This window comes from Bradyrhizobium sp. ERR14, from assembly GCF_014198235.1.
Classification (GTDB): Bacteria; Pseudomonadota; Alphaproteobacteria; order Rhizobiales; family Xanthobacteraceae; genus Bradyrhizobium.
The window spans coordinates 427,588-481,313 of the sequence record NZ_JACIHD010000005.1; the positions used below are offsets into that span (position 1 = coordinate 427,588).

Annotated in this window: 44 protein-coding genes and 2 pseudogenes (1 of these 46 running past the window's edge); 23 read left to right on the forward strand and 23 right to left on the reverse strand. The window is 64.3% G+C overall.

Annotation, left to right across the window (positions count from 1 at the left end):
- The 3 genes from GGD62_RS18080 to GGD62_RS18090 form a co-directional block, all read left to right on the forward strand.
- On the forward strand, positions 1-893 hold the 3' portion of the coding sequence (locus GGD62_RS18080) for an alkene reductase (protein ID WP_183709272.1). 235 nt of this gene lie to the left of the window's left edge; the window shows 893 of its 1,128 coding nt (coding positions 236-1,128); the start codon falls outside the window, past its left edge; it ends in the stop codon at positions 891-893.
- 124 nt (positions 894-1,017) lie between these two features.
- A complete protein-coding gene (locus GGD62_RS18085) occupies positions 1,018-1,521 on the forward strand; it encodes a GFA family protein (protein ID WP_018321504.1) in 504 nt (167 codons plus the stop codon).
- A 260-nt stretch (positions 1,522-1,781) separates the two neighbouring features.
- A complete protein-coding gene (locus GGD62_RS18090; RefSeq protein WP_183709273.1) occupies positions 1,782-3,443 on the forward strand; it encodes a thiamine pyrophosphate-binding protein in 1,662 nt (553 codons plus the stop codon).
- Between the two features lie 140 nt (positions 3,444-3,583).
- Here the strand turns inward: GGD62_RS18090 and GGD62_RS18095 are convergent, their stop codons facing one another.
- Positions 3,584-4,963, reverse strand: coding sequence for an LLM class flavin-dependent oxidoreductase (locus tag GGD62_RS18095; protein WP_183709275.1), 1,380 nt, complete (start codon positions 4,961-4,963; stop codon positions 3,584-3,586).
- A 263-nt stretch (positions 4,964-5,226) separates the two neighbouring features.
- Between GGD62_RS18095 and GGD62_RS18100 the strand changes: the two genes are divergently transcribed.
- The 6 genes from GGD62_RS18100 (at position 5,227) to GGD62_RS18125 (ending at position 10,956) form a co-directional block, all read left to right on the forward strand.
- Positions 5,227-6,612, forward strand: coding sequence for a M20 family metallopeptidase (locus tag GGD62_RS18100; RefSeq protein ID WP_183709277.1), 1,386 nt, complete (start codon positions 5,227-5,229; stop codon positions 6,610-6,612).
- 101 nt (positions 6,613-6,713) lie between these two features.
- Positions 6,714-7,625 carry an amino acid ABC transporter substrate-binding protein gene (locus GGD62_RS18105; RefSeq protein WP_018321508.1) on the forward strand — a complete coding sequence of 304 codons (912 nt, stop codon included), beginning with the start codon at positions 6,714-6,716 and terminating at the stop codon, positions 7,623-7,625.
- A 115-nt stretch (positions 7,626-7,740) separates the two neighbouring features.
- Complete coding sequence (locus GGD62_RS18110; RefSeq protein ID WP_183233351.1) at positions 7,741-8,472, forward strand: amino acid ABC transporter permease; 732 nt, start codon at positions 7,741-7,743, stop codon at positions 8,470-8,472.
- A gap of 3 nt (positions 8,473-8,475) precedes the next feature.
- A complete protein-coding gene (locus GGD62_RS18115) occupies positions 8,476-9,168 on the forward strand; it encodes an amino acid ABC transporter permease (protein WP_018321510.1) in 693 nt (230 codons plus the stop codon).
- Between the two features lie 12 nt (positions 9,169-9,180).
- Complete coding sequence (locus GGD62_RS18120) at positions 9,181-9,912, forward strand: amino acid ABC transporter ATP-binding protein (RefSeq protein ID WP_018321511.1); 732 nt, start codon at positions 9,181-9,183, stop codon at positions 9,910-9,912.
- A gap of 183 nt (positions 9,913-10,095) precedes the next feature.
- Positions 10,096-10,956: a D-amino-acid transaminase gene (locus GGD62_RS18125; RefSeq protein WP_179731731.1), complete on the forward strand. Its 861-nt coding sequence runs from the start codon at positions 10,096-10,098 to the stop codon at positions 10,954-10,956.
- Between the two features lie 138 nt (positions 10,957-11,094).
- Here the strand turns inward: GGD62_RS18125 and GGD62_RS18130 are convergent, their stop codons facing one another.
- The 3 genes from GGD62_RS18130 to GGD62_RS18140 form a co-directional block, all read right to left on the reverse strand.
- Positions 11,095-11,556, reverse strand: coding sequence for a carboxymuconolactone decarboxylase family protein (locus GGD62_RS18130; protein WP_183709279.1), 462 nt, complete (start codon positions 11,554-11,556; stop codon positions 11,095-11,097).
- Between the two features lie 28 nt (positions 11,557-11,584).
- Positions 11,585-13,195 carry an MDR family MFS transporter gene (locus GGD62_RS18135; protein WP_183709281.1) on the reverse strand — a complete coding sequence of 537 codons (1,611 nt, stop codon included), beginning with the start codon at positions 13,193-13,195 and terminating at the stop codon, positions 11,585-11,587.
- 117 nt (positions 13,196-13,312) lie between these two features.
- A complete protein-coding gene (locus GGD62_RS18140; RefSeq protein ID WP_183709283.1) occupies positions 13,313-14,494 on the reverse strand; it encodes an HlyD family secretion protein in 1,182 nt (393 codons plus the stop codon).
- A gap of 299 nt (positions 14,495-14,793) precedes the next feature.
- Between GGD62_RS18140 and GGD62_RS18145 the strand changes: the two genes are divergently transcribed.
- Positions 14,794-15,705, forward strand: a complete 912-nt coding sequence (locus GGD62_RS18145; RefSeq protein WP_183709285.1) for a LysR family transcriptional regulator — start codon at positions 14,794-14,796, stop codon at positions 15,703-15,705.
- A 121-nt stretch (positions 15,706-15,826) separates the two neighbouring features.
- Here GGD62_RS18145 and iaaH read toward each other — a convergent pair whose 3' ends face one another.
- Together iaaH and GGD62_RS18155 are read right to left on the reverse strand one after the other, a co-directional pair.
- Positions 15,827-17,245, reverse strand: a complete 1,419-nt coding sequence (gene iaaH / locus GGD62_RS18150; protein WP_183709287.1) for an indoleacetamide hydrolase — start codon at positions 17,243-17,245, stop codon at positions 15,827-15,829.
- Positions 17,246-17,318: 73 nt separating this feature from the next.
- On the reverse strand, positions 17,319-20,768 hold the full coding sequence (locus GGD62_RS18155; protein ID WP_183709289.1) for an indolepyruvate ferredoxin oxidoreductase family protein: 3,450 nt from the start codon (positions 20,766-20,768) through the stop codon (positions 17,319-17,321).
- Between the two features lie 152 nt (positions 20,769-20,920).
- On the opposite strand from GGD62_RS18155, the gene GGD62_RS18160 reads away from it, so the two are divergent.
- Positions 20,921-21,376, forward strand: a complete 456-nt coding sequence (locus GGD62_RS18160) for an Lrp/AsnC family transcriptional regulator (protein WP_183709291.1) — start codon at positions 20,921-20,923, stop codon at positions 21,374-21,376.
- Positions 21,377-21,501: 125 nt separating this feature from the next.
- Here GGD62_RS18160 and GGD62_RS18165 read toward each other — a convergent pair whose 3' ends face one another.
- Genes GGD62_RS18165 through GGD62_RS18175 form a run of 3 tightly spaced genes read right to left on the reverse strand, consistent with a single transcriptional unit; the run spans position 21,502 to position 24,744 of the window.
- The gene (locus GGD62_RS18165) at positions 21,502-22,287 is read right to left on the reverse strand and encodes a fumarylacetoacetate hydrolase family protein (protein WP_183709293.1); all 786 of its coding nucleotides are present in this window, start codon (positions 22,285-22,287) and stop codon (positions 21,502-21,504) included.
- 15 nt (positions 22,288-22,302) lie between these two features.
- Positions 22,303-23,670 carry an LLM class flavin-dependent oxidoreductase gene (locus GGD62_RS18170; protein WP_183709295.1) on the reverse strand — a complete coding sequence of 456 codons (1,368 nt, stop codon included), beginning with the start codon at positions 23,668-23,670 and terminating at the stop codon, positions 22,303-22,305.
- Between the two features lie 21 nt (positions 23,671-23,691).
- Positions 23,692-24,744 carry an Ldh family oxidoreductase gene (locus GGD62_RS18175; protein ID WP_183709297.1) on the reverse strand — a complete coding sequence of 351 codons (1,053 nt, stop codon included), beginning with the start codon at positions 24,742-24,744 and terminating at the stop codon, positions 23,692-23,694.
- 298 nt (positions 24,745-25,042) lie between these two features.
- Between GGD62_RS18175 and GGD62_RS18180 the strand changes: the two genes are divergently transcribed.
- The gene (locus GGD62_RS18180; RefSeq protein ID WP_183709300.1) at positions 25,043-29,158 is read left to right on the forward strand and encodes a GAF domain-containing protein; all 4,116 of its coding nucleotides are present in this window, start codon (positions 25,043-25,045) and stop codon (positions 29,156-29,158) included.
- Here GGD62_RS18180 and GGD62_RS18185 read toward each other — a convergent pair.
- The 5 genes from GGD62_RS18185 to GGD62_RS18205 form a co-directional block, all read right to left on the reverse strand.
- Positions 29,132-29,473, reverse strand: a complete 342-nt coding sequence (locus GGD62_RS18185; RefSeq protein ID WP_183709302.1) for a hypothetical protein — start codon at positions 29,471-29,473, stop codon at positions 29,132-29,134. The two genes, GGD62_RS18180 and GGD62_RS18185, sit on opposite strands and share 27 nt — an antisense overlap.
- Before the next feature lie 186 nt (positions 29,474-29,659).
- On the reverse strand, positions 29,660-30,652 hold the full coding sequence (galE, locus tag GGD62_RS18190) for a UDP-glucose 4-epimerase GalE (RefSeq protein ID WP_092255363.1): 993 nt from the start codon (positions 30,650-30,652) through the stop codon (positions 29,660-29,662).
- Positions 30,653-30,671: 19 nt separating this feature from the next.
- Positions 30,672-31,475 (reverse strand): WecB/TagA/CpsF family glycosyltransferase, encoded by an 804-nt coding sequence (locus GGD62_RS18195; RefSeq protein ID WP_183238379.1) that lies wholly within the window; start codon positions 31,473-31,475, stop codon positions 30,672-30,674.
- Positions 31,468-33,837 (reverse strand): exopolysaccharide transport family protein, encoded by a 2,370-nt coding sequence (locus tag GGD62_RS18200; protein WP_183709304.1) that lies wholly within the window; start codon positions 33,835-33,837, stop codon positions 31,468-31,470. Before GGD62_RS18200 ends, GGD62_RS18195 begins: the two co-directional genes overlap by 8 nt.
- A gap of 291 nt (positions 33,838-34,128) precedes the next feature.
- Complete coding sequence (locus GGD62_RS18205; RefSeq protein ID WP_092255355.1) at positions 34,129-34,929, reverse strand: bifunctional 2-polyprenyl-6-hydroxyphenol methylase/3-demethylubiquinol 3-O-methyltransferase UbiG; 801 nt, start codon at positions 34,927-34,929, stop codon at positions 34,129-34,131.
- 393 nt (positions 34,930-35,322) lie between these two features.
- Here GGD62_RS18205 and GGD62_RS18210 point away from each other — a divergent pair, with 393 nt between their 5' ends.
- A complete protein-coding gene (locus GGD62_RS18210; RefSeq protein WP_183709306.1) occupies positions 35,323-36,351 on the forward strand; it encodes a glycosyltransferase family 2 protein in 1,029 nt (342 codons plus the stop codon).
- Positions 36,352-36,354: 3 nt separating this feature from the next.
- Here the strand turns inward: GGD62_RS18210 and GGD62_RS18215 are convergent, their stop codons facing one another.
- Entirely contained in the window at positions 36,355-37,347 is a 993-nt protein-coding gene (locus GGD62_RS18215; RefSeq protein WP_179731702.1) for a glycosyltransferase, read from the reverse strand.
- Positions 37,348-37,593: 246 nt separating this feature from the next.
- Here GGD62_RS18215 and GGD62_RS18220 point away from each other — a divergent pair, with 246 nt between their 5' ends.
- The 3 genes from GGD62_RS18220 to GGD62_RS18230 all read left to right on the forward strand — a co-directional run bounded on the left by GGD62_RS18220 (position 37,594) and on the right by GGD62_RS18230 (position 41,324).
- Positions 37,594-38,694, forward strand: coding sequence for a glycosyltransferase (locus GGD62_RS18220; RefSeq protein WP_183709308.1), 1,101 nt, complete (start codon positions 37,594-37,596; stop codon positions 38,692-38,694).
- Between the two features lie 15 nt (positions 38,695-38,709).
- A complete protein-coding gene (locus tag GGD62_RS18225; RefSeq protein ID WP_183709310.1) occupies positions 38,710-40,062 on the forward strand; it encodes an O-antigen ligase in 1,353 nt (450 codons plus the stop codon).
- A 119-nt stretch (positions 40,063-40,181) separates the two neighbouring features.
- The gene (locus GGD62_RS18230; RefSeq protein WP_183709312.1) at positions 40,182-41,324 is read left to right on the forward strand and encodes a GNAT family N-acetyltransferase; all 1,143 of its coding nucleotides are present in this window, start codon (positions 40,182-40,184) and stop codon (positions 41,322-41,324) included.
- A 21-nt stretch (positions 41,325-41,345) separates the two neighbouring features.
- Here GGD62_RS18230 and GGD62_RS18235 read toward each other — a convergent pair whose 3' ends face one another.
- Entirely contained in the window at positions 41,346-41,885 is a 540-nt protein-coding gene (locus GGD62_RS18235; RefSeq protein ID WP_183709314.1) for an alpha/beta hydrolase, read from the reverse strand.
- 122 nt (positions 41,886-42,007) lie between these two features.
- Here GGD62_RS18235 and GGD62_RS18240 point away from each other — a divergent pair, with 122 nt between their 5' ends.
- Positions 42,008-42,484 carry an Lrp/AsnC family transcriptional regulator gene (locus tag GGD62_RS18240; RefSeq protein ID WP_183709316.1) on the forward strand — a complete coding sequence of 159 codons (477 nt, stop codon included), beginning with the start codon at positions 42,008-42,010 and terminating at the stop codon, positions 42,482-42,484.
- Between the two features lie 60 nt (positions 42,485-42,544).
- Here GGD62_RS18240 and wrbA read toward each other — a convergent pair whose 3' ends face one another.
- The 3 genes from wrbA to GGD62_RS18255 all read right to left on the reverse strand — a co-directional run bounded on the left by wrbA (position 42,545) and on the right by GGD62_RS18255 (position 44,716).
- Positions 42,545-43,144 (reverse strand): NAD(P)H:quinone oxidoreductase, encoded by a 600-nt coding sequence (gene wrbA, locus GGD62_RS18245; RefSeq protein ID WP_183709318.1) that lies wholly within the window; start codon positions 43,142-43,144, stop codon positions 42,545-42,547.
- A gap of 84 nt (positions 43,145-43,228) precedes the next feature.
- Positions 43,229-43,927: a pirin family protein gene (locus GGD62_RS18250; RefSeq protein WP_183709320.1), complete on the reverse strand. Its 699-nt coding sequence runs from the start codon at positions 43,925-43,927 to the stop codon at positions 43,229-43,231.
- A gap of 36 nt (positions 43,928-43,963) precedes the next feature.
- Positions 43,964-44,716: an SDR family NAD(P)-dependent oxidoreductase gene (locus tag GGD62_RS18255; RefSeq protein WP_183709322.1), complete on the reverse strand. Its 753-nt coding sequence runs from the start codon at positions 44,714-44,716 to the stop codon at positions 43,964-43,966.
- 117 nt (positions 44,717-44,833) lie between these two features.
- On the opposite strand from GGD62_RS18255, the gene GGD62_RS18260 reads away from it, so the two are divergent.
- Together GGD62_RS18260 and GGD62_RS18265 are read left to right on the forward strand one after the other, a co-directional pair.
- On the forward strand, positions 44,834-45,769 hold the full coding sequence (locus tag GGD62_RS18260) for a LysR family transcriptional regulator (protein ID WP_183238367.1): 936 nt from the start codon (positions 44,834-44,836) through the stop codon (positions 45,767-45,769).
- Between the two features lie 57 nt (positions 45,770-45,826).
- Positions 45,827-46,348 (forward strand): annotated as a pseudogene (locus tag GGD62_RS18265) (REP-associated tyrosine transposase).
- 274 nt (positions 46,349-46,622) lie between these two features.
- Here GGD62_RS18265 and GGD62_RS18270 read toward each other — a convergent pair.
- Positions 46,623-46,880, reverse strand: a complete 258-nt coding sequence (locus tag GGD62_RS18270; protein ID WP_018321542.1) for a hypothetical protein — start codon at positions 46,878-46,880, stop codon at positions 46,623-46,625.
- 149 nt (positions 46,881-47,029) lie between these two features.
- On the opposite strand from GGD62_RS18270, the gene GGD62_RS18275 reads away from it, so the two are divergent.
- Both GGD62_RS18275 and GGD62_RS18280 read left to right on the forward strand, forming a co-directional pair.
- Positions 47,030-48,016 (forward strand): tripartite tricarboxylate transporter substrate binding protein, encoded by a 987-nt coding sequence (locus tag GGD62_RS18275; RefSeq protein WP_179731685.1) that lies wholly within the window; start codon positions 47,030-47,032, stop codon positions 48,014-48,016.
- A 95-nt stretch (positions 48,017-48,111) separates the two neighbouring features.
- Positions 48,112-48,453, forward strand: coding sequence for a hypothetical protein (locus tag GGD62_RS18280; protein ID WP_049815046.1), 342 nt, complete (start codon positions 48,112-48,114; stop codon positions 48,451-48,453).
- 171 nt (positions 48,454-48,624) lie between these two features.
- Here GGD62_RS18280 and GGD62_RS18285 read toward each other — a convergent pair whose 3' ends face one another.
- From GGD62_RS18285 to GGD62_RS18295, 3 genes are read right to left on the reverse strand one after another with little or no spacing between them, the layout of a single operon-like run.
- Positions 48,625-49,455, reverse strand: a complete 831-nt coding sequence (locus GGD62_RS18285; protein ID WP_183238414.1) for an adenylate/guanylate cyclase domain-containing protein — start codon at positions 49,453-49,455, stop codon at positions 48,625-48,627.
- A gap of 59 nt (positions 49,456-49,514) precedes the next feature.
- A complete protein-coding gene (locus tag GGD62_RS18290; RefSeq protein WP_018321547.1) occupies positions 49,515-49,982 on the reverse strand; it encodes a YbaK/EbsC family protein in 468 nt (155 codons plus the stop codon).
- Positions 49,983-50,024: 42 nt separating this feature from the next.
- A complete protein-coding gene (locus tag GGD62_RS18295) occupies positions 50,025-50,756 on the reverse strand; it encodes a haloacid dehalogenase type II (RefSeq protein ID WP_183709324.1) in 732 nt (243 codons plus the stop codon).
- A 191-nt stretch (positions 50,757-50,947) separates the two neighbouring features.
- Here GGD62_RS18295 and GGD62_RS18300 point away from each other — a divergent pair, with 191 nt between their 5' ends.
- Positions 50,948-52,711, forward strand: coding sequence for a caspase family protein (locus GGD62_RS18300; RefSeq protein WP_183709327.1), 1,764 nt, complete (start codon positions 50,948-50,950; stop codon positions 52,709-52,711).
- Between the two features lie 480 nt (positions 52,712-53,191).
- Positions 53,192-53,389: pseudogene (locus tag GGD62_RS18305) on the forward strand (SDR family oxidoreductase); the annotation flags it as partial.
- Between the last annotated feature and the right edge of the window lie 337 nt (positions 53,390-53,726).

Sequence of the window (53,726 nt, forward strand, 5' to 3'; positions counted from 1 at the left end):
AAACGCAGATCGCCGGCTGGCGCAAGGTGACGGATGCGGTGCACGCCAAGGGCGGCATCATCTTCCTCCAACTCTGGCATGTCGGCCGCGTCTCGCATTCCTCGTTCCACGGCGGCGAGCTGCCGGTTTCGGCTTCGGCGATCCCGATCAAGGCCGAGGGCATGAAGGCGATGACGGCCGACGGCAAGATCTCGGACTATGAGACGCCGCGCGCGCTGGAGACCGAGGAGGTCAAGGGTATCGTCGAGGCCTTCCGGCAGGGCGCGAAGAATGCGCTCGCGGCCGGCTTCGACGGCGTCGAGATCCACGGCGCCAACGGCTATCTGCTCGAGCAATTCCTGCAATCGCGCAGCAACCAGCGCACCGATGAATATGGTGGATCGATCGAGAACCGCGCGCGGCTGCTGCTGGAGATCACGCAGGCCGCGATCGACGTCTGGGGTGCGAACCGCGTCGGCGTGCGGCTGTCGCCGCACGGCATCGCCAATGATTCCGGCGAGCCCGATCCGATGCCGCTCTACACCCACGTGGTGAAGGCGCTCGACAAGCTCGGCCTCGCCTATCTGCACTTCATCGAGCCGCGATCGAGCGGCTCGGGTCGCGCCGAAGTCAACTGGCAGAATGTGCCGTCGGCGATGCTGCTGTTCCGCCCGCTCTACGGTGGCGTGCTGATGACCGCTGGCGGCTTTACCGGCGAGACCGCGAATGCGGCGATCACCGATGGACACGCCGACATCATCGCCTTCGGCCGCATCTTCATCTCCAATCCCGATCTGCCGCGCCGCCTGCAGCACGACTATCCGATCACGCCGTACAACCGCGCGACGTTCTACGGCGGCGAGGAGAAGGGGTATACGGATTATCCTGTTTATGACGAGCTGACGCCGGCCTGATCTCTTCCGTCATCCGGGGCGATGCGCAGCATCGAATTATGGTGCGCAATTGCGCACCGGAGAATCTCGAGATTCCGGGTCTGGTGCTTCGCACCATCCCGAAATGACAGCAGGGAAAACACAAATGGCCAAAGCCGCAGCCGCCGCAGGCCTCGCCACCGGGCAATGCCTCTGCGGCAAGGTCACCTTCGAGATCGATATCCCTGCGCGCTGGGCCTGGCACGATCACTCCGCCTCCAGCCGCCGCGCTCACGGCGCGGCGTACGCGACCTATGTCGGCAGCTGGAAGAAGCGGTTTCGCATTACGTCAGGCAAGACGGCGCTGACGCGCTACGAGGACAAGTCCACCAGGACCACGCGCAGCTTCTGCTCGCAATGCGGGACGCCGATTGCCTATGAACGTCCGCGCGGTCCGCACATGGTCAACATCCCGCGTGCGCTCTTTAGGGAGCGCACCGGCCGCCAGCCGCTCTATCACATCGCGATCGAGGAGCTGCAGGAATGGGCCTATACCGGCGAGCCGCTGGTGCCGCTGAAAGGCTTCCCCGGCGTGGTCTGGCAGCGCTCGAAAAAGAAGAAGCGGTCGGGTGGCGAGGACCCGTTCGAGCTGGGGCGGGAGGAGATGTAATGCGCAACGTACTCCGCTCTCGTGCCCCGGACGCGGTGCGGCACGAAGTGACGCTCCGCTGAGCCGGGGCCCATACGGCGGAGAATGCGGTGAGCAACTGGGTCCCGGCTCTGCGCCGCACCGCTGCGCGCTGTGTCGCGTCCGGGACACGAGCGGGGTTTCCATGCAACGCAGCCATGACCACGCTTCCTTGCGCGCCTCCCGCGACTTCGGCCATCATGCTTTCAGTCCTTGCGGCAACGTCCGCTCCTGGAGGAAACATGAAGAACAAGATCACCGGCCGCTCCGCCTTTCTCGCGCTGCTCAAGGACGAGGGCATCACGCATCTGTTCGGCAACCCCGGCACCACCGAGCTGCCGATCATGCATGCGCTGAAGGACCATCCAGACCTCACTTATGTGATGGCGATGCAGGAGAGCCTGGTGGTCGCGATCGCCGATGGCTATAGCCGCGCTTCGGGAAAGCTCGTCGCCTGCAACGTCCATGTCGCGCCCGGCCTCGGCAACGCGATGGGCTCGCTCTACAACGCCCAGTTCACGGGTACGCCGATGATCCTGACCGCCGGCCAGCAGGAGCAGGGCCATGGCCTGATGGAGCCAGTGCTGTATGGCCCGCTGGTGCGCATGGCCGAACCGCTAGTGAAATGGGCGGTGGAGGTGACGCGGCTGGAGGATCTGCCGCGCATCGTGCGCCGTGCCGCCAAGATTGCGACGACGCCGCCGACGGGGCCGGTGTTCATCTCGCTGCCCGGCGACATCCTCAACAGCGAAGCCGGGATCGATCTCGGCCGCTCCACCCGCATCGACGCGCGGACAAGGCCGTCGGACGAAGCGCTCAAGGCGTTTGCTGCGCGCCTGCTCAGGGCGGAGCGTCCCGTCATCGTCACCATGGACGAGGTGGTCAAGAGCGATGCGCTGAAGGAGGCCGCCGAACTTGCCGAACTGCTCGGCGCGGCGGCCTTTCAATCCTCAACGCCCTATGGCTCGCACTTCCTGTCGGAGAGCCCGAGCTTTGTCGGCACGCTGGCACGCGTGCAGAAGGTCGCGCGCGATACGCTTGCGCCATACGACCTCTTGATCGCGCTCGGCGGCGATCCGTTGCGGATGTCTGTTTATAGCGAGGTCGATGCGCTGCCTGATGGTCTCGGCATCGTGCAGATCGGCCTCGTCGACTGGGAGATCGCCAAGAACTACGGCGTCGAGATCGCCCTGAAGGCCGATCTGAATGAAACCTTGCGCGCGCTGATTCCGGTGCTGAAGGAGATGGGTGGCGCGACACTGGCGAGCCGCGCCAAGCAGCGTCTCGCCGAACTCGCGCCGAAGAACTGGACCGCACGCCGCGCGGCGCTGATCGAGCAGATCGGCAAGAGCGCTGGCCGCACGCCAATCGATCCGGACTTCCTGGTGCTGCAGATGGTCGAGGCCATGCCTGACAATGCCATCCTGGTCGACGAAGGCCTCACCTCCAGCCGTCAAGTGACGGCGCTGCGGCCGCATCGCGATCGCTACGGTTATCACGGTCTTGCCTCGGGCGGCATCGGCTGGGGCCTGCCGGCCTCGGTCGGCGCCAGCATCGCCAATCCTGATCGGCCGGTCGTCTGCTTCTCGGGCGATGGCAGTGCGATGTATTCGATCCAGTCGCTATGGACCGCGGCGCATCACAAGCTGCCGCTCAACGTCGTCATCGTCAACAATGGCGGCTACCGCATCATCAAGCAGCGCCTGCTCGCCTTCCACGGCGACGACAATTATGTCGGCATGGATTTCGTCGATCCGCCCGTGGATTTCGCCGGCGTCGCCAAGGCGCTCGGCTGCGAGGCAATCAAGGTGAGCGATCCCCGCGAGCTGAAGGCGACGCTGGCATCGGCGTTCAATCGGCCGGGGACGAAGCTGATCGAGGTGATGGTGGACGGGAGGGTGTAGGGCAGGCTGCCTCCACGGCGTCGTCCCGGCGAACGCCGGGACCCATACCAGAGCTAATCCCGAACAACGAGTCTTCGCCAAACCACTCCCTGGGGTTATGGGTCCCGGCGTTCGCCGGGACGACACCTAGGACGTGGCAACTACCCCTTCCTCCCCACCCTATACCCGGCCGCCGGATGCGGCGCATCGAGCCTTGCGCGGCCGGCGCCGAACAGCTTCTCCCGCAGCGTGCCCTTGGCGTATTCCGACTTGTACCGTCCGCGCCGCGTCAGCTCCGGCACCAGCATGTCGGCAATATCCTCGAAATCGCCTGGCGAGATCGCAAACGCGACGTTGAGGCCGTCGACGTCGGTCTTCTCGAACCAGTCCTCGATTTTGTCCGCAACCATTTCCGGCGTGCCGACCACGACAGGGCCGGCGCCGCCGATGCCGACATGCTCGATGACGTCGCGCACGGTCCAGACGCGGTCGGGATCGCCCCGGGTGACATTGTCGAGTGCACTGCGGCCGGCATCGTTCTGGACGTGACGGACCTGCTGGTCGAGCTCGTAGCCGGAGAAGTCGATGCCGGTCCATCCCGACATCAGGGCCAGCGCGCCTTCCGGATTGATATGCGACCGGTAGTCGGCATATTTCGCCGCGGCATCTGTTTCCGTGTTGCCGAGGATGATCGTCATCATGTTGAACATCAGGATCTCAGCCGGATCGCGGCCGACCGCGGCGGCCTCCTGGCGGATCGCGGCGACGCGCGGCCCGATGATCTTGGCCGACGGTCCCGACATGAACACGCATTCGGCATGCTTGGCCGCGAACTGCCGGCCGCGCGGCGAAGTGCCGGCCTGGTACAGGACCGGCGTGCGCTGGGGCGAGGGCTCGCTGAGATGGATGGTGTTGTTGATGCGGTAGTTCGCGCTCTCGTGATTGATGCGGTGAACCTTGCTGGGATCGGTGAAGATGCCCCGCTTGCGGTCGCGCAGCACGGCGTCGTCCTCCCAGCTCCCTTCCCAGAGCTTGTAGACCACCTCCATATATTCGTCCGCGATGTCGTAGCGGTCGTCATGCCCGGTCTGCTTGTCCTTGCCGGCGCCACGCGCGGCACTGTCGAGATAGCCGGTGACGACGTTCCAGCCGATCCGGCCCTCGGTGAGATGGTCCAGCGTCGACATCCGCCGCGCGAACGGATAGGGCGGCTCGAACGACAGATTGCTGGTGACGCCGAAGCCGAGGTCTTTCGTCACCGCGGCCATCGCCGAGAGCAGCAGCAGCGGCTCGTTCGACGGTGTCTGTGCTGCGTTGCGCAAGGCAGCGTCAGGACTGTTGCCGTAGACGTCGTAGACGCCGAGCACGTCGGCCAGGAACAGCCCGTCGAAACGGCCGCGCTCCAGTGTCCTGGCAAGATCGATCCAGTAGGGCAGGCGGTTATACTCGGCGGTGCGGTCGCGTGGATGAGTCCACAGGCCCGGCGACTGGTGCGCGACGCAATTCATCGCAAAGGCATTAAGCCTGATCTGCTTGGCCATGATCGTTCCCCGGCGCTCTATACTGAGCGCTCTTCGAATGGTAGATGTGCGCCCGAACTTGGCGAAGTTCTTGCATATAACCTGCGCTTGGCAAGGCCAAAATCAGCGGGCTGCCGCCCTTGGCAAGCCAGTCTCAAGAGAGCAAGAACGAAATCCCAAGAGAAGTTCAAGAGAACTCCAAGAACTATCGACGTCCCCGCCACTTTCGAAGGGCCACCTGTCTCGGGTAGGGTCCTTTGTCTCAAAGTCTCGAAAAGCAAGTCATGACCAGAGCCGACGCCATCGCCCGCGCCCGTGATGATTTCAAATCCGGTGCGTTCCTCGCTGAACTCGACCGCCGCGTCGTCTTCAAGACCGAAAGCCAGAATCCCTCGCGCGGCGCCGAGCTGCGCGCCTATCTGGAACAGGAAATGCAGCCGGCGTTTGCCGCGCTGGATTTTACCAGCCGCATCGTCGAGTCCCCCAGTGGCAAGTCGCCGTTCCTGTTCGCCGAGCATCACGAAAACGCCTCAGCGCCCACCGTGCTGATCTACGGCCATGGCGACGTCGTCGACGGCATGGAGGGCGAGTGGCGCGAGGGCCGCGATCCCTGGCGCACGACGGTTGCGGGCACGCGGCTCTATGGCCGCGGCACCGCCGACAACAAGGGCCAGCACAGCATCAACATGGCGGCACTCCGCGCGGTGCGCGACGCCCGTGGCGGCAAGCTCGGCTTCAACGCCAAGTTCATCGTCGAGATGGGCGAGGAGATCGGCTCGCCCGATCTGGGCAAGGTCTGCGACCTCAATCGCGACGCGCTCAAGGCCGACCTGTTCATGGCCTCCGACGGGCCGCGCCTGTCCGCCGACCGCCCGACGCTGTTCCTGGGATGCCGCGGCGGCATCCGCATTCATCTCGATGTGAACCTGCGCGATGGCGGCCACCATTCCGGCAATTGGGGCGGCGTGCTCGCCAACCCCGCGACCATTCTGGTGAATGCCATCTCGACGCTGGTCGACGGCCACGGCCGTCTCCAGCTCGACGCCCTGAAGCCGCCGCGCCTCACCAACCAGATCCGCAGCTATCTTGGCGACGTACAGGTGGTGCCGACCGAGGACGAGCCGGCGCTTGCCGAGAACTGGGGCGAGGAGGGGCTGTCGGCCGCCGAGCGGCTTTACGCCTGGAACACGCTGGAAGTGCTGGCGATGTCATCGGGCAATATCGAGAAGCCGGCCAACGCCATTCCGGGCCATGCCAATGCTGTGCTGCAACTGCGTTTCGTGGTCGGCACCGAGGTCGGCGGCCTGATCGAGGCGATCCGCGCGCATCTTGTCCAGAAGGGCTTTTCGATGGTCGAGGTGCGGGCGGCGCAGAGCTTTGCTGCATCGCGCACCGATTTCGACAGCCCCTGGATCAAATGGGCGGCGGATTCGGTGAAAGAGACCACCGGCAAGCCGCCGGCGGTGCTGCCGAACTTCGGCGGCTCGCTGCCCAACGACGTATTCTCCGAGATCCTGGGTCTGCCGACGATCTGGGTCCCGCACTCCTATCCCGGCTGCTCCCAGCATGCGCCCAATGAGCACATCCTGCTGCCATTGACGGAAGAAGCCTTGACGGTGATGGCCGGCCTGTTCTGGGATCTCGGGGAATTGCCCAAGCCGCTGACCTGAGCCCATTAACCTCTGCCGCAAGCCAGCCGAAAGTCACATTCTAATCCGGCCCAATCTGTGCTTGCATCCGGGCCGCATCATCCTGAAAGGGGACCAAAAAAGTGAAACATTTCCGTAGCATTGGGCTCGCGCTCGCCGCGACCTTCGCCGTCAGCCAGGCCGGGGCCCAGGAGCTGACAGGCACGCTGAAGAACATCAAGGACACCGGCGCCATCACGCTGGGCTTCCGCGACTCCTCGATCCCCTTCTCCTATCTCGACGACAATCAGAAGCCCGTCGGATTTGCGATGGACATCTGCTACAAGATCGTCGACGCGGTGAAGAAGGAGCTCAAGCTCGACAAGCTCGAGGTCAAGCTCAATCCGGTGACGTCGGCGACCCGTATCCCGCTGATGGCGAACGGCACCATCGACCTCGAATGCGGCTCGACCACCAACAATGCCGAGCGCCAGAAGCAGGTTGCTTTCACCAACACCCACTACCTGACCGCGAGCCGCTACGTCTTCAAGAAGTCGAGCGGCCTGAAGTCGATCGAAGACCTCAAGGGCAAGACCGTGGTCTCGACCGCGGGAACCACCAACATCAAGCAGCTGACCGAGGCCAACGTCGAGAAAAAGCTCGGCGCCAACATCATTCCGGCCAAGGACCACGCCGAAGCCTTCCTGATGGTCGAGACCGACCGCGCGGTCGCCTTCGTCATGGACGACATCCTGCTCGCCAGCCTCGTCGCCGGCTCGAAGTCGCCGGACGACTACGTCATCTCCAAGGACGCATTCTCCAAGCCCGAGCCCTACGGCATCATGCTGCGCAAGGACGATGCCGCCTTCAAGAAGGTGGTCGATGCGGCGACCGCGGCGCTCTATACGTCCGGCGAGGCCCAGAAGATCTATGACAAGTGGTTCACCGCCAAGATCCCCCCGAAGGGCCTGAACCTCAACACGCCGATCTCGGCCGAGCTGAAGAACGAGTTCGCCAAGCCGACGGACTCGCCGAACCCGGACGACTATAAGTAAGATAACCTCGATCTTTCGATCGGGATCATGTCCGGCCACTCTTGACACAGGGGTGGCCGGACATTTGCATAGGCGGCCAGGATATCTCTGACTGGCGCGTTCGCGCGGGGGACACGTGAACTATAACTGGAACTGGGGAATCTTTTTCCAGCCGAACCCGATGGGGACGGGCACCTATCTCGACATGCTGCTGTCGGGCCTGGCGCTGACCCTGAAAACCGCGGCGCTGGCCTGGGTCATCGCGCTGATCACCGGCTCGATCGTCGGCGTCATGCGCACGCTGCCGTCGAAGGGGGCGAACTGGTTCGGCTTCGCCTATGTCGAATTCTTCCGCAACATGCCGCTGTTGGTGCAGCTGTTCCTGTGGTTCTTCGTGCTGCCGGAGCTGCTGCCGAAGGCCGCCGGCATTTGGCTGAAGCAATTGCCGAACGCGCCGTTCTGGACGGCGGCGATCGGCGTCGGCTTCTTCATGTCGGCGCGCGTGGCCGTGCAGCTGCAGGCCGGCATCGGCTCACTGCCGCGCGGGCAGAAGATGGCGGCGACCGCGCTGGGTCTGACCACCGCGCAGGGTTATCGCTATGTGCTGCTGCCGATGGCGTTCCGCATCATCCTGCCGCCGCTGACGTCCGAATTCCTCAACACCATCAAGAACACGGCGGTCGCGATCACCATCGGCCTGCTCGAGCTGACCGGACAGGCGCGCTCGATGCAGGAATTCTCGTTCCAGGTGTTCGAGGCCTTCACCGCCGCGACCATCCTCTATCTCCTCGTCAACGCCGTCGTGGTGACCGCGATGCGCTTCCTTGAGCGCTGGGTCGCGATCCCCGGCTACATCACGGGGAAATAAGCGATGTTCGGCAATCTCGATTTCGACGTCATCCGCCGCGCGCTGCCCTATCTGTTCTACGAGGGCATGACGTTCACACTGACGCTGACGGGCCTTGCAGCCCTCGGTGGCCTCGTCTTCGGCACGGCGCTCGCCCTGATGCGCCTGTCGGGCCTCAAGCTGCTCGGCCGGATCGCCGGGGTCTATGTCGACTTCATGCGCTCGCTGCCGCTGGTGCTGGTGATCTTCTGGTTCTACTTCCTGGTGCCCTATATCGGGCAGTGGCTGACCGGCGCCTCGCGCCCGATCAGCGTCGGCGCGTTCGCATCCTCGCTCATCACCTTCATCATGTTCGAGGCGGCGTACTTCTCCGAGATCATGCGCGCCGGCATCCAGTCGATCTCGCGCGGCCAGCCGGCCGCGGCCAGCGCGCTGGGGCTGACCTACGCCCAGACCATGCGCTACGTCGTGTTGCCGCAAGCCTTCCGCAACATGCTGCCGGTCCTGATCACGCAGACCATCGTGCTGTTCCAGGACACCTCGCTGGTCTATGTCCTCTCGATCACGGACTTCCTGGGAGCGGCGAGCAAGGTCGCGCAGCGCGACGGGCGTCTCGTCGAAATGTATCTGTTCGCAGCCGTCGTCTACTTCACCATTTCCTGTATCGCGTCCTTCGGCGTCCGTCGCCTCCAGGCGCGCATCGCCATCATTCGATAGAGCGTGTCGGTCATGATCGAAATCAGCCACGTCAACAAATGGTACACTCCGAGCTTCCAGGTGCTGACCGATTGCACCACCAGCGTCACCAAGGGCGAGGTCGTGGTGGTCTGCGGACCGTCGGGCTCGGGCAAGTCGACGCTGATCAAGTGCGTCAATGCGCTGGAGCCGTTCCAGAGCGGCGACATCAGCGTCGACGGCACCAAGGTCAACGACCCCAAGACCAATCTGCCCAAGCTGCGCTCGCGCGTCGGCATGGTGTTCCAGCACTTCGAGCTGTTCCCGCACCTCAAGATCATCGACAATCTCTGCCTCGCGCAGCAGAAGGTGCTGGGCAGGTCGTCTGACAAGGCGGTGACGAAGGGCATGATGCTGCTGGATCGCGTCGGCCTGAAGGAACAGGCGCAGAAGTTTCCCGCGCAGCTTTCCGGCGGCCAGCAGCAGCGCGTGGCGATCGCGCGCGCGCTTGCCATGGACCCGATCGTGATGCTGTTCGACGAGCCGACCTCGGCACTCGATCCCGAAATGGTCAGCGAAGTGCTCGACGTCATGGTCGATCTCGCCCATGAGGGCATGACCATGATGGTCGTCACCCACGAGATGGGGTTTGCCCGCAAAGTGGCCAATCGCGTGATCTTCATGGACCGCGGCGAGATCGTCGAGGATGCGGCGAAGGACGATTTCTTCGGCCAGCCGCGCAGCGACCGCGCGCAGAAGTTCTTGTCGAAGATTCTGTCGCATTAGCTCCCCCCCGGGACGCGCCTCTTGGCGCGGGCCCGGAATCCATCGGGCGGCAGTACGCGAGGTAAGATGGATTCCGGGCTCATTCGCTTTGCGAATGCCCCGGAATGACGGATCGAGGGTTTATCGGGCTCGCCAAATCTCCTATACCGGTGGCCAAATCCCCCTTCCCCCAGGAGACCTGCCTTGGACCCGATCGCCTACGTCAACGGCTCATTCGTCCCGCTCTCGGACGCCAAGATCTCGGTCCTCGATCGCGGCTTCCTGTTCGCTGACGGCATCTATGAGGTCTCGGCCGTGCTCGACGGCAAGCTGGTCGACAACGCCTCGCATCTGGCGCGGCTGGAGCGCTCGGTCGGCGAGATCAGCTTGAAGCTGCCGGAGACGGTCGAGCGCATCACCGAGCTGCAGAAGGAGCTGATCGCGCGCAACAAGGTCGCCAACGGCCTGGTCTATCTCCAGGTGACACGCGGCGCCGACAAGGGCCGCGACTTTCCGTTTCCCAAGGGCGACGTCAAGTCGAGCCTGGTGATGTTCACCTCGGAGAAGGACATCATCAACGCCGCATCAGCCAAGACTGGCATCAACGTCATCACGGTGCCCGACATTCGCTGGGAGCGGCGCGACATCAAGAGCGTGGCCTTGCTGGCGCAGGTCCTGGCAAAGCAGGCTGCGGCTGAGGCCGGCGCCGGCGAAGCCTGGATGCTGGAAGATGGCTACGTCACCGAGGGCGGTTCGTCCTCGGCCTTCATCCTCACCAAGGACGACGTCATCGTGACCCGCAAGAACTCCAACGCGATCCTGCCGGGCTGCACCCGCAAGGCCGTGGTGGCGCTCGCCGAGGAACGTCAGCTCCGCGTCGAGGAGCGCTCGTTCACGGTCGCCGAGGCGCTTGCCGCGAAGGAGGCTTTTGCGACGTCGGCTTCACTGTTCGTCCAGCCGGTGGTCGCGATCGACGGCAAGACCATCGGCGACGGCAAGCCCGGCCCGATGGCGACGCGCCTGCGCGAGATCTACGTGGAGTTCGCCAAGGCGACGGCGGTCTGAGCCGCGCACTCGGCTGCCGTAGGGTGGGCAAAGGCGCACTTGCGCCGTGCCCACGTCCTCTCTCGCTTTAGCTGCAGAACGTGGGCACGCTCCGCTTTGCCCACCCTACGAGACCTGCGCTGAGGCGCGTGTTGTGACCTACGCCACCGACGCCTTCACCTTCACCGGATGAACCGCACGGAACGCGATCGCGATCCTGTTCCAGGCGTTGATGGCGCCGATCAGCATGGTCAGGTTCACGGTCTCTTCCTCGGAGAACTGCGCGCGGACCTGCTCGTAGACGTCATCAGGTGCATGCGTCTGCGAGATCAGCGTGACCGATTCCGCCCAGGCCAGCGCGGCGCGCTCGCGATCGGTGTAAAGCGGGGATTCGCGCCAGGCATCGAGCAGGTAGATGCGTTGCTCGGTCTCGCCGCGCTTGCGGGCGTCCTCGGTGTGCATGTTGATGCAGAAGGCGCAGCCGTTGATCTGTGACGCCCGGATCTTGACGAGCTCGATCAGCGATTTCTCGAGCCCCGTGGACTGGATCTGCGTCTCCAGCGCCATCAGCGCTTTGATCGTATCCGGCGCGGCCTGATAGTAGTTCATGCGGGGTTTCATGGTCGTTCTCCTTGCTTGCTGGGTTGAGTCAGTGGGCGCCACCGGCTGAGGTCTGGCCGGGCTTCTTCAGGAACAGGACGGCGGCGAGCGCGACGATCAGCGCCATGCCGAGCAGATAAAACGTGTCGCTGAAGGCTAGAATGTACGCCTGCTTCTGCACGATATGGCCAATCGCGACATACGCGCGATGCGCTGCATCCGCACGGTCGAGGATGCCGTGATTGACGAAATATTGCGTGAGCTGTTCCAGCCGTGTGCGGGTGGCCTGCTCGAACACCGAGACCGACTGCATCAGCACATTGGAGTGATACTGCTCGCGTTTGGTCAGCACGGTCTGGAGCAGTGCGATGCCGACGGCGCCGCCGAGATTGCGCATCATGTTGAACAGGCCCGAGGCCGAGCCCGCGTTCTCCGGCTCGATGCCGGCGGTAGCGACCGCCGAGAGCGGCGCCATCACCAGCGCCTGGCCGATGGCGCGGACGACGTTGGGCCACAGCAGCTGGTCGGCGGCGTAATCATTGGTCATATAGATGTTCATGAAGTTGGAAGCCGCGAACAACACGAAGCCGACGCCGATGATGATCCGCGCATCGAACTTTTGCATCAAGCGCGGCACCAGCGGAATCAGCAGGAGTTGCGGCAATCCGGTCCAGGCCAGCACCATGCCGATCTGCTCGGAATTGTAGCCCTGGATGCGCGACAAATACTGCGGCAGGATGAAGACCGAGCCGTACAGCGCGATGCCGAGCAGGAAATTTGCGAGCATGCCGAAGCCGAAATTGCGGCGGACGAGCAGGCGCAGGTTGAGCAGCGGCTTCTTCACCGTGAGCTCGATGATCAGGAAGGCGGTCAGCGCGGCTGCCGCGATCACTGACAGCTTGACGATGAAGGGCGAGCCGAACCAGTCGTCCTTGTTGCCTTCCTCCAGCACGGTCTGCAGCGCCGATAGCCCGATCGCCATGGTGATGATGCCGGCCCAGTCGCCGTCGCGCAGCAGCGCCAGCTTCATCGGCTTGGGCTCGAGCGCGTACCAGAGCATGCCGACCATCACCGCGCCGGGAATGAGGTTGACGTAGAAGATGTACTCCCAGCCAAAATTCTCGGTGAGATAGCCGCCGATGGTCGGGCCGATCGCCGGCGCGAACGTCGCCGACAGCGCGAACAGCGCAAGGCCGACCGGCTGTTTTGCGCGCGGCAGCAGCGTGATGATCAGCGTGAACGCCATCGGAATCAGCACGCCGCCGGTAAATCCCTGCACGGCGCGCAGCACGATCATCTGCGGCAAATCCTGCGCAAGTGCACAGGCCGCCGAGAGGATCAGGAACAGGATCGCGTTGGTCAGAAGATAAATCCGGATCGAGAACACCTGCGCCAGCCAGCCGGACAGCGGGATCACCACGATCTCAGCGACCAGATAGGAGGTCGAGATCCAGCCGCCGTCGTCGATGCCGGCGCCGATCGCACCCTGGATGTCGGCGAGCGAGGCGTTGACGATCTGGATGTTCAACACCGCCATGAAGGCGCCGAGCGTCGCGCCGATCACGGCGACCCAGGTTTTTGCGGATACGGCCGGCGTGCTCGGAGCTGCGGGGGCGGCGAGATTGGTGGCGGCGTCGAGGGTCGGTTGCAGCGTGCTCATGAAGGCCTCGTCTCGGGTACGGAGACAGGATGCGTCAGGCGAATGGTTTCGATAATCGATGAAGCTGCGGAAGGATCGTTCGGCAGGATTTGATAATCCCGCCGAGGCCTTCCGGCTTCAGCCGCCGTTCGGGCGGGACGTGTTGCCGGCGAGGCGCTTCGCCGTCTCGCGCTCTGCCAGCACCGCCTGCTTGGTGTCGACCGTCGGCACCGCCGACATGCCGGGGCGCAGCAGGCCGGTGAGGCTGTGGTCGTCGAGCACGATCTTCACCGGCACCCGCTGCACGATCTTGGTGAAGTTGCCGGTGGCGTTGTCGGGCGGCAGCAGCGCGAATTCGAGCCCGCTCGCGGGCGACAGGCTGTCGACATGGCCGTGCAGGGTTCGATTGCGAAAACTGTCGACGTGCAACTCGACCGGCTGACCCGGCCGCACATGCGTGAGCTGGGTCTCCTTGAAGTTGGCGACCACGTAGACCGCATCGAGCGGCACCACCGCCATCAATTGCGTGCCGGCTTGCACGTACTGGCCGACGCGCAGCGAACGGGCGCCGACGGTGCCCTCGACCGGCGCGGTGATCTCGGTATAGGACAGGTTCAACGCCGCCTGCTGTGCGACAGCGCGGGCCCGTTCGAGCTGGGCCGCCGCCTGGGCGCGCTGGGTGGTGAGCACGTCGATCTTGCGCTGAGCGGCCAGCAGGCCGGATTTCGCGTGCTGCAATTGCGCGCTGCTCGCGCGTAGCGCCGCGTCGGTCTGCTGCGCGCGCTGGATCGTGCCGGAGCCGGTCTTCATGAGGTCGTCGTATCGGGCGCGCTCTTCCTGCGCGAATTTCAGGTTGGCGTCGGCTGCAGTGACGTCAGCCGTGCTCTGCTCGATGATCGGCTGTTGCAGCTCGAGCTGGGCATCGATGTTGCGCACCGAGGCTTCGCCGGCGGCGACGTCGGCTTTGGCCTGGTCGAGCGCCGCCTTGAAGTCGCGATCGTCGATCTTGGCCAGCGCCTGGCCCGCCTTCACCTTTTCGTTGTCACTGACCAGCACCTTGGCGATGTAGCCGGAGATTTTTGGTGCGATGATCGTGGAGTCAGCCTTCACATAGGCATCGTCGGTTGTCTCGAGGTAGCGGCCGTTGGTCCAGTAATCGTGCCCGTAATAGACAGCGGTTGCCGTGCCCGCGAGGAACGCGAGCGCCAGCGCCGCGCGCCGCACCCTGTTCCGGGCCGGGGCAGTCGGCGGGGTCTTGGGGTTATCGGGGGTGATTTCAGTTGCCTGCTGAAAAGTCTCGGCGCGGGGCATCTCGGACATGGAAGTCTCCTATCGGCGTCCTGAGACTATTGGTCTTTCTGGGCTTGGTGATAATCGAGGAAACGCTGGAAGGATTATCCATCAGAGCTGGATAATCCGGAGAGGTCGCCTTGGTTGTGATGTCTAGCGAACCAGACCCGCGACTGCCCCAGCGGGATTGCCGCGCCCGTCGAGCGATTGCTGCTAACGCATGCGTCCTGCTCCACGCGAAGCTTCATGCGAGGTGAAATCCCGTGTTTTGATAGATAATCGGGGTGAATTCCTTGCGATTATCCATCAAAGGCGGATAATCAGGTGCCATGGATCGATTGACCAGCCTCGAAGTCTTCAGCCGGGTGGTAGAGACCGGCGGCTTCTCTGCAGCCGCCCGCAAGCTCAACATGTCGACCACCATGGTGAGCAATCACGTTCAGGCGCTGGAAGACCGGCTCGGGGTGAGGCTGCTTCAGCGGACCACGCGCAAGGTCAACCTCACCGAGATCGGCAAGGCCTATTACGACCGTTGCGTCCAGATCCTCGCCGACATCGAACAGGCCGACGATATCGCAGGCGAATTGCAGTCGGTGCCCCGCGGCACGCTGCGCATCCACGTCGCCACGCATATGGTGCAGTTCGTCGCGCCTGTCGTGGCAAAGCTTCTGTCGACCTATTCGGACCTCAAGGTCGATCTGCGCATGGGCGAAGGCGACGTCGATCTCATCGAGGAAGGCTACGACGTCGCCTTGCGCATGACCTCGCCGCCGGATTCAAGCCTGATCGTCCGCAGCCTCGCTACCTGGCGTCACGTGCTGTGCTGCTCGCACGATTATCTCGAGAAGCACGGCCGGGTGCAGAAGCTCGACGAGCTCGCCGCGCATAATTGTGGCCGGCACCTGAATTACCCGTTCGGCGATGAATGGCGCTTCCTCGATCGCAAAGGCGCACCGGCCTCCGTACGCATCTCGGGCAGCTTCGTCACCAATAGCGGAGAAGCGCTGCGCAAGGTCGCACTGGAGGGGGCCGCCATCTGCCTGATGGCGGGATTTCTCATTCAGGACGACCTCGAAGCCGGCCGTCTCGTGCGCCTCTTGCCGGAATATCGGACGATCGAGCTGTCGATGAACGCGGTCTATCCGCATCGTCATCATCTGTCGGCAAAGGTCAGGACCTTCATCGACCTGCTCGCGCACCACAGCGCCGAGCAGCAAAAGCTGATCAATCCGTATTCGTGAGCCGCGCCGGCAGCGGCCGTGTCGTAGGGTGGGCAAAGGCGCCTTTGCGCCGTGCCCACGATCTGTCAATTGGTGGACAGAAGACGTGGGAACGCTTCGCTTTGCCCACCCTACGAAAGCGTCAATGCGGCGGCGGCAGCCGTCCGAACAGCTTTTCAACCGACAAGCCGATCGCGAGCAGGTGGCGATCGCTTCCGGCAGGGCCATCGAGTTCAAGTCCGATCGGCAATCTGCTGGTGGCGCCGAGTGCGATCGGGATCTGGATGCCGGGAATACCGGCATTGCTGCCGGGATCGGTGTTCTGGATGAACAGCCCGAAGTTTTCGAGGCTGCTGGAGTCTGGGTTGGAGGCGATTGCGACGCGCGGCGTGGTCGGGAAAGCGATGGCGTCGAGCCGATGATCGGCGAAGGTCCTGGCATAGAGCGCCTGCAGCGCCGGTCGCGCGGTCTTGATCGCCGCGTCGTAGATCGGCCTGGCATCGAGCAGCGTATTGTCCGGACCCGGCAATTTGCGCGGGATGACGAGGCCATCATAGGTGCCCTTCACGTCGGGGCTCGCAATCTCCCTCGCCAGCGCTTCGATGGTGAGGCCCGTGCCGGTGCGGGCGAGATATCCGACCATGTCGTCATAGGCTTCGTACAGCGCGACCGGGAAGCCGACCTGGCCGTTGAGTTCGGCGAGCTGCGGCATCTCGACCTCGACGACCGTGACACCCTGAGCCTTCATCCGCACGATGGCGGCCCGGAGGGCGGTTTCGGTGTCGGCATCGAGATTGGTCAACATCGTCTTCACGATGCCGATCCGCACCTGCTTCAGGTCGGCCGGTAGGGCCGCCTCGCCATTCGTGATGACGCGATCGAGCAGCTCGACGTCGGCCATGGTCGCAGCCATCGGGCCTGCGGTGTCGCGCGTATGCGAGATCGGGGCGATTCCTTCTTGCGGATAGCGGCCGATGGTCGGGCGCAGCGAGGCGCATCCATTCAGCGCGCCGGGCACGCGCACCGATCCACCCGTGTCGGTGCCGAGCCCGCCTGCGACGATCCGCGCGCCGATCGCAGCACCGGTCCCTGACGAGGAGCCGCCGGCGATCAGGGTGCGGTCATAGGCGTTGCGCACGCCGAACTCCGCGCCGGTCTTGAACGCGGTGTTGTAGCCGGAGATGCCGAAGGCGAGCTCGTGCATGCTGGTTTTGCCGATGATGACCGCGCCCGCAGCGCGCAGCTTTGCCACGACGGGCGCATCGGCCTTCGGAACGTAATCTCTGAGTGCTGGTGTGCCGGCGCTGCAGGGCAGTCCCGCGACCTCGATGTTGTCCTTGATCACGACGGGCACACCGCCGAGCGGCTTGTTCTTGTCGCCCGTCGTGTCGAATGCCGCAGCGGCCTTCAGGGCGCCGGCCTCGTCCAGCGTGACGAAGGCATTGAGATCGGCATTGGCCTTGGCGCGGGCGAGAGCCTCCGTTGTGAGCGCGGTACTCGTGATTGAACCGGCGCGGAGGGCGGCCGCGGCCTGGGTCAGGGTCAACTGGTCGAAATCCATGATGCGTCACCCGATTGGTGGGCAGCCATCAAGGCCCCCCGGGGATAGAGGCTGAAGCCTCGCCGGCTCCGCGTCAACCGGTGGCGCGCAGCTTTGCCGGCGACGACGGGTGGAGTTCATTGAACAGCCGCTCGACCTCGATCTTCGCCTTTCCGATCGCGGCGTCCTTGACCGGGCCGTAGCCGCGAATGTCCATCGGCACTGCTGCGATTGCGACGAGACCTGGTAGATGCGCCGCATCGAACCTGCCGAGCATCCGCTCGATCAAACCTTCATACCAGGCAATCAGCTCGCGCTCGGTGCGCCTTTCCCGGGTGTAGCCGAACGGATCGAACCGCGTGCCGCGCAGCCCCTTCAGCCGCGCGAGCATGGCGAGCGGCATCTGGATCCATTGGCCGAAGGCGCGCTTGCGCGGACGCCCCCGTGCGTCGCGCCGCGACGGCAGGAAGGGCGGGGCGAGGTGATACTGGACGCTGAAGCCGTCCTCGAATTCGCGCTTCAGCTCGTCGAGGAATCCGCCCTGCATGTGCAGACGCGCCACCTCGTATTCGTCCTTGTAGGCCATCAGCTTGAACAGGGCGCGTGCGACGGCCTCGGTCAGGGCCTCGCTGTTCAGGACAGCTTCGGCGCGGCGGACCCTCGCGACGGTCGCCCGGTAGCGCGCCGCATAGGCGGCGTCCTGATAGGCAGTGAGGAATTCGGCGCGCCGCTCGATCATCTGGTCGAGCGTCTCGATCTTGGGCGCTTCGTCGACTTTCGGCAAAAAGTCCGGATCGGCGGCCGCAATCCGGCCCCAGGCAAAGGCCTGCTTGTTGCGCTCGACGGCGACGCCGTTGAGCTCGATTGCACGCAGCAGCGCTTGCAGTGAGATCGGCACCAAACCGCGCTGCCAGGCAAAGCCCAGCATGATGATGTTGGCATAGACGGCATCGCCGAGCAGCCGTTCCGCTAGCGCGTTGGCGTTGATGGTGCCGAGATTGCCCTCGCCGATGACTTGGCCGATTGCACGCAGGCGCGCGGGGGAGGCGAGATCGGCGTCGCCGAAGCGGACGACGTCGCCGGTCGGCATCTCCGCGGTGTTGATCGCGGCGCGCGTGCCGCGGCGGTAGGTGCCGGAGGCCTTCGGCGAGGAGCTGACGACGAGATCGCAGCCGATCAGCGCATCGGCTGCGCCCTGGTCGATACGGACCTGATGCAGCGCCGCAGGGCTCGAGGCGAGGCGGATGTAGCTCAGCACGGGCCCGAATTTCTGCGCGAAGCCGGTGAAGTCCAGCACTGAGACGCCGCGGCTTTCGAGGTGCGCCGCCATGCCTATCAGCGCGCCGACAGTAATCACGCCGGTACCGCCGACGCCGGTCACCAGCAGGTCGTAAGAACGGTCGAGTGCCGCCGTCGCGGGCAACGGAAGTGTGGCGGCGCGCCCAACGGCGTCGATCTGGCTCGCGCTCTTCTTGCGACGCGTCGCGCCTTCGACGGTCACAAAACTCGGGCAGAAGCCGTTGAGGCAGGAAAAATCCTTGTTGCAGGTCGACAGGTTGATCTGGCGCTTGCGGCCGAACGGCGTCTCCTTCGGCTCGACGCTGAGGCAGTTGGATTCCACCGAGCAGTCGCCGCAGCCCTCGCAGACGAGATCGTTGATATAGGCGAAGCGCTTCGGGTCGGCCATCTGCCCGCGCTTGCGCCGGCGCCGCTTCTCCGTGGCGCAGGTCTGCTGATAGATCAGGACCGAGACGCCGGGGACATCGCGCAGCTCGCGCTGCACGGCATCCATCTCCTCGCGCGGATGAAGGGTGACGCCGGCCGGCAGGTCGGCAGGCGAGAACTGTGCCGGATCATCCGACACCAGCGCGATGCGCGTCACACCTTCGGCGCGGACGCTGTGGGCGATGGCATGCACGCTGATGGGACCGTCGACCGGCTGGCCACCGGTCATCGCGACGGCGTCGTTGAACAGGATCTTGTAGGTGATGTTGGCCTTGGCGGCGATCGCCTGCCGGATCGCCATCGAGCCGGAGTGGTAATAGGTGCCTTCGCCGAGGTTCTGAAAGATGTGCTTGTGGCCGGTGAAGCGTGACGACGCCGCCCAGTTGACGCCTTCACCGCCCATCTGGATCAGTGACGAGGTCTCCCGGTCCATCCAGCTTGCCATGAAGTGACAACCGATGCCGGCCAGCGCCTTGGAGCCTTCAGGTACCTTTGTTGACGTGTTGTGCGGGCAACCCGAACAGAAATACGGCGTGCGCGTCGCGCCAGAGACGTTGATGGTGCGTGCGGCCTCCGGCATCAGAGCGGCCGCGCGTGCGGCGAGATTGAGGCCTGGAAACATCGGATCAAGCCGGCGCGCCAGCACGCCCGCGAGCGCGCGAGGCGACAATTCGCCGATCCAGGAGATCAGCCTTGCCCCGGTTTCATCGTGCTTGCCGACCATGCGCTCCGGCTTGCTGCCAGGATAGTCGTAAAAATATTCCTTGAACTGGCTCTCGATAATGCCGCGCTTCTCCTCGACCACGAGGATCTCGCGCTTGCCCTTCACAAAATCCATGGCGTCATGCAGCGCCAGCGGCCAGACCATGCCGACCTTGTAGACGTCGATGCCGATGCGGCGGCAGGCGGCCTCGTCAAGGCCCATCAGCCGCAGGGCCTCCATCAGGTCCAGATGTGCCTTGCCCGTGGTGACGATGCCGTAGGTGGCGTCCGTAATGTCGTAGATGTGACGGTCGATCGGATTGGCCTTGGCGAAGGCGTAGACCGCGTGCTTCTTCGCCTCGAGCCGCTCCTCGATCTGCGGGCCCGGCAGATCAGGCCAGCGATAATGCAGGCCGCCTGGCGGCGGCGTGAACTCGGGCGTGCGGAAGTGGCGCGGCGGCTGCAGCGCGACGGAGGCGCCCGACTCGACGATCTCCGAGATCGCCTTGAAGCCGACCCACATGCCGGAGAAGCGACTCAGTGCATAGCCATATTCGCCGAACGCGAGATACTCGCCGACGCTTGCGGGATGCAGCGTCGGCATGAACCAGCTCATGAAGGCGACATCGGACTGGTGCGGCATCGAGGAGGAGACGCAGCCATGGTCGTCGCCGGCGACCACCAGCACGCCGCCATGCGGCGAGGAGCCGTAGGCATTGCCATGCTTCAGCGCATCGCCGGAGCGATCGACGCCCGGGCCCTTGCCGTACCAGAGGCCGAACACGCCATCGACCTCGCGATCTCCTTGCGTCTCGACCTGCTGCGAGCCAAGCACCGCGGTCGCGGCGAGGTCCTCATTCACTGCGGGGAGGAATTCGATGCGGTCCCGCTTCAGCCGCTCCTGGATGCGCCAGAGCTCGAGGTCGATGCCGCCGAGCGGCGAGCCGCGATAGCCTGAGATGAAGCCGGCCGTGTTGAGCCCCGCGGCCCGGTCGCGCCTGACTTGGTCGAGCGCGATGCGGACGATGGCCTGTGTGCCCGTAAGGAAGACGCGGCCGTGTTCGCGATCGTAGCGATCGGAGAGTTCGTAGGGGTCGAGTGACGGAAAGGCGTCCATGCGGACCTCCCGCGGCATCCTTGCCGGATGAGCGGAGGGTAGGCCCTGATGGTTGGTAGGTCTTACCTATTTTTCCTAGCTGCAAGCTGATTCTGGTAAATTGTCCCGGATTCGGCTATCATGCGGTAGAATACACCAGATTGAGCCGATCGATGATCGAAGACCAGGACACCCGGATTCTCGCCCACCTCCAGAAGGACGGCCGCGCCACCAACCAGCAGCTCGCCGACGAGGTCGGCATGTCCACCTCTGCCTGTTGGCGACGCGTGCGCGCGCTGGAGGAGGCCGGCATCATCCAGGGCTATGCGGCGCTGGTCGCGCGCGAGCAGGCGGGCTTTGCGATGTCCGCCATTCTCCACGTCTCGCTGGAACGGCACGATGCAAAGTTCGTCGACGAATTCGTCGCGCGGGTAACCAAACGCCGCGAGGTGCTGGAGTGCTTTGCGACCACGGGCGACGCCGATTATCATTTGCGCGTCGTCGTGCAGGACATGGCGGCCTACAACCGATTTCTCGACGAGTTCATGTTCCGCATTCCCGGCATCCGCTATGTCCGCAGCAACGTGGTGCTGAAGGAGATCAAGTCGAGTGTGGCGCTGCCGTTTTGATTCCCGAGAGGTGCCGTAGGGTGGGCAAAGCGAAGCGTGCCCACGATCTTTCACGACGGAAAAAGATGGTGGGCACGGCGCAAGAGCGCCTTTGTCCACCCTACGGCACCGGTGCTGCGGGGCCGCTAGTGCCCCTCCCGCACAAACCTGTTCCGCAACGTCCCGACACCGGTGATGTCGATCTCCACGACGTCACCGTGCTTGATGTCGGGCGAGGCGCCGTCCGTGCCCATCCAGATCACGTCGCCGGGCCATAAGGTAAAATACTTGGTCAGCTCGACCAGGAACGGCACCACGCCGAAGATCATGTCGTTGGTCGCGAAGCGATTGGTCTCGTTGCCGTTGACCCGGACGATCGTTTCCATCTGTTCGAGATCGGCTTCGGTCTCGATCCACGGCCCCATCGGCTTGAACGTGTCGGCGTTCTTCGAGCGCCACGGGCTACGATCGGCCTTCTGCCAGCTGCGCTCGCTGACGTCGTTGCCGATGGTGTAGCCGAACACGCAATCCATCGCGTTGTCCTCCGTGAGATGCTTTACCTTCTTGCCGATGACGACGACGAGCTCGCCCTCGTAGTGGATTTTCTCCGTCGCAAAGGACGGGATCACGACGTCCTCGTCATGTGCGATCAGCGCGTTCTGGGCGCGATAGCCGATCTCGGGACGGTCAGGCACGGCCGGCACGGTGCCGGCCTTGTCGGCGGCTTCCTTCAGGTGCTTGAGGTAGTTCAAGCCGACGCAATAGAAGGTGCGGGGGATCAGTGGCAACTCGATCTTCACGTCCGACAGCGAATGCGTGCGCGAGCTGCGTTGCCATTCGTCGAAGGGATCGCCTTCGACTGCGATTACCTTGTCGTCCTCGATGATTCCCCACGAGGTCTTGCCTGCATCAGTAAATTTCAGCCAGCGCATGCCAAGTCCTCATTGCTATTCCGCGGCATCGCGCGGCGGCACCTTCCAGGCGCCGGCCGCGGGCCGCTTCAGTCCGAGATTTTCGCGCAGCGTCTTGCCGCGATAGTCTTTCTGAAACAGTCCGCGGCGTTGCAGCTCCGGAACGACATGCTGGACGAAATCGGCGTAGGAGCCGGGAACGTAGGTCGCCGCGATGACAAAGCCGTCGCAGCCGCGCTCGACAAACATCTCCTCGAGCTTGTCCGCGATCTCCTTGGGGCCGCCAACCATTGCGTCCTGCACCTGGCCGCGGCCGGAGAAAGTGACGAAGTCGCGCGCGCTCGGATTGCTCTTGCCTGAATTCTTCAGCACGCCGTCGCGGATGCCCAGAATACCCTGCATGCTCTTCAGCTCGTCAGTGGTCAGCGGCTCGTCGAGATCCTTGGAGGCGAAGTCGTAGTTGAGCGCTTCGGCAAGCAGCGACAGCGCGTCGATCTGGAGCGGCAGCTTGTTGATCAGCGCCATCCTGTCCTCGGCTTCCGCCTTGGTCGCGCCACAGACCGGCGTCGTCAAATTGCAGAGGAACATCTGGTCGGGATCGCGGCCGGCCTTGGCGGCCTCGTTGCGCACGGACGCATAGCCGTCCTTGGCGCCCTGAAGATTGCGCGCGGCGGTGAAGATTACTTCGCCCCATCGCCCGGCAAAGCGCTGGCCTCGGCCCGATGCTCCGGCCTGGATGATCACGGGATGGCCTTGCTGCGAACGCGGCACGGTGAACGGCCCGCGTGACTTGAACGCCGCGCCCTTGTGGTCGAGCCGCTTCACCTTGGTCGGATCAGCAAAGCGGCCGGTCTTCTTGTCCATGATGAGCGCGCCGTCTTCCCAGGTGTCCCAATGGCCGAGCACGACCTCCATGAATTCGTCGGCCTTGTCGTAGCGGGAATCATGTTCTGGATGGGAGTCGCGCCCCATGTTGAGCGCCTCGCCGTCGTTGAGCGAGGTGACGACGTTCCAGCCGGCGCGTCCGCCGGACATGAGATCGAGCGTCGCGAAGCGGCGGGCGACGTCGAACGGTTCGTAATAAGTGGTCGAGCACGTCGCGCCCAGCCCGAGCTTCTCGGTGACCATGCCCATTGTGGTCAGCACGATCAGCGGATCCATCTTCACGCAGCGGATGCCGTATTCGACGGTATGGGCGTGGTCGTTGCCGTAGCGGTCCGGCATCGCCAGGCGGTCGTCGAAGAAGGCCATGTGGAACTTGCCGGCTTCGAGAATTCTGCCGATCTCCTGATAATAGTCCGCCGACATCGAATCGTCGCGCGAATCCGGATGCCGCCAGGAGCTCGGCAGGTTGGTGCAGTTCTGCGCCTGGAGAAAGCCGACCAGGACCATCTGTCGATTCATGCTGCTGTTCTCCTGATGCCGTCAGGCCAGATCGAGGACGGTGTCGAGCCGGTATTCCCGCGCCAGCGCGCGCAGCTTTTCCCAGGTGGCATCCTCGATCTCGATGCCGTCGCGCAGGCGCTGCTGCTCGCGCAGTCCCTCGATCTCGCCGGGATAGTAGACGCCCTTGCTGCCCTCTGACGGCGGCGTCGATTTCAGATAGCGCGCGAACTCGGCGACCTCGCGCTTGAACTCCTGCAGCGGGCGGAATGCGGCGACATTGAACACCGCCATGAAGCATCCGTCATTGTGTCGCCCCGTCGGCTCGACGCCGAAGCCGAGGCCGGTGAGGAGGCCGCACAGCACCTCGACCATCGCAGCGAGGCCGCTGCCTTTGTAGCCCTCGGTGCCGCCGAGCGGCAGCAGCGCACCGCCCTTGCGGTATTGGGTCGGATCGGTGGTGTGCCGTCCCTCGGCATCGATGATCCAGCCCGTCGGAATCTCCTCGCCGCGCGCGACCGCGAGCTGGATCTTGCCGGCTGCGACAGCTGAAGTCGCCATATCCAGATAGAACGGCGCATCGAGATCGGACGGCACCGCGATCGAGATCGGGTTGGTGCCGAGCCGCGCCTCCTTGCCTCCAAACGGGGCGACGTGCTTCGGCGAGCGGCCGGAATCCGCCGTGGCAATCCCGATCATGCCTGCGCGCATCGCCATCAAGGGGTAGGCGGCGAGGCGGCCGACATGGCTTTGCCGGAACACGGTGCAGGCAGCGACATTCGCCGTCCTGGCTTTCTCGATCGTCAGCGCCATCGCCTTGGCGTTGACGTGGAAACCAAAGCCCCAATGGCCGTCGATCACGGTCGTGGTCGGCGATTCCTGGACCACGGTCCATTTGGCGCCCGGAACGATTTGGCCGGCTTTGATCCGGTCGATATAGGTGGGAACGGCGATCACGCCGTGGGAATCATGGCCGGCGAGATTGGCATTGACGCAGCCGACCGCGACGGCATCGGCTTCTTCCTCGGAGGCTCCGGCGGCGCGGAGCAGGGCGGCGCTGACGCGCGTGAGGCGATCGGCCGTGACGATCGGCATGGCGTTCCCCGGGGTCTTTGCCCTTGGCGGGCACTGATTGTTGGAGGCCATCGTCTCAAAGCGCGGCAGCGATATCAATCTCCCGTAAACCAATACAGGGCTGCAAATTCGTAAAGAGATCGCGCCTCTCGCTGAGGATTCGTCCCGTGCGGCGGTATTTTCGGTAGTTTACCCGGGGTCGTTCGCAGCTCGTTCACTTTGATCGATTGTTTGCAGCGCGCAATAACCACCACTTAGGCGATGGCCCCTCATAAAGTCACCCGGGAGAAATAGGCAGAAATGCCCGGGAGCTGAGATCGTGCCGACGACACTCGCGCGCACATTTGCGGCGTTGAGCGCCATCAACGAAGCGATCCTCTATGCGAAATCGCCGGACGAGCTGTACCAGAAGGTCTGCAACGCCGGGTTTTCGAGCGGGGATTTCTTGGCTGTCGCCGTGTTTCTGGTCGGAGCGGACGACCGGCGGCTCCATTTTGCGGCCGGCTGTGGCGATGACATTGCGCGGCTGCGCTCGATCGAGATCACGACGGATGCCGGCACACCCGAAGGCTCGGGCGTCGGCGGCGAGGCATTTCGCGATCAGAAGCTGTGCGTCAGCAATGATTATCTGAACGACCCGCGTTCGCTGGCGTGGCGTCAGGGTGCAGCTTCCGCCGGCATTGGCGCGGCTGCGGCGCTGCCGCTGCTCTGCAACGGCGAGAGTGTCGGCGTGCTCTACGTGACCCGCCGCGAAGCCGGCTCGCTGAACGAGCAGATGGTGTCGCTGTTCGAGCGCATGTCGGCCAACATTTCCTACGCTCTGGACAATTTCGCCCGCGAAACAGCGCGGCAGACCAGCGAACGGGCGACCCGGCGGCTCAACCGCATGTTCGGCGCCATCAGCGCCACCAACGAAGCCATCCTGCGCGCCAAGACCGAGCAGGAGCTCTACCAGCTCGTGTGTGACGCCTCCGTTCACGGGGGCAAGTCGCTGGCGACCATCGTGTTGCTCCGCGAACCGGATTCGCATTGGATGAGTCCGGTCGCGTCCACCGGCCAGAACCTCGCACTGATCACCCAGGCGCGCTATTCGATCGATCCGGAGAATCCCTACGGCAAGGGACTATCCGGCGAGGTGTTCCGGACGCAGAAGGCCATCGTCGAGGACGATCTCGCCAGCCGCACCAGAGGCACGCCGTGGGAGCAGGCAAACGTCAACACTGGCGTTGCCGCCTGCGTGGTCGCGCCGCTGATCAGGCACGGTGAAAGTGTCGGCGTGCTCTTGTTCTTCATCAGCCGCTCCTGGGCCAAGGACGAGGAGATCGTCGCGCTCCTGCTGCGTATGGCGGAGAACGTCTCGTTCGCGATCGATAATTTCGGCCGCGAGTCCGAGAAGGCCAAAATCGCCGCCGAAGAGGAACGGCTGGCGCGCATGTATGCGGCGCTCAGCGCCACCAACGAGGCGATCCTGCGGGCGCGGTCGCGCGCCGATCTGTTCGACCTCGTTTGCGAGGCGACGGCAAAGGGCGCCAAGTTCACTTCGGCCAACATCGCACTGGTCGACCCTCACGCCGGGCTGCTGCGCGTCGTCGCCTGTTACGGACCGAACGCCGACCACGTTCGCAACTTCAAGTTATCCATCTCCGAGCAGGTGCCGGAAGGGCGCGGACTGACCGGCACCGCGTTCCGCACGCGCCAGCCCGCCGTCAGCAACGACGTTCTCGCCGACGAGCGCATCGCGCCCTGGCACGCCAGCGCACGCCGCAACGGGATCGCGTCCTCCGCCGCGTTGCCGCTCTTCAACGGCGACCAGGTCGAAGGCGTGTTCCTGTTCAACTCTCCGGAGTGCGGCACGTTCACACCCGAATTCGTCGAATTGCTGCGCAAGCTCCAGGCCAACGTCGCCTTCGCACTGGAAGGCTTCGATCGCGCCGAGGAGAAGGCGCAGGTAGACAAGCAGCGCAATCGCCTGAGCGGAATGTTCGAAGCGCTCAGCGCAACCAATGAAGCGATCATGCGCGCCAAGACGCGCGAGGACCTGTTCGAGGCCGCGTGCCAGGCAGCTATTCTCGGCGACGTGTTCGCGTCGGCAACGATCGGCATCATCGACGAGGAAAACGAGCTCGTCCGCGTCGTCGCGGTAAAGGGGCGCCTGCAGCGGCAGATGGTTGGTCGGACCTGCAACATTTCCGCCGACCATCCCGAAGCCAAGGGGATCATCGGCACCTCGCTCCGGACCCGCCGGCCCAGCGTCATGAACGACTATCTGAACGAGCCGCGGTCGGCATACTGGCGGGCGAAGGCGATCGAGGACGGAACGCGGGCCGCCGCCAGCTTCCCGCTTCTAAAGGCGGGCCAGGAGCCGATCGGCATCCTGCTTTTCCTCGCGCCCGAGGAGAACACATTCACGCCCGATCTGGTCGAACTGCTCGGGCGCCTTGCCGAAAACGTCTCCTTCGCGCTCGACAATTTCGACCGTGCCGAGGAAAAGGCCCGCACCGAAGCGCAGAAAGAGCGCCTGACGCGCATGTTCGCGGCTCTGAGCGCGACCAACGAGGCGATCATGCGGGCGAAGTCGCGCGCCGAGCTGTTCGATCTCGTCTGTCTGGCGGCCTCCAACGGTGCCAAGTTCACGTCGACGACCATCGCGCTGGCCAGGGCCGACAGCGACCAGCTGGAGATCGTGGCGAGTGCCGGGCCATCTTCCAACACCACGCGGAACGTTCGCCTCTCGATCGACCCCGAGCGTCCCGAAGGGCGCGGGATGAGCGGCACGGCGTTCCGCACGCGCCGGCCCTGCATCAGCAACGACTATCTCAATGACGATCGCGTCAGCGCATTCCACGCCGTCGTCCGCGGCGACGGCGCGCGATCGGGCGCGGCATTTCCGCTCATCGTGCACGATCAGGCCGTCGGCGTCATGATCTACATGTCGACCGAGCCGGCTACCTTCACGGCCGAGTTCGTCGAGCTGTTGCAACGTCTCGCCGACAACGTGTCCTTCGCGATGGAGAATTTCGATCGCGCCGACGAGAAGAAGGAGGCGGACGAGCGGATCGAGTACCTCGCCTCGCATGACAGCTTGACGGACCTTCCGAACCGCGAGACCTTCAACGGGCTTTTGCGCGAGGCGATCGAAACGGCAGAGCGTCACGATCACCGTTTCGCGGTGCTGTTCATCGATCTCGATCGCTTCAAGGTCATCAACGATTCGCTCGGCCATGAGGCCGGCGACCTGCTCCTGCTCGAAGTCGCCAACCGCTTGCGCGGCGCGCTGCGGGAAAGCGACGTGGTGGCGCGCCTCGGCGGCGACGAGTTCGTGGTGATCCTCGACCAGTGCGGCGAGATCGACGACGTCCAGCGCATCGCGACCGGGCTGCTCGCGGCACTCGCCGAGCCAATGGAGCTCGCCGGACACGAGTGCCACACCACGGCCTCGATCGGTATCGCGATGTATCCGGCCAACGGCTCCGATGCGCAGACCTTGACCAAGAACGCCGACATGGCGATGTACCTGGCCAAGGAGGACGGCAAGAACGGCTACCGCTTCTTCTCCAAGGAGGTGAAGACGCAGTCGATCGAGCGGCTGTCGCTGGAGAGCGCGCTGCGCCGTGCGCTGGAGCGCGAGCAGTTCTCTTTGAACTACCAGCCCAAGGTCGACATGGAGACCGGCCAGATCACCGGCGTCGAAGCCCTGCTGCGCTGGACGCATCCCGATCTCGGCAACATCTCGCCGGCTCAGTTCATTCCGCTCGCCGAGGAAACCGGCCTGATCGTGCCGATCGGCCGCTGGGTGCTCAACGAGGCCTGCGCGCAGGCCATGGCCTGGCAGCGCCGCGGCCTGTTGCCGTTGTCGATGGCGGTCAATTTGTCGCCGCGGCAGTTCGCCGACGAGCATCTGTTGCAGGACGTCGACGAGGCGCTGGCGGCCAGCGGCATGTCGCCGGTGCTGCTCCAGCTCGAAGTCACCGAGAGCATGATGATGCGCAATGTCGGCCGCGCGCTCAAGGTGCTCGATGCCATCCAGAGTCGCGGCATCCGCCTCGCCATCGACGATTTCGGCACCGGCTATTCGTCGATGTCGCTGATGAAGCACTTCCCGATCGACACCATCAAGATCGACCGCTCCTTCGTGCGCGACCTGCCGCAGGATTCGGAGGACCAGGCGATCGCGCAGGCCATCATCAGCATGGGCAAGGCGCTCGGCATGACCGTCGTCGCCGAAGGCGTCGAGAACGTCGAGCAGGAGGCGTTCCTGCGTACCCATGGCTGCGACGAGATGCAGGGCTTCCTGATCTCGAAGCCGCTGCCGGCCAAGCAGATGGCCGAGCTGCTGCGGCCGATGGTCCTGCCTGTCGCCCCGCCGCTCCAGCCGGAGCCGGACGTTGCCGCTACTGAAGCTGCGGCGTCACGGCTGAAACGCGCTGTCGTCTGACGGCTGCGGGTGCAGTTCGCGGACGTCGTGCTCCCCGCCCTCGGCCTTGCTCGGAAAATCCTGAGGCCCCGTCAGCGATGTCTGCTCGACGAACAGCGCGAGAATCGCGTGCGCGCCCTCGGCGAAGCTCGCGCCCTCGTTCAAACCGAGTTCGGCGCACCATGGGCAACTCATCTGCTCCTGGTCGTCGAACACCGCCATGGCAGGTCCCCACCACCAGGCGGGCGCGGGCGAGCGCTCGTCCGCAGGCACAATGTGCCAGCGGGCAAACTCCTCCATCACGCGCTCGAACTCCAGGCGGGCGGCCTGATGCATTCGTTCCATGCTCCCAGGGATCCGCGATCGATGACAGGCTTTCGCGCCGAAATGATCGTGACCTGACGCTCGGAAAAATCGGCTCGCTCAATCGGCCGAGCATGCATGCCGGCATCGTCGCCGGCAGCGAAGGCCCAGTCTAGCCGTTCACGCCTCCGCTGATCAAGGCGCGGGCGCCCCGATTGCCTAACGCGGTCTGAACGGATGCGCCTTCTGGTGCCAGGCCCAGGCGGTGCGGATGACCGTCGCCAGGTCGGAATGGCCAGGCACGAAGTTCAGCACCTTTCGCGCAGCGGAAGGATCGGCGACAAGATAAGTGGGATCGCCGGCGCGGCGCGGCTTGACGGTGTGCGGCACCTCGCGGCCGGTCTCCTGCCTGATCGCGTTCAGGATCTCGCGCACGGAAAAGCCGGAGCCGGTGCCGAGGTTGAAGCTGCCGCCGGCATGCCCCTCTTCCAGCAGCTTCAGGGCCGCGACATGCGCCGCGGCGAGGTCGGTGACGTGGATGTAGTCGCGGATCGCGGTTCCGTCGGGCGTGTCGTAGTCGTCGCCGAACACCGCGAAGTCGACATGGCCCTGCAGCGCCATCATGGCGCGGGGAATGAGGTGGGTTTCATTGTCGCGCAGCTCGCCGATGCCGCCGGCCGGATCGGCGCCGCTGGCGTTGAAATAGCGCAGGCAGAACGCGCCGAAGCCATAGGCCGAGCGATAATCGGCGAGCATCCGCTCGATCATCAATTTCGATGCGCCATAGGGATTGATCGGCATGCAGGGAAAGTCTTCCGGCAGCTCCTTGGAATCGGCATTGCCGTAGACGGCGCCGGTCGAGGAGAACACGATGCGATGGCAGCCTGCGTTGCGCATCGCCTGCAACAGCGACAGCGTGCCCTGAACGTTGTTGATGTAGTATTTCTGCGGATCGGTCATGGACTCGCCGACCAGGCTCGCTGCCGCGAAATGCATCACCGCCGTGATTTTGTGGTCGGCGAAGGCGCGTGCCAGCGCCGTGCCGTCGAGCAGATCGCCCGTCACCAGGGGGCCGGCAACGAAGCTGCGATGACCTGTCGAGAGATTGTCATAAACGACGGGCTGGTAGCCGGCGGCGGTCAATGCGCGGCAGGCATGCGAGCCAATATAGCCCGCGCCCCCGGTGACGAGGACGGTCGGTCGGTCGGTCATATCGTCTTCTGCTCTTCTCTTAGCGGAGGGGCCGGTTGCGGCTGAAGAGAAGATAGAGCGCGCGGGGGTTGGTGGTCAAATAGCGCCAGAACAGGCGGCGCGGCTCGAGCAAGGTGCGCCAGGCCCATTCGAGTCCGATCTTCTGCATCCATTGCGGCGCGCGGGAACGGCTGCCCGACAAAAAGTTGAACAGGCCGCCTGATGTCTTGATAACGCCAACATTGGTCAGGTACGGCGTGAATTCCTCGACGAATGCCTGCTCGTTGGGCACGCCGAGCGCGACCCACAGATAGTCCGGCGCAAGCGCGTTGATCTCCTCGATTTTGGCGCGCAGCGCCTCGCCTCGCAGATAGCCGTGGCTGCGTCCGATGATCTTGAGGTTCGGATACATCTTCTGGACGTTATCGACCGCCACGATGTTTTCGGCCTCGCTGGCGCCGAACATGTAGAAGGTGCGGCCGACCGCTTCCGCCTTGCGCGCGACGACGTGGAACAGGTCCGTGGTCGCGACGCGCTCGGGCAGGGGAAACCAGGATTGCAGCTTTGATGCCGCCACCAGCGGCTGGCCGTCGGCATTGATCAGGTCGGCGGCGCGGAACAGGCGCTCGGTCTGCGGTTCCGTCGAGCAGCGCGCCAGCACCTCACCGTTGGCCGAGGTCAGGAACAACGGACGGCCGATGCGATTGTCGGGATCGGTCGCTTCGATCATGAAATCGGCGGTCGCTTCCAGATCGATCGCGGCCATGCGGAGCCCGCCGACGGTGATTCGCGGCACGTCGGCCGTTGCTGCCCGTCCGTCGAGGTTGACGCGACGCTCAAGCATATTGTCTGCCTCGCTGGCGCGTTTGGATTGCAGGGGTGAGCTCGTCCAGCACGACGCCGACGAGCTTGCGCTCGGCGCGGCCCAGCGCGGTCAGGATCTCTTCCAGGCTGTCGTTGATGTCGAGGCTGGTCGGCAGCACCGCCACCAGCGCGTCGGTGTCGTCCAGCAGCTTTCGGCCGCCGGCAAGAAGCGGCATCACGGGGCCGTCGAGGATCACGAGGTCATAGCCGCCCGCGGCGCGCGCCTGCGCAATCGCCTTGCGGATCGCATCGGCAGCCTTTCCGGCGTCGCCCTCGCCGGCCGGCAGCACCGAAATGCCGTTGACCGTCTTGATCTCGCGTGCGGCCTTGCTGCCGATCGAGAGCCAGCCGAGCCTGCTCGGTTCGTTCCTGCCGGGGCGGCTGACCTTGTTCGAGAGTGCGTGGGCCTGATGGTCGGCATCGATCATCAGCACGCGGGCGCCGTCGCGCGCAGCCGCAAGCGCGAAATTCAGCGCGATCACGCTGCGTCCGGTGGTCTCGCCGGCGCCGACGAGCGCGATGACCGGCATCGCCTTGTCGCCGGCGCGCCGGGCCACGGCAGTGCGCATATCGCGCCAGGCGTTGAGCAGCTTCGTCAGCGGAAAGCCGGGCCGCAATGTCGGCCAGCCCAGCCGGGTGAGGTCGACGCCGCCGCCGGTGGCGAGAATGGCTCCGAGCGTGTGGATGACGTCGGCCTCCTGGAGACGCGCGATCAGCGGCTTTTCGATCAGGGGCTTTTCGACTATCGCAGGCTGCAGCGATGGCGCGGCAAGTTCGGGCAGGGCCTGCGCCACTTCCTGAGGTCGCGAGACCTGAGGAGATTGCGGAGCTGCGGGAGCCGGCAATACCTCGGGAGCGCGCGTTCTCTCCGGCGCCGGCTTGCGCTCACGGCGGGCTGGCGCGGGCGCCGGTGCGCCGACGAGCAGGAGTTCGACCGCGGCGAACCAGCTTGACGCCGCGAGCGCGCCGAAGATGAAGCCGATCATGGCGAACAGGCTCATGGCGGGCGGGAACGAGCGCCGCTGCGGCACCGTCGCTTCGCCGATGACGCGGGCCGCCGAAGTGTTCAGCGTCTCCTGCTCTTCGGTCTCGCGCGAGCGCTTGAGGAAGGATTGATAGACGTCGCGGCTGGCATCGGCCTCGCGCTCGAGCTCGCGCAGACGGACGGCGGCCTGGCTGAGCTGCACGCTCTGCCGCTTCTGCGCTTCCGTGGCCCGGTTGAGCGAGGCCTCATAGTCGCGGGCGCGCGTCAGATCGTTCTTGGCCGACTGGGCGAAGCGATCGATCTCCTCGCTGATGGTGCGCTTGAGATCCTCGACCTGCTTCTCGGTCTGGCGCAGTGCCGGATGGCGCGGCCCGAGCTCGCCGGCCTGCTCAGCATATTTCTTGCGCGCATCGGCATATTGCGCGCGCAGGTTCGCAATCGTCGGCGATTGCAGCGCTTCCGGGATCGCACCGGCATCGGCCGCGGTACGGCGGCTCGCCTCGATCTGGTCGAGCCGCGCCTGCGCATCCATCGTCGCGGCGCGGGCCGCGGAAAGCCGCTGGTTGCTGGCGGAAAGCTGCTGATCGCTGATCAGCGCATCCTGGGTGCCGACGAAATTGTTCTGGGCCTTGTAGGTGGCGAGCGCGGTCTCGGCGCTGCGCAGCCGCTCGCGCAGCTCCTTGAGGCGGCCGGAGAGATCGTTGGTGGCGCGCCGTGCGGCCGAAGCCTGCGAGTTGCGGGACTCGGCGAGATAGGCATTGGTCAGCGTGTTGGCGAGCATCGCCGCCTTCGCTGGATCCGTCGACCAGACCTCGATGTCGACGATGAAGCTCTTATCGGTCTTGCGGATCGTGATGTGCCTGTTCAGCGCCTCGAGTGCCGCAAGCTGCACCTCCTTGTTGTCCGCAGCGGAGGGAGCGCGGGGCTGCAGACCGATCAGGCCGAGCAGCGACGACATCAGGCTCTGGCCGTCGCTACCGCCGCCGAATTCCGGGTCCTTGTCGAGACCCGCCTGCTGGATCACCTTGAGCAGTACGCTGTTGGAGGTGATCAGCCGCGCCTGGCTCTCCACCACCATGGCCATGCCGGAGACGTCCTGCGCGCGCGGTGTGAGTTCGCGGTCGACGAGCTGAAGCTCGCGCGGATCGACATAGAGCTGGGCGGTGGCGGTGTAGCGGGGCGTCAGGCTCTTGCCCACGGTAACGGCGAGCGTTGCGCCGAACAGGGCAGCCGCGGCAATCGCGATCTTGCGTCGCCAGAGCAAATTGGCGAGCTCCAGCACGTTGAAGCCGGCCTGGGGCCTCTGTTGCGGCGACTCCGGTCTGGCCCGATCTATCGGCTGGTTATAGTCAAGCATGATCCCCAGCTTTCATTCCAAATGCCGCAGGCTGAGGGGTTACTCTTCGCTCTACGCCATGCACCCGGGATATAGGTGCCCAATCAACGCAACAGGGAAAATTAACCATACTCATTGAGGGACTATTCACCGAAATGGCAAACAAAGCGTTTAAGCGCATGCCACTCCGCAGTGCGTCCTCGTGACGCCAGCGATGCCGGGGCTCCCTGGAGATTAACGGTTCGTTACCGCGCGCGGCATGGCTGCGAAGCTCCGCCTGTTCCGCAATGGGCCGCGCGCGCGCCATGATGGTCAGCTCTTCCGCAGGATGACGTGATAGTCGCCGCGACGGACGTCGGTCCCGCGCGAAAGCATGGTATTCAGCACGGCGGCGCCGGCGTCCACGAGCGCCGCGAACAGCGGCTTGCTCCGGCGCATCTCGGGATAGCGCGGACTCTCGACCTCGCGGCGGTAGATCATCTCAAGGCCGTTGGCGGCCGCGAAGGCTTCGAGCCGGGGCAGCGTCACCAGCGGATGGAAGAAGGTCGGGAATGGCGGCTCGCCGGGCATGCCGGCATCCTTGATGCCGCGGATGTGGCGGTAGAACCAGACGTGAAACCAGTGCGGCGAATATTTGGTGACGACGCCGGAGAGCGAGCGGGGATTGGGCGCGCCGATCAGGATCATGCCGCCGCGCTTGAGCGCATCGCGGAAATTCAGGAGCGCGGCGTCGACGTGGGGCAGATGCTCGATCACGTTGTAGCAGATCACGAGATCGAAGGTCTCGCGCTCGAAGCGGTAGGTCTGCACGTCGCCGAGAATCGCCTCATCCGCGTAAGTGTTGTTGCGGACCTGGTCCTCGTCGATGTCGACGACGGTGACCTTGCTGCGTCCAGGCAATTCCGGCGGCAGGACGCTGCACGAGCCGCCGCCGGCTTCATAGATGGCGAGCTGGCCTTGCGGCAGTTCGCGGCGCAGCACGTCGTGAACGGCGAGCAGGCTGTCGCGCGCTTCGCCCGGGACGAGATCGTGAAGCGCCTGGACGGGTGCCGCGGCTGCGGGGATCCGGATCGCCGTGGCTGTCGCAAAATCGATCGTGGCTGGCTTGTTCATATTTTCTGACCGCGCTTGTTCTATTCAAATTTACAGGAAAAATATCGCGAGCCCGAAGAGCAAATCTGATGCCGCGCCGTCTCACCGGTCGCAGTGCTTACGGTCGGGTTAATGCGCATGCGCATTAACTACGGCATTGTTCATGTTGGGTCTTGGTCGACGCGTGGACCGCGAATTGCAGTACCACGTGCGCATGATTTCGCGGGAGAAACAGGCGAAAGCGGTTAAACGCATGATGTTGTCTTGGGACGGTCGGGAGACTGGCGTGAGGCGCGGGCACGCGCCATCAACTGGCGTTCGTTTTGGGACGCATCTGTCCCGCGACGATGTGCCGTCGCGGGACGTACGAATGAAGCAGGGCTTTTTCAATATATCTCGGACATCTAGAACGTCATGACATTGATCCCGACAGACCTGTCTGCCACGCGTATCGCGGATGCCGTGCGCGATCCCAACCGGGAGATCGCGGCGAGCTCCCGCGTCATCGACCTGTCGGTCGGTATCGTCGTCTGCATTCCCTGCTTCCGCCGTCCGCAGCATCTGCGGCTGACGCTGGAGTCGCTGGCGAACCAGCGGACCCCGCGTTCCTTTGCCGTCGTCATGGTCGAGAACGATGCCGCGCAGCGCGAGAGCGCGCCGGTTGCCGCGGAGTTTCTGGCCGCCGGCAGGCTGCAGGGTGTCTGCCTCGTCGAGAAGCGGCAGGGCAATTGCCAGGCGATCAATGCTGCGTTCGAGACGGCGCAGGCACTGTTTCCAGCCGCGACCCGCTTCCTGATGATCGACGACGACGAGATCGCGTCAAGCGACTGGCTCGAACTGATGGTCCGCACCGCGGAGGCGACCGGCGCCGACGTGGTCGGCGGGCCGGTGCTGCCTGTGTTCGATGACGACAGCAAGCCGTGGCTGTCGCGTCATCCCGCTTTCCGTCCCGCCTACGACTATTCCGGCGCGGTGCCGCTGATCTATGGCTGCGGCAATTGTCTGATCACGCGTGCGGCCTTCGAGCGGTTCGATCGTCCCGCCTTCGACCTGCGCTTCAATTTCCTCGGCGGCGGCGATTGCGATTTCTTCGTGCGGTGCCGTGATGCCGGCATGATCTTCCACTGGACGGCGGAGGCCGTCATCACCGAGACCGTACCGCAAAGCCGCACGAGCCTCGGCTGGATCGCCAAGCGTGGCCTGCGCATCGGCGCGATCAATTATCGCGTGCAGTACAAGGCCGCGCAGAGCGCGGCAGCGCGGGCGCGGGTATTCGTACAGATGCTCGGACGGTTGCCGCTCTCGCTGGTTCGGTCCGCAGGTCTGCTGACGTCGTCGAAGGCCCTCGTCGCGATGCACCCCGTGATGGTCGCGTTCGGCTCGATGCTCGCCGCGTTCGGGATCGAGCCGAAGCCCTATGAGGCCTCGAAGATCGTGTCGTGACGACTAGATGCCGAAGCGGGCGAGGGCGGTCCTGGCCGCGGCGCGCGGCAACGCCTTGAGCGAGCGCCGGCCGACCATTCCAAGATAGCCAAAAGCCTGGCGATATCGGCCGAAGCGAACCGCCTGCATCGCCGAGTAGGTGATGAGATGAAGTTCGGCGGCGAGGCGCAGTCCGGCCGCCGAGCCCTCGGGCAGGCGTGCCAGGATCAATCCGTCGTCGAATACCCGCGCGATGGCAGGGAAGAAATCCTTCGGCGTCCGCACCGCCGCGTTCATGGTGTTGGCGGTATGCAAGCGATAATCGAGCAGCAGTTTTGGCGCGAACTCGAACTCGCCGATCGCTGCCAAGCGGCACCAGCAATGCCAATCCTCGCAATATCTGAGCGAGGTGTCGAAACCACCGATGGCGCGGAAGGCTTCCGCGCGTGCCAGCGCAATACCGCCATTGACGATGAAATTGCCGGCGGCGAGCCGCGTCAGCACGTCGCCGGACGGCTTCCGGCGCCCCTTCAGCAGGCCGCGCCGGCCGATCTGATGTCCTTCGCTGTCGATCGTGTTGTAATCGCCATAGACGAGCACCGCCCGCGGAGCCGCGCGTGCCGCCTCCAGCAGCGCCGCCACTGCGCCGGGGCGAAGGCGGTCATCGGCATCGAGGAAGAGCAGCCAGTCGCCGCGGGCATATCGCGCACCGAGATTGCGCGCTGCCGACACACCGGCGGAATCATTCGTGATCAGGTGCAGCCGCGGATCGCGAATGCCGCGGACAATGGCGGCGGTGTTGTCGGTCGAGCCGTCGTCCACGACGATGACTTCGCCCACCTCGCCCTGCACCAGTGCGCTGGCGAGGGTTTCGCCGACATAGGCCGCAACGTTCTTGGCGGGAATGACGACGGACACCGACCAGGTCGAGCTCGACGGCAGCGGCTGGCGTGCCGCCGGAACGACGCGTCTGGTGGCCGGCAAATCGAGGACGTCTTCGGCGGTGATCTGAGCCACGGCTCGCCTTTAAGAGTCTGTTAACCAGGACGCGTGCGCTGAATGGATGATGCGATCGATCGCAACGTGGGCAGGCCCCGAGAATGATACTCGCATTACAGCCAGATCGTTGCCGTGAAGCCGTGTGTGGCGCTGGTTTCGTCAATTAGCGTTAAGCCGCTGGCATTAAGCCTGTGGCAAATTTGGAAGAGTGCGACCGCCGGTCCCATGCGAGAATGCGCATCCGGCTGCCGCGGATGGAATCCAGTGCCCGCAAAGACATTCGAACACGACCCAGATGCGATGATCCTCAACCTCTTCTATGAGGACAAGGACGATCGCTGGTTTCCCGGCGACCGGCATCTGCGACGCATGGCGCGCCGGTTGCTGCTCGGCGAGCCGCGCATGAGCGGTCAGCTTCGCGTGTTCCTCAATCTCTGTGCGGGGCTCGATCGGCTCGGCATCCGCTACCGCGTCAACGATTACGGCTACATCGCGCGGCATCCCGACGAGCTCGCCTGCATCGTCGGCCGCACCTTCCTGCTCGACAAATTCGCGTGGAAGAATCCGATCCTGCTCGGCGTCGCCGCCCACAATCATCCGCTCGACGACCCCGATCTGTTCAAGCGCCTGCCGGTGAAGAAGGTCGTGGTGCCCGGGCCCTGGTACGTCGACATGTACCGGCCGTATTGGCCCGAGACGGAGGCCTGGCCGGTCGGTATCGATACCGATCTCTGGGTGCCGTCGCAGTCGTCGCAGAAGGCTGTCGATGTGCTGATCTACGACAAGGTCCACTGGGACCGCGAGCGCTATGCGCCGGAGTTGATCGAACCCGTCCGCGCCCGTCTGCGAAAAGAGGGCCGCTCGTTCACTGAGCTGCGTTATGGCAGCTACAAGGAAGAAGATTATCAGTCGGCGCTGGCGGCCTCGCGCGCGATGATCTTCCTGTGCCAGAACGAAAGCCAGGGCATCGCCTATCAGCAGGCCTTGTCTTGCGGCGTGCCTGTATTCGCCTGGGATCCGGGCGGCCCGTGGCGAGACCCCGATTACTATCCGCACCGCGTGCAGTTCGCGCCGGTGTCGTCGGTGCCGTATTGGGATGAGCGCTGCGGGGCCAAATTCGTCGACGTCGCGGGATTCGAGGCGGGGTGGGACAATTTCTGGGAAGGGTGTGCCGGGGGCGCGTTCGATCCGCGCGGCTATATCCTGGACAGTCTCACGCTGGAGCAACGGGCGCTGCAATATTACGAGATCGCGCGGAGCATCGTGCGGCAGCCGGCGGCGCAGACTTCCGAAAGGCCGGGTGACGGACGCTCAATGGGCTTGAGCCAGGACCTCGAGCTTCACCGGCGTCACCAAGTGTCTTGAGCCGTGGACCGCAGCATGGACCGCAGCGCCGCCGACATCACTGACCTCGAGGCCCGATCGTTGAGCCGCGCCTTCCGCGACGGCTTGGCGGAGCTCAATGCCGTGCAGGCGGCGCGCTGCCTCGTCGCCGTCGCCTCGCTGCTGCTGGTGCTCGTGACGCTCGATCCGTTCCCGGACCTGCGCAATCCCGATGTCACCACCGTCGTCGGCGGACGAATGGCGCTGGCCTATGTTTCGTGGGGACTGCTCGCTGCGGTCGCGGTGCTGCTCGTCGCGACCACGGATGCGCCCGCGCTGAAGACTCTGGTGACGCCGCTTCATCTCTGCCTCGTGGGCTGGCTGGTGATCAACATCGTCCTCTCCGAAAGCCGCGGCGTTTCGATCCAGCGCTTCGTGCTCGCCGCCAGCGTGACGTCGCTCGCAGTCCTGCTGCCATTGCTGCCGCCGACGCAGCGCAGCTTCAACCTGTGCCTGGGTGCTGCCGCGCTGGTGCTGCTCGCGCTCTGCTATCTCGGCGTCTTCCTCGCGCCGCACTATTCGATCCACACCGGGCTCGATATTGGCGAGCCGCAGCTTGCCGGCGACTGGCGCGGCAGTTTTGGCCATAAGAACATCGCCTCGCCCGTGATGACCATCCTGGTCTATGTCGGGATCTACCTGACCGCCGTCGGCTCGTTCGTGATGGGACCGGCGATCGCCGCGCTGGCCGGCATCTTCCTGATCTTCACCGGCGGCAAGACGTCGTCGGTGCTGTGCCTTGCGATCTACGCGCTCGCGTCGCTGGTCTACGTGACGCCGAGTCTGTGGCTGAAGCGGATCATCTGCTTCGTGCCGCTGATCGTGATGAACCTTTTGACGGTCGGCAGTGTCTTGAGCCCGACGCTCGGCGGCATGACGCGGCTGCTGCCGCTCGATCCGACCTTCACCGGCCGTTCCGCGATCTGGGAGTTCGCGCTGGCGGCCGTCGCCGAGAAGCCGGTCACCGGTCACGGCTATGCGGCCTTCTGGGATGATGTCACGGCGCGGCAGACCGCCCAGGGCGCCGAATGGGCGACGTCGGCGGCGCACAGCCACAACAGCTATCTCGACCTCGCGGTCACCATCGGTCTGCCGGGGCTGCTGCTCGTGATTCTCGTGTTCGTGCTCGCCCCCCTCCGTAATTTCCAGTCAGCCCAGACACACAACCGCAGTGGCGCACTGGCAAAGCTGTTCCTGACCGTATGGCTGTTCGGCCTGTATTACGGCGCGACCGAGACCTTCCTGCTCGAACGGCAGAATCCGATCTGGTTCATGTTCGCGCTCGCGGTGGCCGGCCTGCATTTCCTCGCCAGGTTCCAATGCGTCGAGCAGATGGAACCGGAGCGCTGACAGCTTGTCGCAGTCGGGGCGATGGTGGCATCGGCTTAACGATTGAGCGGCTAGGTCTCTTGTGGTGTGCGACAAAACATAATCTATCTCGAAACATTCAGTAATCGTATGCCCCGCAGATGACGTTCCTCAGCGTCGAGCAACCAGATGGCCTCGTGTCCAGCACGTCGAACATCGCTGTCGATTTCCTGCGTGACTGGCGGCAGGCCGCGTCGCGTCTGAGCGCCGGGCATCGCACCGCATTCCAGCATGGTTACTGGCTCGATGCATGGTATGAGGCGTTTCACGATTTTGCGCCGCTGATCGCGATCATCTCGGATGCCGCCACCGGCAAGGACATCGCGATGGTGCCGATGATCAGCCACATCAGGCGCGACATCCGCATCGTCGAATTCGCCGATCTCGGCGTCTCCGACAACAACGCGCCGATCCTGGCGAGCGATGCCGCGTTGGACGCGGCGGCGATGGATGCGATCAGCTTGGCACTGGTCGAGGCATTGCGCGCCTTGCCGGACCGCTTCGACCTGCTCCGCCTGAAGAAGATGCCAGCCCAGGTCGGTGGCAAGCCGAATCCGCTGGTGGCGTTCGGGCGGATCGGATCCTCATCGCTGAACGGCAATGTCGTGCTGATGGGCGACGACTATGAGAACTATCAAGCGTCGATCAAGCGCATGCAGATGCCGCGCTGCTGGCGCGTCTTCAGCCGTCACCAAGGCGCGCGGTTCGAGATCGCCGCGGACGTTGCGCGCGCGCATGAGCTGCTGGACGTCATGGATGTGCAGCAGCAGGCGCGCATGCGAAAGCTCGGCTCGCGGTTCGTCCTCAATGACGACGCCCATGCGCAGTTCTACCGCGAGGTTGCCCGCCAGGGCGTCGCGGAAGGCTATGCCGTCGTTGCGGCACTGGTCTGCGATGAAGCTGTCATCGCCACGTCATTCGGCATCAGGCAAGGCGCGACTTATTACCTGCTGCGCATCAGCCACGGCGGCGACTCATGGTCGAGCTGCTCGCCGGGGCTGCTCGTCGCCGAGCGCACCATGGCCGCGATGCATGCGGCGGGCGTGCGCCGTTTCGACCTCAGCATCGGCAATCAGGACTACAAGCGGCGCTTCGGCGCCGAGCGGGTGCCGCTGACCGACGTCAGCGTCGCGCTGACCTGGCGCGGCGCTCCTTTCGCATGGCGCGACCACGCCGCGCAGGGCCTGCGCCGCTATCCCGCGGCCGCCGCCCTCGCGGCGCGGGCGATACGCAAGATGCGCTGACACAGGCTGTCTGCTCGCCCGTCATCTCGGAAGGCCCGCGCAGAAGGCATCCAGCAATGCGCGACCCTGCGACCAGTCGCCGAGCCCGCTCGACCCATTGATGTGGCCGAGTGCGCCCGGCACAATCAGGCCCGACTGCCACGCGCGTGCGCGTCGCTGTGTCACCTCGAGGCTGCCATAGGGATCGTTCGTGCTGGCGATGATGAGCGAAGGGAAGCGCAGCGCGCGGTCGGGGACCGGCTTGAACGCGGCGGCCTCGGCGGGAAAGCTGGTGCCGTCAGGATCGGGCACCGCGACCAGAAACGCGCCGGCGATCGCGGATGGGAAGCGGGCGGCCCAGTGCGCCACGAGCAGGCAGGCGAGGCTGTGGGCCACCAGCACGGGCGGCTTCGCGTAGCGGCTGACCGCTCGCTCCAGCGATTGCTCCCAGTCGTCGAGCTCGGGCCGGTCCCAGCTCGTCGGCTGAAATCGATTGAAGCGGGCATCACTGCGCTCCCAGAGGGTCTGCCAATGGGTTTCGCCGGAGCCGCCGAGGCCGGGCAAGGTGATGATGTCGTGCATGATCGTCCCGTGATATCTGAGATGGGGGCGCAGTGTGGCCGGTCAGGGTGCTGCGGGACATGGCAAGTCATCGGCGGAATCGATCATCTGCCGATGATCTCAAGGCGGAATGGAGAATTTTCTTGGATCGTTTCGGAAGCATCGACGCCAAGGATCTGAAGATCCTGGAGGCGCTGCAGGCCAATGCGCGCGTGCCGTTGTCCGAGCTTGGCCGTTCCGTCGGCCTGTCCCAGCCGGCCGTCTCCGAGCGCGTCAAGCGGCTCGAGGAAGCCGGCATCATCGAAGGCTACGGTGCCCGGATCAACCCGCGCGCGCTCGGGCTTGGCCTGATGGCGCTGGTGCGCCTGCGCACGTCGCATGAGCACATCAAGACCTGCCTGAAGAGATTCAGCGAGATTCCGTACATCATCGAGGTCCATCGCGTGACCGGCGATGACTGCTTCGTGCTGAAGGTGCTGGTTCCGGCGCCGGAAGATCTCGAAACGATCGTGGATCGCATTGCCGGTTTCGGCACTGTGACGACCTCGCTGGTGCTGCGGAGCGAACCGGCGCGGCCGATCGGCAAAGACCTCGTCAGGAAGAAGGCCGAGCGGAGCTGAGGCGGCATTCCCGAAAGAGAATGCCGCCCGTCGCATCAGCCGTGTGGCTAGCCATGGAGCTTAGCCATGGAGCTTCTTGGCGGTCTCCGCGATCTGGCGGCCCTGATAGCGCGCGCCGGCGAGCTCGTTGGCGCTGGGCTGGCGGCTGCCGTCGCCGCCGGTGATCGTGGTGGCGCCGTAGGGTGCGCCGCCGGTGACTTCGTCGAGCTTCATCTGGCCGGCGAAGCCGTAGTTCATGCCGACCACGACCATGCCGAAATGCAAGAGGTTGGTGATGATCGAGAACAGCGTCGTCTCCTGGCCGCCATGCTGGGTCGCAGTCGATGTGAAGGCGCCGCCGACCTTGCCGTGCAGCGCGCCCTTGGCCCAGAGCCCGCCCGCCTGGTCGAGGAAGTTCGCCATCTGCGAGGCCATGCGGCCGAAGCGGGTGCCGGTGCCGACGATGATTGCATCGTAGCTGGCGAGATCCTCAATCTTGGCGATGGGGGCGGCCTGATCGACCTTGTAATAGGAGGCTTTGGCGACCTCGGCCGGCACGAGCTCCGGCACGCGCTTGATGTCGACGGTGGCGCCGGCCTCGCGCGCGCCCTCGGCGACGGCGTTGGCCATCGCCTCGATATGGCCATAGGCGGAATAATAGAGGACGAGAACTTTGGTCATGGTGGTCTCCGTTGGGGGATGAGTTTGAATGGTTGTTTGAGGCGTGGATGGCCGGGACAAGCCCGGCCATGACGGAGAGAGTCGTCAGGCCGCGTCGACGAGCACGAGCTCGGTGTCCTCGAGCGCGGTGATCTTCAGCCGGTCCTCGTCGCGGATCGCGGCGCCGTCGCGGGCGTTGACGCGCACGCCGTTGATCTCGACTGAACCTGCCGCAGGCACCAGGTAGAGATGCCGCGCCTTCTCTGGTGCGTACTCCGCGCTCTCGCCCGCCTTGAGCGTGGTGGCGAGCACCCGCGCATCGGCGCGGATCGGCAGCGCATCCGCATCGTCATCGAACCCGCTCGCGATGGTGACGAGCTTGCCGGAGCGATCCGCTTTCGGAAACGGCTTCGAACCCCAGGTCGGCTGTCCGCCGCGCGTCGTCGGCTCGATCCAGATCTGGAAGATCCGCGTCTGGGTCGGCTCCAGATTGTACTCGGAGTGGCGGATGCCGCTGCCGGCACTCATCACCTGCACGTCGCCCGCTTCAGTGCGGCCCTCGTTGCCGAGGCTGTCCTGATGGGTGATCGCGCCCTCGCGCACATAGGTGATGATCTCCATGTTGGCGTGGGGATGGGCGGGAAAGCCGGTGTTGGGCGCGATCTCGTCGTCGTTCCACACCCGCAATGCGCCGTGACCCATGTTGTTCGGGTCGTAATGGTCAGCGAAGGAGAAGTGATGCTTGGCCTTGAGCCAGCCGTGGTCGGCGCCGCCGAGCTTATTGAAAGGTCTGAGTTCGATCATCTGCGTAATTCCTTGTGTGGGTGGTTGGCGCCTCGATCAGGCGCCGAACCCGCCGTCGACGTTGAGCACCGTGCCGGTGACGAAGGAGGCGTCCGGGCTTGCGAGGAAGACGATGCCGGCGGCGACTTCCTCGGGACGGCCGAAGCGCTGCAGCGCGTGCTGCTTGCGCTGGGTCTCGGCGAACTCGCCGCCATCCTTCGGATTCATGTCGGTGTCGATCGAGCCGGGCTGCACCACGTTCACGGTGATGCCGCGCGGTCCGAGGTCGCGCGCTGCGCCCTTGGTGTAGCCGACGACTGCCGCCTTGGTGGCGACGTAGTCGGCAAGGCCCGGGAACGAGGCGCGGTCGGCCAGCATGGAGCCGACGGTGACGATGCGGCCGCCTTCACCCATCAGCTGCGAGGCGGCGCGGATTGCCGCGATGACGCCGTGCACGTTGACCTGATCCTGGCGGGCGAGGGCATCCGTGTCGGCATTGGCGTCGTCGATGGCACCGCCCGCGGCAACGCCGGCATTGTTGACGAGGATGTCGAGATGGCCGAATTCCCTGGCGACGTCGTTGACCAGTTGCGTGACGTCCCTGGCGGAAGCCTGGTCCGCCCTGAAAGCGCGGGCCCTGACGCCCTTGGCCTTCAACTCGGTGACGACGGCTTCCGCCTTTTCCGGCGAGGCCACGTAGCTGATGGCGACATCCGCGCCTTCGTCTGCGAGAGCGCGGGCAGAAGCCGCGCCGATGCCGCGCGAGCCGCCGGTGACGAGGGCAACCTTGCCTGAGAGCTTCTTGGTCATTGGATTTCTCCAGTCCTGAATGTCTGATGACCCCTTGGATAAGCCTCCGTCTGTGGTATAGAAATAGAAACTGTTGAAACGCATTGTTTCCATAAATATCCCTATGGATGGGTCGCCATGGCAAAACTTCCCGATTTCGAGGCACTCGCGATCTTCGCAAAAGTCGTGGAATTGCGGTCGTTCGCGGGGGCCGCGAGCGAGCTGGCGATGTCGAAGGCGACTGTGTCCAAGGCGGTCACCCGCCTGGAGGAGCGTCTCGGCGCCCGGCTGTTCAACCGCACCTCGCGCCGGCTCGCGCTGACCGATGCCGGGCACAAGCTCGCCGAGCGCGCGACGCGCCTGTTGGCCGACGGTGAAGCGGCGGAGAACGAGGCGCTGGCGCAATCGGTGGCGCCGCGGGGCCTGGTGCGGCTCGCCGTGCCCATGACGTTCGGCATCAAGGCGGTGGCGCCGCTGCTGCCGGAGTTTTTCGAGGCCTATCCGGAAGTCTCGGTCGATCTGCATTTGAGCGATGCGACCGTCGACCTGATCGGCGAGGGTTTTGACATGGCGGTGCGGATCGCGCGGCTACCGGACTCCTCGCTGCTCGCGCGGCGGCTCTTCACCATGCCGCGCTTCACCGTGGCCGCGCCGTCCTATCTGAAGAAGCACGGCCGGCCGACGCATCCGATGCACCTGGCCGAGCACAAGTGCTTCAGCTACGCCTATATGTCGACGCCCAACATCTGGCACTACACCAATTCCGCCGGCGAGCAGGCCAGCGTGCGCCCGGGTGGACAGCTCCGCGTCAACAACGGCGAAGCCGTGATGCCGGCGCTGATTGCGGGCCTCGGCATCGCCGAGCTGCCCGAATTCATCGTTGGCGAAGCGATCTCGTCGGGCGCCGTCGAAGTGATCCTGAAGGACTGGAAGCAGGCCGAAGGCGCCGTGCACCTGGTGACCCCACCCGGCGGCCCCCGTCCCGCCCGCGTCGAAGCGCTCGGCGATTTCCTCGCGGCCAAGCTGCCGGGCACCTGCAAGCGGCGGGCGAAGAAAGGTGCGAGGGCAACGTAACTGCCGTAGGGTGGGCAAAGCGAAGCGTGCCCACGTCGTCGCTCGAGGGGATCGCAAGTGTCTCGATATCGCCGCGCACAAGGCAGCATGTTCTTCTTCACCGTCGTGCTCGCCGACCGCTCGAGCACGCTGCTCGTGGACCAAGTTGATCGCCTCAGGCGAATTTACCGAACAGTTCAGCAGCGCCGCCCGTTCGAGACGATCGCCATTTGTATCCTGCCCGACCATCTCCATGCTGTTTGGTTGCTTCCGGAGGCCGATGCTGATTTTTCGTCGCGGTGGAATCTGATCAAGGGTGGATTTTCGAGAGGCTTGGAGGGCGGGCCGCCTTCAATGAGCAAATTGAAGAAGCGCGAGAAAGGCATCTGGCAGCGGCGTTTCTAGGAGCACACAATTCGCGACGACGCAGATCTGGAGCGACACGTTGATTACATCCATTTCAATCCCGTGAAACACGGGCTCGTCACGCGCGTGCGCGACTGGTCCCTCAGCAGCTTTCATCGTTACGTGGAGCAGGGCGACCTCCCCGTGGATTGGGGCGGGGACATGCGCGACATCGCCGGTCATTTCGGAGAGTGACCGTGGGCACGGCGCGCGCAGCGCGCCTTTGCCCCCCCTACGGCAGCTCGCCAATCTGTCGTTTGTGCAAACTATCGTAGGGTGGGCAAAGCGAAGCGTGCCCACGTCTTTGCCTGAAGAGATCACAGGTGTCTCGATATCGGGCGCGCGGGAGGCCTTTGGATTGGGGCGGGGACATGCGCGACATCGCCGGTCATTTCGGAGAGTGATCGTGGGCACGGCGCGCGAAGAGCGCGCCTTTGCCCACCCTACGGCAGCTGTCTTTCGGCTTCGACTACGCCACCTTCACGCCGTCGATCGCGACGATGCGCAGGCTTGGCTTCAGCGTTTCTTCCAGCTGCGACTTCAGTTCGTGAACACGAGGGTCGCTCGAACGCTTCGCACAAACCGCATATTGATGGACCGATTGCGCCAATGCGCGGCGCGCTTCCGGCGTACGCGTCACTTCGGGCCTTGCAAGCCGCAGAACGATCGCGGCGAGATTCACCAGCATCTCGTCCAGGGCGACATCGATGGTTCCAATGTTAGGCATCACGCACTCCCTCAAGAGGGCAACAGCGGCTCCAGGCATGCGTTCCGGGCTCGGCCGAACATGGCTAACGCTTCGTAAACGTCTTGTTCTTGCCGATCGCGGCGCTAGGCTGGGTGCGAAACAAGAAAAATCGGGGGGAGGGATCTGCCATGGATCGACGCGACGTCCTGCGCGCCGCTGCTGCACTGCCGTTGCTGCGCGCTGCGTTACCCGGACCGGCCTCCGCGCAGACCTATCCCGCCCGCAACATCACCATGATCGTGCCGTTTCCGGCCGGCGGACAGGCCGATCTCGCAGCGCGGCCAGTGGCGATGGCGCTGGAGCGGATCCTCGGCAAGGCCGTCATCGTCGACAACCGCGCCGGAGGCGGCGGCGGCTCGGTCGGCAATGCCGCGGCGGCACGCGCCGAGCCCGACGGCTACACGCTGCTGATGACGTTATCCTCGCTCGCGGTGCTGCCCGAGGCCGACCGGCTGTTCGACCGTCCCGCCGCCTACGAGGTCTCGCAGTTCATGCCGATCGCGCGCGTGCTCGCCGATCCCACGCTGCTGGCGGTGCCGGCGTCCGCGCCGTGGAAGACGGCGCAGGATTTCGTCGAGGATGCCAGGAAGCGCCCGGGTCAGATCACTTACGGCTCGTCAGGGCCTTACGGCACGCTGCATGTGGCGATGGAGATGTTCGCGAGCAGCGCCGGCATCAAGCTGCTGCACGTGCCGTTCCGCGGCGCAGGTCCCGCGCTCACCGCAATCCTCGGTGGGACCGTGCAGGCGATCGCCGCCGCACCGGGGACGCTGAAGCCGCAGGTCGACGACGGCAAGCTGCGCGTGCTCGGCAATTGCGGCGCGCAGCGCATCGCGAGCTTCCCTGACGTGCCGACCTTCCAGGAGCTCGGCTACAAGGACGTCGAGATGTATATCTGGGCCGGGCTGTTCGCACAGAGCTCTCTTCCCGCGCCGATCGCGACCCGCCTGCGCGAGGCGATGGCGCAGGTGATGACGAGTCCCGACGTGCTCAAGGCCTTCGAAACCTCGGGCAGCCTCGTCGCCTATCAGGACGCACCGGCCTTCGCCGAATTCGTCGCGACCGACAGCAAGCGGCTGATCGCGGCGGTGAAGAAGATCGGCAAGGTGGAGTAGGTTCCAGCGCCATTTTCACATTTTGTTGTTGGTCCAGAACCGGGTCCTGCCTCATTGATTGATGAAAATCGATGGGAATCGAGAAGGATCGGGACATGCGAACAGAGCGGATTGCGCTGGGTGTGGCGCTCGCGGTCGGCGGCATCGTCGCGCAGGGCGCTGCATTCGCCCAGGAATATCGCGGCACCATGGAACAGCAGATGGCGTGTACGCCGGACGTCTGGCGTCTCTGCAGCGACCAGATTCCGGACGTGAGCCGGATCACCGCCTGCCTGCAGCAGAACACGCCGCAGCTGTCGAGCGGCTGCCGCGCCGTGTTCCAGTCGAACAACCAGATGCCGCCGCAGCAGGTCCCACGCAATCGCGCCGCACCGCCGCGCTATAACAATGCGCCGCTGCCACCTCCGCAGCGTCCCTATGACGATTACGACGATTAGGCTTTGAAGAGCGCATGATCGGGAAAATTGCGCAGCGCTAAAGCATGATCCGGAAAAGTGCGAAGCGGTTTTCCGGAAAAGATCATGCGCAAACAACAACCTAAAGCGCGATGACGATTCATCCAGATCTCATCGCGCTTTAGGCGCGGCGATGCGGTCGTGCAGCCTCGTTCAGCGCTCGGTCTTGCTGTCCGATTCAGGTCGTTGTCCAAGCACCATCCGCAGGACGACACCGAAGAGAATGGCCGCGACCGGCCAATGGAACCAGATCTTGTTGCCAGTGAAAAGATTGATCAGGATCAGGAAGGCCGACACCGTGAGGGCCGCTGCCAGCGGGCGGGGCAGCCTTGCGAGCCAATCCGAGACGACATTCGTCGCCGAAGACAGCTCGCGCCTGTCTTCGATCCGCGGAGCACGCGCTCTCTCTGAGGGAGTTGCGCTTTCCTCGATCGGGAAGCTCCCTTGTGCAGCAGCTCGGCCGCCCAGGGTCAGCCGATAGCTGGTCAAGGGAGCAATGTTCTTCAGGGGACGCTGGCCGAGGCAGTCGAAGCCGACGGACAGTTTGTTGTGCACCTGGTCGTAGACCGAGCTCGAGATCACGACGCCGCCGGGCTCGGCGAGCTCTTGCAGCCGTGATGCGATATTGACCCCGTCGCCATAGATGTCAGAGCCGTCCACCATGACGTCGCCGAGGTTGATGCCGATGCGAAACTGCATCGGGCTCGCCTGCGGCGCGTCCGCAGCCTGACTGGAGATCTCCTGCTGAATCTCGACCGCGCATTGCACGGCCTCGACGACGCTGGCGAACTCGGCGATCACGGCATCGCCCCAGGTATTCACGATGCGGCCGTCACGGCGCTCGACCAATCGCGCGATGGCGGTGCGGTAGCGGCGGAGCGTCTCCAGCGTTCCGGTCTCGTCTGCTTCCATGAGACGAGAATAGCCGTACACGTCAGCGCACAGCACGGTGGTCAGTCGTCGTTTCACCTTGTCGTCGGTCATCGGCGCCATGCTAGCCTCCCTGATCGGCAAATGCATCAGGGATCGTACCCGGTGCCGCCTTAAGGCCTGACCTCGCAGACATCGACCCATTCGGCGGCGGTCAGCTCGGCCATGCGGTCGGGCGTGATGCGCACCGCGCTGTGGGTCGAGCCCGCGGCCGGGACCACCACGTCGAATGCCTTCAGCGACACATCGCAATAGATCGGGAGCGGCGATTTCAGGCCGAACGGGCAGACGCCGCCGACCTCGTGGCCTGTGATGTCGGCGACCTCCTCCAGCCCCAGCATCTTCGGCTTGCCGCCAAACTGCGCCTTGACCTTCTTGTTGTCCATGCGCGAGGTGCCGGCGGCGACGATCAGGATCACGCGCTCGCCGACGCGCAAGCTCAGCGTCTTAGCGATCATTCCGGGCTCGACGCCATAGGCCTCGGCGGCCAGCGGCACCGTGGCCGAGCTGATCGGGGATTCGATGACGGAGATGTCGGGGGCTTTCTCGGCGAAAAAGGCGCGAACGGATTCCAGGCTCATTCCGGGCAGCTCATTTCAGACTTTGCGGGCGGGTGGCGATGCCTAAGCAATCCCTGTCAGCTCGGAGAGCGCCCGGACACGATGATCCGGCGCAAAGCCAAGCTCGTCCATCTGGGTGCGGATCGCCTTGAACATGGTCAGCGGTGCCACGAGTTCGTTCTCGACGCAAGCCAGCGCCATCGCCTCCGGCGTCACCCGCTCGATCCAGGCGACGTTCAGCCCGAACGTCTTCGCGCCCGCGACGTCCCAGGGGTTGGAGGACACGAACAGAGTCTCGCTCGGTGCGGTGCCGAGCACTTCCCCGATCAGCATGTAGGCCTCCGGGCTCGGCTTGAAGATCTTCTTCGCGTCAACGCTGATGGTGGCATCGAGCAGACGGTCGAGCTTGGTGTTGCGCACCAGTGCATTCAGCATGTCCGGGCTGCCATTGGAGAGGATGGCAAGCTTTCGCGGCTTCAGCGCGGTGAGTGCGCTTGTCGCGTCCGGATAGAGGTCGAGATGCAGATATTTCTCGATCACGCGCTCGAAGGTCTCGCTCTCATAGGCCAGCCCGAGCACGCGCAGTGTATAGGCCAGCGAGTCGCGGGTGATCGCGGCAAAGTCCTGGTAGCGCCGCATCAGCGAGCGCAGCCATGTGTATTCGAGCTGCTTGATGCGCCAGACCTGCGTGATGATCTCGCCGTATCCCGGAAACGCGTCCTCGGTGATTTCAGCGACCGACTGGATGTCGTAGAGCGTTCCGTAGGCGTCGAAGACGATGGCTTTGATGCTCATGGGGTGTCCTTTCGGGCCGTTGTGGGCACAAGAGCTTCGCTTGGGGAGTACGCGTTGTCGTTAGCTTACCAAGGCACAGCGGAAGTTTGCCGCTGCAGGCATTGCATCGAAGTGTGATCAACATCACAGAGCCAATGCTTGCCTTTCATCAGGCTCGACGTAGGCTGCGCACACTTTGATCGGGGCCTACAATGGGCGCTCTTCGCTGGATTTCATTATTCTTTTTCATCTGGCTGACCTGCGGTTCGGCGCATGCCGAGCGTCGCGTGGCGCTGGTGATCGGTAATTCGGCTTATGAAAAGGTCGCGCGGCTCGGCAATCCCTCCAGCGACGCAGCACTCGTGGCGGAAACCTTGAAGGCTGCCGGCTTCGATCTTGTAGACCTGCGTCGTGACCTAAAAGTAGCTGATATGAGGCGGGCGCTGCGGGACTTTATCGAACAGTCCCGCGATGCCGAGGTTGCGGTCGTTTACTATGCAGGTCATGGCATCGAGGTTGATGGGGTCAATTATCTCGTCCCGATCGATGCTGTCCTCGAACGTGACACTGACATTTATGACGAGGCAATGTCGCTGGATCGGGTGTTAGTAGCGATCGAGCCTGCGAAAAAGTTGCGGCTGGTGGTTCTTGACGCATGCCGTGACAGCCCGTTCTCGAAGGTGATGAAGCGGACCCTCGCGTCCAGGGCGATTGGGCGCGGCCTCGCAAAGGTAGAACCGTCAAGCCCCAACACCCTGATTGCCTTCGCATCAAAGGCAGGTTCAACGGCGCTGGATGGCGATGGCAAGAATAGTCCGTTCACGGCGGCGATGGTTCACCACGTTACCAAGCCGGGCCTGGATCTGCGAAAGGCTTTTGGTTACGTCCGCGACGAAGTCTTGAAGTCTACCGCCAATAGGCAAGAGCCATATCTCTACGGCTCACTTGGAGGCGATGATCTATCGCTTGTCCCGGCAGTGGCGGCGCCGTCACCAACAGGACCGCAGGCCGATCCTCAGACGGCAATCCGAAGGGACTACGAGCTGGCGCTGCAACTCGGCACCCACGATGGCTGGGAAGCTTTTCTGTCTCAATATCCAGATGGCTTCTATGCCAACCTTGCGAGAGCGCACGCGAAAAAAATCGCCGCAGAAGAGGCGCGGGCAGTTGCCGCTGAAAAGGCGAGGCTAGCGGAGCAGGAGAGGGTTCGACTTGCCGCAGAAGGTGCAAGACAGTTCGAGATAGAAAAAGCAGCTGCGGCTGCCAAGGCTGCTGAAGAGGCCCGCATCGCTGCCGAGAAGGTCAAGCAGATCGAGCAGGACAAGGCCGCTGCCGCTGAAAGAGCTCGTCTGACAGCCCAGGAGAACGCGGCACGGGAACTCGCAATTCGTGAGAAGGCCTCGCGAGAAAAGAACCAGCAAGTCGCTGCTCTACCACCTCCCGTCGAGACGGAGCAGATCAGCGCCGATACAGCTCGCGCGCTGCAAGCCGAGCTACGTCGCGTGGGATGCAATGTGGGCGTTGTAGACGGCGTTTGGGGTGAGCCCTCGCAGAAAGCCCTCGACCTCTTCAACAAGCACGCCGGCATGAAACTGAATGTGAGCGTCGCCACTACCGACGCGCTCGACGCCGTCAAAAACAAGGGCGGGCGAATATGTCCGCTGATTTGCGAGAACGGCTACCGCGCAGAGGGGGACCGCTGCACGAAAATCAGCTGCCGCAAGGGCTACGTCCTGAACGACGAGAATGAGTGCGAGAAGAAGGGAGCGTCGCCTGAAGCAAAGAAAAAGCCAGAGCTGCAGCACCGCGAAGTAAGACCCTCTTCGTCCTCCGCCGTCACGCGCGCTGATGCGGCTCTATCTAACGGTACCTACCAGAAATGCATGGGCCCCATCACGGGATGTTACGCAAGGGCTATTCAGCAGATGGACCCGCAGAGAGCCAAAATCTGGTGCAGTCGGCAGCCGACGTGCTGAATCACCAAGGCGGAGAAAAATGAAAGTTGCTTGTGGTCGGGCTGTTGTCGGCTTAGTCGCGTTTTGAAATTGCATCAGCTCAAATGGATGGAGACGTTCCGCGCTCGAGGCGCAAGGCGTATGCTCTCAACGAGCGATTTGCTTTCTTTCCGAGTCAATTCTTAGGTAAAGTCTGACTTGATACTGAATCGAGGGGGCGGTTGATGTCGAGGATTTTTGCAGTTGTTTTGGTTGTGATTTGTTCGCTGGTGCTTGCGGTCGAAGCGAGGGCTCAGGTGCACAGTCCAGCAGCCAAGATGAGCTCTGACAGCGGACAATGTCCCACCGGAAGTTGCGCCATGGACGGTTCGGCTTTTGCAAAACACCGCAAATATTGTTCGCCAGCCAACTGTCTAAACAACCGTTTCAAGAGGAAGCAGACGCAGTAGAGTTTGCATGGTGTTCGATGCAACCATTCAAGCTAGTCAGTCGGCGCACGTCCCCGCCGCGACCAAGACGGAGCTGGCACTGGAGATTGTCGGCGAGGAAGCGTTCGATGCGCTCGGCAGCGCCACGCCGATCGGCCGTGTGGGCGATCCCTCCGAGACCGGCGCGGTGGTCGCGTTCCTGGCGTCCTCGGACAGCAGCTTCATGACGGGCGGCGAGGTCTTCGTCGATGGAGGCCTCGCGCAAGTATGAGGTCTTGAGCATGAGGGCTTCGGTCGCTCGATCGAAGCCCTCATGCGCTTTCGAAGGCGTGATGAGATAAGATCCACCGAGCGCCCCGGCGGAGGTGTGTTCCCTCCCCCCTTGTGGGGGAGGGCTAGGGAGAGGGGTAGCCCAGAAAAAGGCGCCGGCTGTTGACGATGCACAGCGCTCTAGGGTGCGCGACGGAAAGAATCTCCGAGTGGCACCCCCCTCCCTGCCCCTCCCCCTCCAGGGCAGGGCTATCGCATATGGCTGAGGGTGGCCAAGAGGAATGCGTTGTCCCAGCCAGCGCGCTTGATTTTACGCCGGAGGGAAGCGCGATCCGGGT

What these genes read in the sequence shown, in the direction of transcription:
- GGD62_RS18085 (WP_018321504.1), top strand. Translation starts at nt 1,018, where the DNA reads ATGGCCAAAGCCGCAGCCGCCGCAGGCCTCGCCACCGGGCAATGCCTC.
- GGD62_RS18090 (WP_183709273.1), top strand. Translation starts at nt 1,782, where the DNA reads ATGAAGAACAAGATCACCGGCCGCTCCGCCTTTCTCGCGCTGCTCAAG.
- GGD62_RS18095 (WP_183709275.1), bottom strand. Translation starts at nt 4,963, where the DNA reads ATGGCCAAGCAGATCAGGCTTAATGCCTTTGCGATGAATTGCGTCGCG.
- GGD62_RS18100 (WP_183709277.1), top strand. Translation starts at nt 5,227, where the DNA reads ATGACCAGAGCCGACGCCATCGCCCGCGCCCGTGATGATTTCAAATCC.
- GGD62_RS18115 (WP_018321510.1), top strand. Translation starts at nt 8,476, where the DNA reads ATGTTCGGCAATCTCGATTTCGACGTCATCCGCCGCGCGCTGCCCTAT.
- GGD62_RS18120 (WP_018321511.1), top strand. Translation starts at nt 9,181, where the DNA reads ATGATCGAAATCAGCCACGTCAACAAATGGTACACTCCGAGCTTCCAG.
- GGD62_RS18130 (WP_183709279.1), bottom strand. Translation starts at nt 11,556, where the DNA reads ATGAAACCCCGCATGAACTACTATCAGGCCGCGCCGGATACGATCAAA.
- GGD62_RS18135 (WP_183709281.1), bottom strand. Translation starts at nt 13,195, where the DNA reads ATGAGCACGCTGCAACCGACCCTCGACGCCGCCACCAATCTCGCCGCC.
- GGD62_RS18140 (WP_183709283.1), bottom strand. Translation starts at nt 14,494, where the DNA reads ATGTCCGAGATGCCCCGCGCCGAGACTTTTCAGCAGGCAACTGAAATC.
- GGD62_RS18145 (WP_183709285.1), top strand. Translation starts at nt 14,794, where the DNA reads ATGGATCGATTGACCAGCCTCGAAGTCTTCAGCCGGGTGGTAGAGACC.
- iaaH (WP_183709287.1), bottom strand. Translation starts at nt 17,245, where the DNA reads ATGGATTTCGACCAGTTGACCCTGACCCAGGCCGCGGCCGCCCTCCGC.
- GGD62_RS18155 (WP_183709289.1), bottom strand. Translation starts at nt 20,768, where the DNA reads ATGGACGCCTTTCCGTCACTCGACCCCTACGAACTCTCCGATCGCTAC.
- GGD62_RS18160 (WP_183709291.1), top strand. Translation starts at nt 20,921, where the DNA reads ATGATCGAAGACCAGGACACCCGGATTCTCGCCCACCTCCAGAAGGAC.
- GGD62_RS18165 (WP_183709293.1), bottom strand. Translation starts at nt 22,287, where the DNA reads ATGCGCTGGCTGAAATTTACTGATGCAGGCAAGACCTCGTGGGGAATC.
- GGD62_RS18170 (WP_183709295.1), bottom strand. Translation starts at nt 23,670, where the DNA reads ATGAATCGACAGATGGTCCTGGTCGGCTTTCTCCAGGCGCAGAACTGC.
- GGD62_RS18175 (WP_183709297.1), bottom strand. Translation starts at nt 24,744, where the DNA reads ATGCCGATCGTCACGGCCGATCGCCTCACGCGCGTCAGCGCCGCCCTG.
- GGD62_RS18185 (WP_183709302.1), bottom strand. Translation starts at nt 29,473, where the DNA reads ATGCATCAGGCCGCCCGCCTGGAGTTCGAGCGCGTGATGGAGGAGTTT.
- galE (WP_092255363.1), bottom strand. Translation starts at nt 30,652, where the DNA reads ATGACCGACCGACCGACCGTCCTCGTCACCGGGGGCGCGGGCTATATT.
- GGD62_RS18195 (WP_183238379.1), bottom strand. Translation starts at nt 31,475, where the DNA reads ATGCTTGAGCGTCGCGTCAACCTCGACGGACGGGCAGCAACGGCCGAC.
- GGD62_RS18200 (WP_183709304.1), bottom strand. Translation starts at nt 33,837, where the DNA reads ATGCTTGACTATAACCAGCCGATAGATCGGGCCAGACCGGAGTCGCCG.
- GGD62_RS18205 (WP_092255355.1), bottom strand. Translation starts at nt 34,929, where the DNA reads ATGAACAAGCCAGCCACGATCGATTTTGCGACAGCCACGGCGATCCGG.
- GGD62_RS18210 (WP_183709306.1), top strand. Translation starts at nt 35,323, where the DNA reads ATGACATTGATCCCGACAGACCTGTCTGCCACGCGTATCGCGGATGCC.
- GGD62_RS18225 (WP_183709310.1), top strand. Translation starts at nt 38,710, where the DNA reads ATGGACCGCAGCGCCGCCGACATCACTGACCTCGAGGCCCGATCGTTG.
- GGD62_RS18230 (WP_183709312.1), top strand. Translation starts at nt 40,182, where the DNA reads ATGACGTTCCTCAGCGTCGAGCAACCAGATGGCCTCGTGTCCAGCACG.
- GGD62_RS18235 (WP_183709314.1), bottom strand. Translation starts at nt 41,885, where the DNA reads ATGCACGACATCATCACCTTGCCCGGCCTCGGCGGCTCCGGCGAAACC.
- wrbA (WP_183709318.1), bottom strand. Translation starts at nt 43,144, where the DNA reads ATGACCAAAGTTCTCGTCCTCTATTATTCCGCCTATGGCCATATCGAG.
- GGD62_RS18250 (WP_183709320.1), bottom strand. Translation starts at nt 43,927, where the DNA reads ATGATCGAACTCAGACCTTTCAATAAGCTCGGCGGCGCCGACCACGGC.
- GGD62_RS18255 (WP_183709322.1), bottom strand. Translation starts at nt 44,716, where the DNA reads ATGACCAAGAAGCTCTCAGGCAAGGTTGCCCTCGTCACCGGCGGCTCG.
- GGD62_RS18260 (WP_183238367.1), top strand. Translation starts at nt 44,834, where the DNA reads ATGGCAAAACTTCCCGATTTCGAGGCACTCGCGATCTTCGCAAAAGTC.
- GGD62_RS18270 (WP_018321542.1), bottom strand. Translation starts at nt 46,880, where the DNA reads ATGCCTAACATTGGAACCATCGATGTCGCCCTGGACGAGATGCTGGTG.
- GGD62_RS18275 (WP_179731685.1), top strand. Translation starts at nt 47,030, where the DNA reads ATGGATCGACGCGACGTCCTGCGCGCCGCTGCTGCACTGCCGTTGCTG.
- GGD62_RS18280 (WP_049815046.1), top strand. Translation starts at nt 48,112, where the DNA reads ATGCGAACAGAGCGGATTGCGCTGGGTGTGGCGCTCGCGGTCGGCGGC.
- GGD62_RS18285 (WP_183238414.1), bottom strand. Translation starts at nt 49,455, where the DNA reads ATGACCGACGACAAGGTGAAACGACGACTGACCACCGTGCTGTGCGCT.
- GGD62_RS18290 (WP_018321547.1), bottom strand. Translation starts at nt 49,982, where the DNA reads ATGAGCCTGGAATCCGTTCGCGCCTTTTTCGCCGAGAAAGCCCCCGAC.
- GGD62_RS18295 (WP_183709324.1), bottom strand. Translation starts at nt 50,756, where the DNA reads ATGAGCATCAAAGCCATCGTCTTCGACGCCTACGGAACGCTCTACGAC.
- GGD62_RS18300 (WP_183709327.1), top strand. Translation starts at nt 50,948, where the DNA reads ATGGGCGCTCTTCGCTGGATTTCATTATTCTTTTTCATCTGGCTGACC.